Genomic DNA, 56,755 nt, shown 5'->3' with positions numbered 1-56,755 from the left:
GTTGTGTTCGCCACCGACTGGAACGCCGAAACAGATGAGAACCTGGAACGGGAACTGAGTCTGTACGAATGGGACACCCATCCCGGAGACGTAACCTGTCAGGTGGTCCCCAGCGGGCCCGGATTCTCCACGGAAAACAACCTGCGGCTATTCACGTCCCTGATCTATTCGGCGTCGGACCGGATTTCCATCACCAGTCCATACTTTGTGCCCGACGATTCCCTGCTGTACGCGATTACCACGGCGGCGCAGCGCGGCGTACAGGTGGAGCTGTTTGTGTCCGAGCGCGGCGACCAATTCCTGGTGGACCATGCCCAGCGTTCCTACTACGAGGCCCTGCTGCGCGCCGGCATCCGGATTTACCTGTATCCCAAGCCCCTGGTTCTGCACGCCAAACACTTCACCATTGATAACGAGGTGGCAGTCCTGGGCTCCTCGAACATGGATATGAGGTCCTTTTCGCTGAACCTGGAAGTGTCCATCATGATGTTCGACGGGAACATTGTGGGTAACATGCGCAGGATCGAGGACACCTACCGGTCGCTGTCCCGGGAGCTCCTGCTCTCCGAATGGGTAGGGCGCCCGGTCTGGGAACGCTACATCGACAACGTGTGCCGACTGACCGCCACACTGCAGTAACCCACGGCCGCGGTGCCTACTCCGGGAACGAGGCCCCCAGTGCGCTGAGCACGCCGAAAGCCTTGGCCCGGACCTCGTCCCACTCCGCTTCCGGGTCCGAGTCCGCCGTGACGGCGCCGCCCAGGCCCAGAGTCAGGGACGAGTTCCGGATTTCCAGCGTGCGGATCACTACGGACAGGTCCGCGGCACCGGTGAGGGAAAACCAGCCGACGACGCCGGAATAGGCGCCGCGTTCGGCCCCCTCCAGCCGGTCCAGGATGGCCATGGTGCTGATCTTGGGCGCACCGGTCATCGATCCGGGCGGAAACGCTGCGGCAAGGGCTTCGGCACGGGAGGCTCCGGGGAGCAGCTGCGCGTCCACCGTGCTGACCAGCTGATGGACCGTGGCGTAACTTTCCACGGCGCAGAGCCTGGGTACCGTGACGGATCCCGGGACCGCGAATCGGGACAGGTCGTTGCGCAGCAAATCCACAATCATGATGTTCTCTGCTCGGTCCTTGGCAGAGGAGACGAGGTCGGTTTCCAGCTCCCGGTCCTGCCGGGCGGTGGTTCCTCGCGGGCGTGTGCCCTTGATCGGTTCGGCCCGCAGCGCTCCGGCGCCGTCAACGGAGAGGAAACGCTCCGGTGAGGTGCCCGCCAGACAGAAGCCGCCAAAGCGCAGCAGCGACGCGAACGGTGCCGGGCTGCGCCGCCGAAGTTTCCGGTACAGCGCCAGAACCTGCGCTCCGTCCAACGGCGCTGGCAGTTGCGCGGTAAGTGCGGTGGTCAGACACACCTCGTAGGAGTTGCCGTTACTGATCTCCGTCTGGGCGGAACGGACCTTGGCAAGATAGGCGGCCCGGCTGTCACGGACGCAGAATTCCGGGACAACCGGCGTAGCTTCCGGGGAGGGCTCCTGCGGCGCGGCGGCCGCAGTTTCCACGGCCCGCCGGACCTGCCCGGCCCAGGTTTCGTTGCTGGGGCTCTCGTGACCGGGGCGGTCAGCGTCGGGGCTGTCAGCTCCGGGACTGTCAACGTCGCCGGACCAGCCGTCCGTGAGGGTCAGCACGTAAACACAGTGCTGCTCGTGGTCCAGAACTACGGCCCGGCCGGCGAAAATCAGGGCAGCATCAGGGGCGGATCCGGGCAGCGGGTGCGGGCCGGATCCGCCGGTTTCACGCCTGAGCCCGTAGCCCAGGAACCCCAGCCAGCCCAGGGCAAAACCGCAGGGGTAGTCCGCGGGCACCGTTGCCCGGGGCTGGCCCCAGACCGAATCCAGCCAGGGGAAGAAGTCCCCGGGACGGGAGACGGTCACCGGCCCTGACACCACGGTGGTCATGCCGCTGTGTCCGCCGGTGTGACCATAGGCACCCGTAGCCCGGTGCTCGGCGTACCTGCCTAGCGGGCCGCCGTCGTCGGCCATGATGCTGAAGCGGCTGCGGGCGGCAATATGCGCTTCTCCCGAGTCTCCCGCAGCACCGGTGGCCGGCCCCTTGGCGGGTAGGCGCAGGCCGCCGCGCTGCCCGGCGCTGGAACTGTCCAGCCACACCGAGCGGGGAGCCTGACCGAAAAGGACACTGAACAACTGCTCCGGGTCCGCCCAGTCATCCAGCCGTTCCACCTGGACGGTCTCCGCGGCGGCAGCGTTGGCGCCAGCCCAGTTTGGCGCAAGCCGCGGCATGGCAAGCCCGCCGAGCGCGCGCAGGACGTGGCCGGCGGCAGCAACGGGGGCCCCGGAGACGTGCTGCCGGTCCACTGTGATGTCCGCGTGAGACGGTGCCGGATCTTCCGCTGCCCAGTCTTGTTCCTGGGCGGCCCACCGTTCCCAGTGCGGGGCGTAGGTGTCGCCATCGCGGGCCAGTGCCTGTTTCCTGCGCAGATCGGCGGGCGCTTCAACCCAGACGGCGGCGTGGAGCAGATGGCGCACCGCGGCACTGGAAGCGCCTACGCCCTCGAACATGACAATCTCCGCCGGTTCGGTGCGGCGCTCCTCGCCGTAGCGGCCAGCTGCCCAGTCCCAGGCCTGCCAAACGGCCGTCCTCCCGGCAGCAAGGGGTGCGGCAACATGGTCACGGAAGTAGGCAATTCCGTCCGCCAGCCCGTCCCAGCCGGGATAGACGTCCTCCAGATGAAACAGGGACACGGTGTGGTGGGCGCGCAGTGCCGCGGCCAATTCCGTGGCAAGAGTGGTTTTTCCGGCGCCTGAAAAGCCGTCGACGGCGATCAGGACGGGCAGCGCACCGGAGGCGGCTGCCGTGGCAGCCGGCGTCGGGGAGGGCATCATGATTTGTCGGAGACCGCCTCAAGGGCGGCGCGAACATACTGCACTACACCGGGCACCGACGCCTGGATCATTGCGTAGGACACCTCAAAGTCGCTCATGTCGCCGTACCAGGGGTCCTCGATGCCCTGGTCTGCCGGGGAAAGATCGGCCGAGTCCGGATCAAAGCTGCGGATCAGCCGGACCTTATCCCGGTCCGCTGGCCCGGACGCAAGGCCCCGCAGTTCCCTGAAGTGCCCGTAGTCCAACGCCAGCACAAGATCGCGGTTGGCAAACCATGGCGCTTTGAACTCCCTGGCGCGGAAAGCCCGCGCATCATCGGCGTCGAACCCGTGAATGGTGAGTTCCTGCACGGCCCGTGGGTCCATGGGCCGGCCTGCCTCCCATGCGGTCACGCCGGCGGAATCCACCGCCACCTCGGCCCCAAGTCCGGCTTCGTCAAATGCGCGGGCCAGGCAAAACTGGGCCATGGGGGAGCGGCAAATATTTCCGGTGCAGACCGTGATGATTCGGTACATTCTTCCAGCCTACCCACCGCTGCGCAGGGGCAGGGACACCTGGGGGTCCCACGGGGCGGGCCGGTCAACTGCGGGCGTCAGGCCCAGGCGATGATCTCGCCGGAAGGAACCAGGAACCATCCGTCCGGAGCCTGCGCCCAGCGCCGCCATCCGGCCGACATCCGCTCCAAGCCGGGCTTGTCGGCCAGCTCGCGCTCCAGTGCCTGCCCGGCAAATGCCGAGTGCAGCACCCGTTCCGCCCAGCCCTCGCCGAACCAGGCACGGCTTTCGCCGGTGGCGTACAGCCAGTTGGAGGCTGAGGGCTCAAACTCGGTAAAGCCCGCCTCGAGCGTCCAGGATGTCAGTCGACGGCCGGCATCCGGTTCCGAAGAGTTGCCGCGGGCGATCAGCTGATAGGTTTCCATCCAGTCGGCGAGTTCGGGAAGCTCCGGATACCAGCTCATGCCGTGGTAATCCGCGTCGCGGAACGCCACGATCCCGCCCGGGCGGGTCACCCGCCGCATTTCACGCAGCGCGGCTACCGGGTCCGCGAGGTGCTGCAGAACCTGATGCGCGTGGACCACGTCGAACGTCGCGTCCGGAAAATCCAGGTCATACACGTTCCCGGCCGTAAACTCCGCGTTTACCAATCCCCGGGAAGCGGCGAGTTTCCGGGCCTGGGCCACCACGTCTTCGGACTGGTCCAGCCCGGTCACGGGTCCCGGATCCACCAGGTTGGCAAGATCAGCGGTAATACTGCCCGGGCCGCAGCCCACATCCAGCAGTGCCATGCCCGTTTCAAGATAGGGAAGCAGATATGCCGCCGAGTCTGCTGCGGTACGGACGGCGTGGGCGCCAACCACGCTGGAGTGGTGGCCGTGCGAGTACTGTTCGGGAGCCATAGGAGGAGGATACGCGGAGGCTGGCTCGTATCCTTCGGAGTTTGCGGCGTGTGTCGGGCCACCTGCTCGGCCTGTCCCCGCCCCGGACCGTCAAGGTCTTACCGCGAAATTCGGCAAGTTGAGTCTGTCAGGCTCAACTTTGTTGACAAAGAAGATGCCGTGAGTAGAGTTGAGTGCAGAACGCTCAACACGCGCTGTGGGAGTGCAAACTCCGCGCACACGGCGCCGTTTTCCACGGAAAGAGGAAGCAAATGTCACGTGCAGTAGGTATTGACCTTGGAACCACCAACTCGGTTGTCTCCGTCCTTGAAGGCGGCGAGCCCACCGTTATTGCCAACGCAGAGGGTGGCCGGACCACGCCGTCGGTTGTTGCTTTTGCCAAGTCCGGTGAGGTCCTCGTAGGCGAGATCGCCAAGCGCCAGGCCGTCAACAACATCGACCGCACCATCTCCTCGGTCAAGCGCCACATGGGCACCGACTGGAACGTGGACATTGACGGCAAGAAGTACACCGCTCAGGAAATTTCCGCCCGCATCCTGCAGAAGCTGAAGTCCGACGCCGAATCATACCTGGGCGAAAAGGTCACGGACGCTGTAATCACGGTTCCGGCGTACTTCAATGACGCCGAGCGCCAGGCTACCAAGGAAGCCGGCGAGATCGCGGGCCTGAACGTGCTGCGCATCGTCAACGAGCCCACCGCCGCTGCTCTGGCCTACGGCCTGGATAAGGGCAAGGAAGACGAACTCATCCTGGTCTTCGACCTCGGCGGCGGAACGTTCGACGTTTCCCTGCTCGAAGTGGGCAAGGATGAAGATGACTTCTCCACTATCCAGGTGCGCTCCACCGCCGGTGACAACCGCCTCGGCGGCGACGACTGGGACCAGCGCATTGTGGATTACCTGCTGAGCCAGGCCAAGGCCAAGGGTGCGGACCTGTCCAAGGACAAGATCGCCCTGCAGCGCCTGAAGGAAGCTGCAGAGCAGGCCAAGAAGGAACTCTCCTCCGCGACCTCCACCAACATCTCCCTGCAGTACCTTTCGGTCACCCCCGAGGGTCCGGTCCACCTGGACGAGCACCTCTCCCGCGCCAAGTTCCAGGACCTGACCAAGGACCTGCTGGACCGCACCAAGAAGCCGTTCAAGGACGTCATCGCCGAGGCCGGCATCAAGGTTTCCGACATCGACCACATCATCCTCGTGGGCGGTTCCACCCGTATGCCCGCCGTTTCCGAACTGGTGAAGGAGCTGGCCGGCGGCCAGGAGCCCAACAAGGGTGTAAACCCGGATGAGGTTGTTGCCGTTGGCGCCGCCCTGCAGGCCGGTGTCCTGAAGGGCGAGCGCAAGGACGTGCTGCTGATCGACGTCACCCCGCTGTCCCTGGGCATCGAAACCAAGGGCGGTGTGATGACCAAGCTGATCGAGCGCAACACGGCCATCCCCACCAAGCGCAGCGAAACCTTCACCACTGCTGATGACAACCAGCCCTCAGTCGCCATCCAGGTCTTCCAGGGCGAGCGCGAGTTCACCCGCGACAACAAGCCGCTGGGCACGTTCGAGCTGACCGGTATTGCTCCGGCTCCGCGCGGCGTCCCGCAGGTTGAGGTCACCTTCGACATCGACGCCAACGGCATTGTGCACGTGTCCGCCAAGGACAAGGGCACCGGCGCCGAGCAGTCCATGACCATCACGGGCGGTTCTTCGCTCTCCAAGGAAGACATTGACCGCATGGTCCGCGAGGCCGAAGAGCACGCCGCCGAGGACAAGAAGCGCCGCGAGGCTGCGGACGTCCGCAACTCCGCCGAGCAGCTGGCCTACTCCGTGGACAAGCTCCTGACGGACAACGATGACAAGCTGCCCGAGGACGTCAAGACCGAGGTCAAGGGCGATGTTGACGCACTGAAGAAGGCACTCGAAGGCACCGAGAACGACGACGAAGTAAAGTCGGCGTTCGAGAAGCTGCAGACCTCGCAGACCAAGCTGGGCGAAGCCATCTACGCGCAGGCTCAGTCCGAGAGTGCTGCAGGTGCCGCAGGCGGTGCCGGCGACGCAGGCGCTTCCGATGCTTCCTCCGCAGGCGACGAGGACATCGTTGACGCTGAGGTTGTTGACGACGAAGACAAGAAGTAATCATGACGGCTGAAAACGAGAACCCCAACGACAAGCCGAACGAGGAGCAGGAATCCGCCGGCCAGGTGCCGGCGGGCTCCGAGCCTGCGGACTCCAATGGTGCGCCTTCCGAGGGAGCTTCGACTCCGGACAGCGGTGCTGAGGGTGACGCCCTGGCGCAGGCCGAGCAGATCCTGAACAGTGCAGGTGTTCCGGAGCCCCAGGCAGCCGGATCGCCGGAAGCTGCGGAACTGCGCAACGACCTGCTGCGGCTCCAGGCGGAATATGTGAACTACCGCCGGCGGGTGGAGCGTGACCGCGACGTCGCCCGGGAAATGGCAGTCATCGGTGTGCTGAATTCCGTGATGCCCGTCCTGGACGACATCGACGCAGCACGCCAGCACGGTGATCTGGCGGACGGTCCGTTCGCCTCGATCGCCAACAAGTTGGAAAACACGCTGAAGGCGTACGGACTGAGCAGGATCGACGAGGTGGGAGTGGAGTTTGATCCCAACATCCACGAAGCGCTGATCCAGCAGCAAAGCCCGGATGTCACCTTCGACACCGTGACGCAGATCCTTCGAGCCGGTTACAAGGCCAATGACAGGGTTCTGCGGGCGGCGCAGGTTATCGTCTCCGTTCCGGAGCAGTAGTCAGTGGGTACCCGGGGCCGTCGCGGCGGCCCCGGGTACTTTTTTCCAGCAGTGCACGTCCGGTCCGCAACCTGCGGGTAGCGGGCAGGAGCAGTAAAATCGAGGAAGGGGACGCCAATTGGCTAGTCAGGATTGGGTCGATAAGGATTTTTATAAGATTCTGGGCGTTCCCAAGGACGCGTCGGAAGCCGATATCAAGAAGGCCTATCGGAAGCTGGCGCGCAAATACCACCCGGACCAAAACCAGGACGATCCCTCGGCCGAGCGGATGTTCAAGGATCTCTCCGAAGCGTATTCAGTCCTTTCCGACGCCGACGAGCGCCAGCAGTATGACGCAATCCGCGCCATGGGCAGCGGTGCACGGTTCTCCGCAGGCGGCCCCGGAGGCGGGGCAGGTGCCGGCGGAGCCGCCGGTTTCGAAGACCTCTTTGGCGGGCTTTTCGGCCAGGGTGCCCGTCCCGGTGCCGGGCGCCGCACCAGCTACAGCACCGGCGGCAACAACATTCCGCCGGAGTTCGCCGACCTGTTTGGCGGGGGAGGATTCGGTGGCGGCGGGTTCGGCTCGGCGCCGCCGCAAAAGGGTGCCGATCGGACGGCAAGCACCACTATTTCTTTTGCGGGCTCCATTAACGGCACCGTCATTGGGCTGCGTGAGCCCAGCGGCGAAGTGGTGGAAGTCCGGGTTCCCGCCGGCGTCAAGGACGGCCAGAAGATCCGCGTCCGCGGCAAGGGCCAGCCCGGGGCCGCCGGCAACGGCGACCTGATGGTCACCGTGCACGTCACGCCGCACGACTTCTTTGTCCGCGACGGCAACAACATCCGCATCCACGTACCGGTGAGCTTCCCCGAGGCGGCGCTGGGCGCCACGATCGAGGTTCCGACACTGACCGCGGACAAGGTCAAACTCAAGGTCCCCGCCGGCACCCCTTCCGGACGGACCCTGCGGGTTAAGGGCAGGGGAGTGCAAACCTCCAAGGGCAACGGCGACCTCCTGGTGACAATCGACGTCGCTGTCCCCTCACACCTGAATAAGGAGGCCAAGGCAGCGGTGGAGGCCTTCGCTGAAGCCACCAAGGGCGAGGACCCCCGCGCCGGCCTTGCCTCCAAGGCCAGACTGTAGTTTCCGGAACACGGCCAGCTTCCGGAACACGGTCCGGCTTCCGGTGCCCCGGAAACCGAACCGGGCTATGGTTACTACTTCAACAGCGTCAAGGAGGAACAATGGGTATAGACGTCAACGCGCCTATCTTTGTGATCTCCGTTGCCGCTGAGCTGGCGGACATGCATCCGCAAACGCTGCGGCAATACGACCGGCTGGGCATCGTCTGCCCGAGCCGCGCCCCCGGAAGATCCCGGCGCTACTCGCAGCATGACATCGACATGCTGCGCGAGGTCCAGCGGCTCTCCCAGGAGGGCGTGTCGTTGGAAGGCATCAAGCGCATCATGCAGTTGGAAAACCAGGTGTCCGGACTCCGTGCCCGGATCAATGAACTGTCCGCAGAGCTGGACTCGATTCAGCAGCGCACTCCGGACCGCAGCCGGGTCTTTGCGGCCGGTCTCGCCGGCGACGTAGTGACCCTGACCCGGGGCCAGCGGCCCCCGGCATCGCGGCCCTACGCGACCCAGCTCAGTCTCGCTTCCCTGGTGCAGCGGCGCGGCAAGCTGCGTGCCCTTCCCGCCGGGAAAAAGGACGCCATGGACTACGCCGAGGACGGTTACGTCCAGTCCCTCTGAGGCCACGGCCCTAGCGGAACCGCCGCCCCTGATCCCGGCGGTTCGCCCACACCGCCAGCGCGCCCAGAGCCAGGGTCCAGGCCACCAGACAGGGAATGGCAGCCGGACTCAGCGGCTGCCCCGCGAAGACCGTCACTGACAGGTCTCGTGCAGCACGGGTGGGCAGGAACAGGGAAAAAGTATTCAGCCCCGGACTGAACAGTTCCGGCGGCAGCATCAGCCCGCCGGCAAAAGCAAGTGGGAAAAACACCACCTGGGTGACGGCGATGGCCACCTTGGAGGTGCACATATAGCCGATCAGCAGGCCCAGAAACAGGAACGGCAGGCCGCAGACCAGCCACACCAGCATGGCCGCCGGAACCCGCCACCAGGCCAGCGCTCCGGTGGTGAAGGCATCCAGTGCCGCCGTGGTGAACATACCCACCAGCATCACCGGGATCAGGGAAAAGAAAGCGAACAGCATAGCTGTCAGTGCCCGTGCCACGGTGGGCGGCACCGCGCCGGCCGGCAGCGTCCGCACGTAGCTGCTCCAGGGATTGGCCCGGTCCTCCGCGACACCGATTCCGTAGTTAAACAGGAACGAGCTCATCACGCCAAAAAGAGCCAGCTGGGCGACGGCTATCAGCGACGCAACAGGGTTGGAGGTTACCGCCTGCTGGGGAAGGACAAAAAACACCAGGGCCAGGGTGGGGAACAACGTCGATGAAATGACGGAAATCGGAATGCGCAGCTGTTCCAGCACCTGAGCCTTGGTGTGCGCGCGGACCAGTGCCGCGGTGCTCATGGCTTCTCCTCCCCGGCATGTGCCGGAACATGGGCGGACACGTGTGTCAGGGACAGGAACGCCTCTTCGAGGCTGGCTGAATGGACTTCCAGGCCGGAGAACGGGACGTTGTCGCGGACCAGGCGCCGCACTGTCGCGTCGGAGTCCCTGCTCAGCACCGTCACGGAATTGTCCGCGCCCGCGGTGACTCCCGCGCTTTCGGGCAAGGACTCGAACGACGACGGCGGCAGTGCGGTGCGGAAGGAGACCCTGCTGACGGAGACCCGGCTGCGGATCTGGTCCACTGTTCCGTCCGCAACCACTTCGCCGTTGTTCAGGACCGCCACCCGTCCCGAGAGGGCCTGGATTTCTTCCAGGTAATGACTGGTCACCAGCAGAGTGCCGCCGTCCCTGCGATACTGGCCCAGCCGCTCCCAGAGATGCTCACGCGCTTGAACATCCAACCCCGTGGTGGGCTCATCCAGGACGACCAGCCGTGGCTGCCCCACCAGGGCAAGGGCCACCAGCAGTCGCCGCTGCTGGCCGCCGGACAGCCCGCCGCATTGTTTGGCGGCGATGTCCGTAAGGCCAAAATCGGCCAGCAGCTGCGGCGTCGGCACGGGATGCTCGTAGTGGGCGGCAACAAAGTCGACGGTCTCCCGTACCCGCAGAGTGGGCGGCACCGAGGTTGCCTGGGGCGTTGTTCCGAGCTCCCGCCGTGCGGCGGGGTCGCGGGGATTGCGGCCGAATAGCTCCACCGTTCCCGCGTCCGGAGTGCGGATCCCGCAGAGCAGATTCAGCAGGGTGGACTTCCCGGCGCCATTGGGGCCGAGTAATCCCAGGGCTTCTCCGGCTCGGATTTCCAGACTGACTCCGTTCAGGGCGGGCTTGCCGGCATAGCTTTTGGTGACCGAGCTTGCTGCGGCCAGCACCTCGCGGAGATCGGAGCCGGTCCGGCGGGCAGCGGAACTGGGAACAGACGTCAGGGTGCCTCCGATGGTCTTGGTGACCTCGATGCTGGTCGGGAACCAGGCAGTCCTCCGCTCATGGTCCGCAGGGATAATCCGCCGGTTGCAAAGCAGTTTGCAGCACAAACTGGTCTGCGGCAAGGGGTGCCCGAAGGCGAAAGTGATCCGGAGGGTCAGCGGAGGCGGCGAGCCCGCAGAACAACGTCTTCGGTGTGGTGGGCGCCGGCTCCGGCGGCAACGTGCCGGGGACGGGTCTCGTTCACCTCAAGGATCCAGTCTTCGTCCAGCAGGGCCGCCACCTCCGCAAGGCCCACATAGTCCCGGTGATCAAAGCCATGGGACGCGGCTTCCTCGGCCGTGGGCAGCGGATGGTGCACCACAAGGAGTGTTCCTCCGGGTGCCACGGTGCTGAGCAGCGCACGTTCCGCGGCATTGTCGTCGGTGCGCAGCAGCGCCGGGTATTGTGCCGACACCAGGTCAAAGGACGCCGGCGGCAGGGAAGCCTCCACCAGGCCGGAGTGTAGCCAGTTCACTGTGACACCCCGCTGCTCTGCCTGCCGGATAGCCCGGTCCAGTGCCACCTTCGAGACCTCCAGGGCTGTCACGTCCCACCCCTGCTCAGCGACCCACACGGCGTCGGCACCCTCGCCGCATCCAACATCCAGCACCCTCCCGGGACGCAGCCCGCGGATCTCGCTGACCAGGGCGCCGTTGGGCTGCCCGCTCCAGAGCGTTCCCTTCTCTGCGTAGCGCTGGTCCCAGAGGGCTCCCACTGCCTGCGGATCCCGCGGGGAGCGGAGGTCAGGCTCCGTGAAATCGGCAGGTTCAGGGAAATCGGAGGAGTCGGCAGGGCTGTGGTTCGTCTGTTCCATTACTGAAGCATGCAACGGCCGGGCGCCGCCGGCAAAGCTCCTTTGCCGGAACGGCAAGCGGCGCCCGGCCGATCACCCGCAGTAGCGCGCCGTCACCACATCAGCGCTGCTGGTCTGCCTCCGGACGCAGGCGGATGAGACGCTGCGGTCCGCTTTCTTCGAGTTCCACCAGGTCGTTGTGCGAGGACAGGAAATCCGTGAAGGACCGGTAACCGAGCGGCTTCTCGTTGAAGGAGGGGTCCATCCGGCGCATCTGGTTTTTGATGGTGCCGGTGTTGAGCCACTCGTCGGCGTCGCCCTTGGCGTGGCCGATCTGCAGGGCGCGTAGGAGGAGCTCCGTGGCGACGGTCTGCGGGTCGATGTCCTCGTGTGCCTCCGGCTCGTCCAGCTGCGTGTCGCCGGTGTCCGAGAACATGGGGATCGTGGTGAGCTGGCGGACCTTGCCGGGGGCCGGATCGGGCTGGACTTCGGCCGGCTGTACGGCTTTCCTGCCTGCGGACGGGTGCTCCGCTGCAGCGGCTGACACGGCGGCCTTATCAATCCCGGGCAGTGAGTCGTAATCTTCGAATTCGTCACACGCAGCTGCCAGGGACGTGCTGGTGGACCCGGCCACGCCGATGCCCACCACAAAGCGGCCAAGGCGCTTGGATTTCTGGGCCAGGGCAATGTAGTCGGAATCCCCGGCCACAATGATGACATGGGTGAGGTCCGGCAGCCGGAAGAGGTCTTCAACGACGTCGACGGCGAGACGGATGTCCGCGCCGTTCTTGGTGCCGCGGGTGGTGGTGGTGAACAACTGGGTGAGGTCCACCGCCCGGGACATCAGCTGGCGCTGGTAACTGGCGTTCACCGGCACCGACCAGTCGGCGTAGGCGCGGTTGACCACCAGCGTGCCGAAAGACGCGGCGAAGTCAATGATGGCATTGAAGTCCACGGTGGCTGCGGTGAGTTTGGCGGCAACCTCGGGATCGGCGTCACGGCTGGACTTGTCGAAGTTGCGGATGCCGTCGCGCTGGAACGCATTTCGGCCGTGCAGCTGCTGGTAGCGCGAAATGACAATGTTGTCGAAGTCGATGTAGAGGCCCACGCGGGCGTCGTTGGGTTCAGTCATAGGAATCAGGCCTTGCGGTAGGTCAGGTCGAAGATCAGGCGGCCGGCCTGGTGGGCTTTGTTCTCGAAGCTGGTCAGGGTGCGTCCCGCAAAGCGCGGCGCCCACCCTCCCCGGGTGTCGACGTCGTCCAGGGGGGCCTTCTTCTCCAGGCCCTGCCGGTTCACGCGCGTGAGCGGGCTGTCCTCGCCGGCAAGTTCGCCGTTGTGCAGGTTCACAAACCGGGCGGAGGCGTCTCCGACGTCCCGCATCTGCACGGCGTAGTCGGACCAATCGGTGGCCAGGCGCCAGATGCCGCCGGGTACCAGGACGTTGGCCACCAGTTCGGCGAACTCGTCCTTGACCATGCGGCGCTTGTGATGGCGGGTCTTGTGCCAGGGGTCGGGGAAGAAGACCCACACCTCGTCCACCGAACCGGCGGGGAGCATGGTGGTCAGGACCTCGGGCGCATTGGCCTGCACTACCCGGACGTTGGTGAGTTCCTTCTGGCCGATGCGCTGCAGTGTCTGGGCCAGGCCGGGCAGATAGACCTCCACGGCAAGGTAGTTCTTCTCCGGATTCTGCTCAGCGGCGTGCGTGACGGCTTCGCCCAGGCCGGAGCCGATTTCCACCACCAGGGGAGCGGTGCGCCCAAACTCTGCGGCGGCGTCGAACACGTAGTCCGGATCCACCGAGGTGTCCGCTTCCGCGCGGGGAACGTCAATGACAAACCGGTCCGACAGCTCGTCCCAGGCCTGTTGGCGGCGTCCCTGGAGACGTGAGCCGCGCCGGACAAATGACACCGGCGAGCGGAAGTGGCGGGGATCTCCGGCGGAGTCCGGAAGGGAATCATCCGCCGGATCTTCAGCGTTCAGGGAGCCGGCGTCGGGCAGGGCTGGTTCAGTAGTCATCACTGTTAATGCTATCGGCTGCACGGCACCGCGTTTGCAGCCCTCCAACAGCCGCTCCAAGCAGCCGCCGGGTGTGCTCGCCGGACGTCCGCGGAGCCTCCGATTAGGAAACTGGGCACAAACCGGTAAACTAGACGAAGTTGTTGTGACTGCCGCGCCTAAAAGCCGCGTGTGTAAGCAGCGCAACCTGCGTCGATGAACGCTTTCTTTTGTCCCGCCGGCCCGTTGTGGCCGAGCCTCTGGACACTGTCTGACTTTTCTTCGGCGAACCCCCGGCACCATACGGTCTTGGGGGCCACTTACCGAAAGTTGCTTGTCTTTTAATGACTACTTTTGCTGCCCTTGGTGTACCCAAGGCTCTGGTTTCCTCCCTCTCCGCTTCCGGAATCGACGAAGCATTCCCGATTCAGGTTGAAACCCTTCCCGATACCCTCAAGGGCCGCGACGTGCTCGGCCGTGGCCGCACCGGCTCCGGCAAGACCCTCGCTTTTTCACTTCCGCTGGTAACCCGGCTGGCTGAGGCCGAAGCGGCTTACCGCCGCAAGCCCAACCGCCCGCTGGGCCTGGTTCTGGCGCCCACCCGCGAACTGGCCACGCAGATCAACAACGTGATTGAGCCGCTCGCCAAGGAACTGGGCCTGACCACCACCGTTATTTACGGCGGCGTCTCCCAGCAGCGCCAGGAAAAGGCGCTCAAGGCCGGCGTTGACATTGTTATTGCCTGCCCCGGCCGGCTTGAAGACCTCATGAAGCAGAAGGTCATCAGCCTGGAATCCATTGAAATCACTGTGCTCGATGAAGCCGACCATATGGCTGATCTCGGATTCCTGCCGGTTGTCCAGCGCCTGCTGGACCGCACCCCTGAAAAGGGACAGCGCATGCTGTTCTCCGCGACGCTGGACAACGGCGTGGACAAGCTCGTCCGCCGCTACCTGTCCAACCCGCTGACACACTCGGTGGATGAGCCGCAGGCAGCGGTGTCCACCATGGAGCACCACGTGCTGCTGGTCCAGGACCAGACCGCCAAGAAGCTGCTCGTCAAGGAACTGGCTTCCGGTTCGGGCCGCCGCATCATGTTCATGCGCACCAAGCACCACGCCCGGAAGATGGCCAAGTTCCTGACGGACAGCGGCATCCCCACCGTTGACCTGCACGGAAACCTGTCGCAGAACGCCCGCGACCGGAATCTGGCGGAGTTCTCCTCCGGTGACGTGCGTGTGCTGGTAGCCACCGACGTCGCCGCCCGCGGCGTCCACGTGGACGACGTCGAGCTGGTTGTCCACATTGATCCCCCCACGGAGCACAAGGCGTACCTGCACCGCTCGGGCCGTACGGCCCGCGCCGGTTCGTCCGGAACCGTGGTGACGCTGACCCTGCCGGAGCAGAAGGGCGAAGTGTCCAAGCTGATGAAGGCTGCGGGCGTTGACGTCTCCATTGAAAAGGTTTCGCACAATTCCCCGTCCATCGCCAAGCTGATCGGCGATCGCGCCGCTGCTGTGGAGCCGCATGTGCGCGCCGCCCAGCTGGCGGCCAAGTCGCCTCAGCAGGGCGGCGGCCGGTCCACCGGCGCCAACGCCCAGCGCAAGCGCGCCGCCCGCTCCACCACTGCACCCCGTGCCGGCGGCCGAGGCGGATCCGGCGGACGCGGACGCGTCTCCGCCGAGCGCACGGAGCGCAGCGAGCGTGACCGCAACGACTTCACCCCCGAGGCGCCCCGTGCGCAGCGGTCACAGGACGGACGCCGCGGTGCAGCTGCTGCTTCCACCGCACAGGGACGCAACCGCCGTCCGGCCACGGGCCAGCGTGCCGGTGACGTGGCACCCGCAGGCGCCGGCCGTTCGGCTGCCGGAACGCGCGGCCAGGCGCCTTCCGGTGCCGGCCGTCCCGCCCGCGGCGCCGGCCCCCGCCGGGCCACGGCTCCGGCTTCGAATGAGCGCCGGTCCCGCTAGGGTTCAGCACTAAAAACAACAAGGCGCCTGCTTCCTTCGGGAAGCAGGCGCCTTGTTGTTACTTGAGGGTTTTTACGCCGGCTCAGTCCAGATCGTAGAAGGACACGACGGCGGCGAACCCGCGTCCCAGCACGGACGGACGTGCGTCGGAACCAACCACCGTATCCAGCGGCTCGAGTGCCTCCGTGGAACCGTCGGCAGCGGTGACCGTGGCGCTGCCGTGCAGCAGCACCAGGAACTGGCCGGGCCCGAGTGGCTGCGGATTCTTCTTGGACAGTTCGGCCACCAGCACGGACGCACCGGTGGTGCTGCGGTCCGCAAGCGTGTTCAGCACTGTTACCGGCCCGGTGGGCAGGGCCGCCTCCGCCGGGGAATCCCCCGAGTACCGGAAGGGACGGAACTTCTCCATGCCGTGTTCGACGCCATCCACGGTGAGGACCAGCAGTTCACCCTCCACCGGGACGGTAATCCGGTCCATGCCTTCAAACGCCGTGAAGGCGCCGGGCTTGTCGATGGAGGCAATGCTCAGGCGACGGCCTCCACCTGAAGCAATCTCCTTGACCCGGCCATTGTTCTTTCCCCAGGGAAGCGAGGGGAGATCAGGAAACCGAATGACCGGGGAGACGGCATTCGCTGCGCCGGGCGGGGTGTTGCTGCTCGGGGTGTCCTTAGCGCTCACAGTGTCCCTTACTCAATGGTGGGCTGCGGCTTGGTACCACGCAGATAGTGCCGGCGGGCTGCGCCGTTGATCTGAAAACTGCGGCCGCTGGTCTCTGCCGGCTCAATCCGCATGAAGTGGTTCTTCTCCCCGGACTGCCACGGGAACAGGGGGAGCTCCTCCGAGGCGAGGACTTCCTCAATGGACTTCAGCGCGACGGCCCGGCCCTTAAGGACAACGCTCCAGGCGAGGCCAAGACGGTCATCGTAGCCGTCCACTTCGAAGGCCACTGCTCCGCCTTCCAGGGCTGCCCTGAGCTTGGTGCCCTCGGCAGTTCGGAAAACAACTGACCCGCGGTCCACAACAAAGTTGATCGGGAAAATTTCGGGATGCGCATCAGTGATGACGGCCAGCCGGCCGATCTCCGCTTTGCGAATGTAATCCCAGCATTGGTTGGACGTCAGTTCCACGGGTTTGGCGGCGGGTGTTCCGGCATCATCTTTGATAGGCAACATGCCCCCAGTCTAGTTGCAGCGGCACGGACCACCGCCAAGAGCTGGCGTGAAACATGGTGCTGCAGGGGAGAGTGCATCAGAATGAAACGATGAACCTCATCCTGAACGTCATCTGGCTTCTCTTCGGCGGCATCTGGCTGGCCCTGGGATATATGCTGGCGGGCATCGTTTGCTGCCTGCTGATCGTGACCATTCCCTTCGGCATCGCCTCCTTCCGGATTGCGGCCTACGCATTCTGGCCCTTCGGCCGGACCGTGGTGGACCGCGGCGGCGCACCCGGCCTGTTCTCGACGGTGGGCAACGTGATCTGGCTGGTGGTGGCCGGGGTGTGGATCGCCGTCGGGCACATCCTGACGGCCATTCCCATGTTCCTCAGCATCATCGGCATCCCGCTGGGAATCGCGAACCTGAAAATGGTGCCGATCTCGCTGATGCCGCTGGGGAAGGTCATTGTTCCCACCGGGCGTGCCGGCGTCACACCTTACGGCTCTGCCGGCTCGTACGGCACCGGGGGGAATTACAGCTAGCCGGCTGCACCGTCCAGGAACGCCTTCATCAGCGGTCCGCCCGAGGTGGAGCCCAGTTCCCCTTCGGCCACGAACACTGCTACGGCGAGGTCGCCCTGCAGGGCCACCACCCAGGCATGTGTGCGCGGCGGGGTCTCACTGCCGAACTCCGCGGTGCCGGTTTTGGCCAGCACCGGCTCCCCGGGGACGTCCAGGAGCATGTTGGCGCCGCCGTCGGTGACCACGCCGCGCATCAGCTCGCGCAGCGAGCCCGCTTCGGCAGACGTCAGCGAACCGGCGTCGGGCGCTTCGGCCGACTCAGCCGACGCCGATGGTGAGCCCGTTGCATCCGCTGCCTCCGATGCGGAGCCCGGCTTCACGAGGACCGGAGCGACCCGTTCCCCCTTGCCGACGGATGCCGCTGCAATGGCCAGCGCCAGCGGGGACACCAGGATTTCGCCCTGTCCGATCATGGACGCAGCGTGGGCCGTGCCGTCGGCTTCCGACGGAACTGATCCGAAGAATGCCGGTACACCCATGGATACGTCGATTCCAAGACCCAGATCCTTCGCGGCAGAAGCCAGGGCATCCTGCGGCACCGTGTCCCGGGTGTTGATAAAGGCGGTATTGCAGGACTGCGCAAAGGCGTCGCGCAGGGGAATCTCGCCAACAAATGCTGCCGGATAGGTGCTGGCGTTGTTGAACTTCCGTCCGTCGACGGTCAGCTCGGCGGGGCAGGAGAGCGCACTGTCAGCAGTGCTGCCCTGCCGGAGCAGCGCCAGAGAGGTTGCAATCTTGAAGGTGGAGCCGGGGGGATACTGGCCCAGCAGGGCAGTTTGCTGACCCTCGCTTCCGGGTCCGTTGGCCACGGCAAGGACGTCTCCGGTGGAAGGCTGAATCGCCACGAGGGCCGACGCCGACGGCTCCTGCTCCAGGACCCCTTCGGCAAGGGACTGTAGCCGGGTGTCCAGGGTGGTCTGCAGCGGCCTGCCGTCCAGTCCCGGCTTGAGATCGAACACAGGGACCGTGCCGGTGTCACGCTGGATGGCGACGGCCACACCGGGGCTGCCCAGCAGCTGATCGTCATATTGCTTCTGCAGCCCGGACAGCCCGGTCTGGTCGCTGGCGGAGAGCCGGCCGTCGGATTCCTCAATCAGTTCAGCAGTGGCTTCGCCGACGGTACCGAGCAGGGCACGGGCGAAGGTTCGGGTGGGTGCCAGAACCTGCTCATCCGGAAATGCCATGGCGCCCGGAATCGCGGCGATGACGCCCGGGGCGATGGCTTCGGGAGTTGTGGACCCCTCCGCTTCGCTGCGCTGCACGATGGCCACGACAAAGGCTTCGGGGCCGGAAGCCGCCACCTGGGCCGTGTACGCCGCCGGATCCAGCCCCACGAGTGTGGCCAGCGCGGCGGCGGAGGAAGCCTGTTGATCCTCCGGAACGGCCCGCTTGTCGATGCCGATCCGGAGGACGGGCCGGGCGCTCATGAGAGGCTCGCCGTTGCGGTCAAGGATATCGGCGCGCATTCCGCGGAACGTTGTGCGGGAGAGCCTGTCGCCCTCGACCAGTGAGTCCAGGACTACTGACGGCGCCCATTCCACCTGCCATGCGTCATCCTCGCCACGGCGCAGCTGGGCCGTGCTTTCATAAGTCCAGTCCGGCGTCGAGTCGCTGTTGACGTCCCAGGCATAGGTCAGGCGGGCGGTGGCGGCGTCGTCGTTCTGAGGGTCCGTATCGATCCCGGCAACGGTAACGGCGGGTCGTGCCGGACCCATGTCGGCGAGCAGCGCCTCAAGCTCGGTGTTCACCTCGGCGGCCGTTGCCGCGGTGAAGGCCGACGACGAAACATCTGCGCTGCTCAGGCCTTCGGCCAGCGCCGCGGCAGCGTCGTCGGGCGATGATTTCTCCCCTGAACAGGACATCAATGTCAGCGCGAGGGCTGAGACGGCCAGGACGGATGTGAGCGTTTGGTTTTTCCCCATCCGCACAGGCTACCCGTCCCCGCCCGCAGACACGGACGCCGGACACGGTAGCGGCCGGCCTTCGCCACGGCCTTCGCCGGGTCCGCGCAGCGCTTACCGACCATCCTGACCAGGGCATGGATTTCCTCACAGCTGCGTACTCGTGTGCTACGCAAGGAACCCTGTGCACAGCAGGTATTCCCTGCTACGGTTTTGGAAAACAGGCCGTTTCGCGGCCATGGTCCACAACTCGCTTCCACTGATTCCTGCTGACGGCCGACTGGGCGTCGACGGCCGCTGGAGGACCCGGAACCGGTGGCCGGTTGTTCTACAGAGGAGTAGAAGACATGTCCGAACCGGACTCCGCCACCACAGCCACCGAGCGCAGTTTTGGCCGACGGCAGATCCAGGCCGGCCACGCGCTGATGATGGTGCTCACCCGAACCATCCCGCATCCGATCGGAGAGGTCTGGACCGCTATCTCGGACCCGGACGCCCTGGAGCGATACGTGGGACGCCCCGAGGGCGATCTGCGCCGCGGAGGATCCTACGAACTCCCTGACGGTACAAGGGGCAGCATCCTGCGCTGCGATCCTCCCCGACTACTAACGGTCTCGGTGACCCGCCCCGGCGGGCACTCGGCCGAGCTGGAAGTGCACCTGAGCGCCGACGACTCCCAAACCCAGGTGGAGTTGAAGTACGCATCGGTTCGCCACGGGTTTGTCCTGATTGACGCGCATTCGGGCGAGTGGGCAGCCGGGCCGGGCTGGGAGTTTTTCCTCGACAGCCTCAGCGACTATCTGGACGGCACCGACCCCGACGAAGCACTGGGAATTATTGGCTGGACCTCCCTGGAAGGCGAAAGGCGCGACCTGTACGAAACGCGGAACGCTGAATGGGAAGGTGCCAAGGCCGACTGGGAGCATGAGCACGAAGCGGCTCCGGGGCCCGTCTGATTCTGGTTTGCCGGTGTTTTAGAGGAGTTCTCATCAGTAATTCCGTGGCACTTCTTTGGATTTTTGAAGTGGAGTAAAACGTCCCGCAAAACGCTGTGGATAACTTTACAAGCCAAGTTGAGCGGATTACACTCAAGTTTGTTGCGTCCGGTCGATTGATCCCTTAATTGCGATGATCCCGGGAGCTGGAACCCAGTTTGAGCTTGGAAGGAGCCCGTAGTGGACACCAAATTCACCAACAAAAGCCAAGAGGCGCTGCAGGCAGCAGCCATGAATGCCACTACGGCGGGCAACCCCCAAATTGAGCCGGTACACGTACTGAAGGCGCTGATGGATCAGCGGCAGGGGGTTGCTGTTGCCCTGCTCAAGGCCGCCGGAGGCAACCCGCACACAGTGAGTGTTGCCGCGAGCAACGCGATCCATTCCTTGCCCTCATCCTCGGGTTCGTCCGTGGCGCAGCCGCAGTTTTCGCGCCCCACGCTGCAGGTGATTACTGCCGCCCAGCAGGAAGCCGAACAGCTGGGTGATGCGTACGTATCCACCGAGCATCTATTGCTGGGCCTCTCACTGGACAGCGGCGCCGCTGGCAAGGCCCTGCGGGATAACGGTGCCGGACACGATGCCCTCCGCGCCGCCCTTCCAACCGTACGAGGAGATCGAAAAGTGACTACAGCTGATCCGGAAAACACCTTTCAGGCGCTGGAAAAATTCAGCACGGACCTGACCGAGATGGCAAGGAGCGGCAAGCTGGACCCCGTGATCGGCCGAGATGCGGAAATCCGGCGCGTGATCCAGGTGCTGAGCCGCCGCACCAAGAACAACCCCGTGCTGATCGGTGAGCCGGGCGTCGGCAAGACCGCTGTCGTCGAGGGACTGGCCCAGCGCATTGTGGCGGGGGATGTTCCGGAAAGCCTCAACGGCAAGACGCTGCTCTCCCTGGACCTGGGGTCCATGGTGGCCGGCGCCAAGTACCGCGGTGAGTTCGAGGAACGCTTCAAGGCGGTGCTGGAGGAAATCTCCAATGCCGAGGGACAGATTGTCACCTTCATCGATGAACTGCACACAGTGGTGGGAGCGGGTGCGGCTGAGGGCTCCATGGACGCCGGGAACATGCTCAAGCCCATGTTGGCACGCGGCGAGCTCCGTCTGATCGGCGCAACCACCCTGGACGAATACCGCGAGAATATTGAGAAGGACGCTGCGCTGGAGCGGCGGTTCCAGCAGGTGTATGTGGGGGAGCCCAGCGTGCCGGACACCATTGGTATCCTGCGCGGCCTCAAGGAGCGCTACGAGGCCCACCACAAGGTGGCCATCGCGGACTCGGCCCTGGTGGCCGCAGCCACATTGTCCAACCGGTACATCACCGGCCGGCAGCTGCCGGACAAGGCCATTGACCTGGTGGATGAAGCCGCGTCGAGGCTGCGCATGGAGATTGACTCCGCGCCGGAGGAGATCGATGAGCTGCGCCGGGCGGTGGACCGGCTGACCATGGAGGAACTGGCTCTGGCCAATGAAACCGACCAGGGCTCGATCGAGCGGCTGGAAGTGCTGCGCGAAGACATGGCCAACAAGAAGGAGCAGCTTGCCGGCCTAAATGCCCGCTGGGAAGCGGAGAAAGCCGGGCTGAACCGGGTTGGCGACCTGAAGGCCCAGATTGATGAGCTGCGCAGCGAAGCGGAAAAGTTCCAGCGCGATGGGGATCTCACCGAGGCTTCACGCATCCTCTACGGTGAAATTCCGGCTCTGCAGAAGGAACTGGAGATCGCCCAGCAGGCAGAGGAAAGCAAATTCGGCGAGGAAACGCATGAACTGATGGTGTCCGAAGAAGTCACCGCTGATGACATTGCCGAAGTGGTCTCGGCCTGGACGGGGGTTCCCGCCGGCCGGATGCTGCAGGGTGAATCCCAGAAGCTGCTGGATATGGAGGCGAACCTCGGCTCGCGCCTGATCGGGCAGACCAAGGCCGTCAGCGCCGTCTCCGATGCCGTCCGCCGGTCGCGCGCCGGGGTCAGTGACCCGGACCGTCCCACCGGCTCGTTCCTGTTCCTCGGCCCCACCGGCGTGGGCAAAACCGAGCTCGCCAAGGCGCTCGCGGAGTTCCTCTTCGATGATGAGCGGGCCATGGTTCGCATCGACATGAGCGAATATTCCGAGAAGCATGCGGTTTCCCGACTCGTCGGTGCTCCTCCGGGGTATGTGGGTTACGAGGAGGGCGGCCAGCTGACCGAGGCGGTCCGCCGCCGGCCGTACTCCGTGATCCTGCTGGACGAGGTGGAAAAGGCGCATCCGGAGGTCTTCGACATCCTGCTCCAGGTGCTCGACGACGGCCGGCTCACCGACGGGCAGGGACGCACCGTGGACTTCCGGAACGTCATCCTGATTCTGACCTCGAACCTGGGGTCACAGTTCCTGGTGGATCCTGGCCTGACAGAGGAACAGAAGCAGGAATCGGTCATGGCCATGGTCAATTCCAACTTCAAGCCCGAGTTCCTGAACCGGCTGGACGATGTCATCCTCTTTGATCCGCTCAGCCTGGACGACCTCTCCAAGATTGTGGATATCCAGGTCAAGGCGCTGGCCAACAGGCTGCACGAACGCCGGCTGGTCCTGGACGTTACCGACTCTGCACGGGAGTGGCTGGCACTGACCGGCTACGATCCCGCCTATGGTGCGCGCCCGCTGCGCCGGCTGGTACAGCGGGAAATCGGCGACAAGCTGGCCAAGGGCATCCTGGCCGGCAAGATCACCGACGGTGACACCGTACTGGTGGACCGCCCGCAGGGAAGCATGAGCGTCGACGGGGAAGAGCTAGTGGCTGAACCGGCGGGCCTGTCCGTGGAAGCTACTCCTGCAGCAGTGAAGCAGTGAGGTCGCGGTCCCCACTGGAAACCACAAAGCAGTCGATCCTACGGTCGCCGTCATTCCACGACTCCTGAGTGGGAATGACCTTGTTTTCCTGAAGCTCCAAGTCGGGATTATCTGTCACGGTGTCCGAGTACCGCACCTGCGAGCAGACTTCAGTGGCCCGCGCGGACAGTGCCTCCGTACCGGGGAATGAGTCGCTGTCCGGATAGGTGTCGGTAGCAACCAGCTGGGCGTTATGCGGTGTCTCGCAGGTGACCACCGTGGTGGGTTCGTTCACTCCGGTGAAGTCCTGCAGACAGGACCCTGATTCCAGGTCGATCGGTGCCACGTTCTCGTCCAGCACGCCCGGTTCCTTCGCTGAACTGCCCAGCACGGTAAAGAGCAACACCACCAGCACGGCAAGGACGCCCAGGACTCCGATGATGAGCAGGGCGCGCTTGCCGCCACCGCTGCCCCCGTTACCGGCAGCTGCAGCTGGCGGTTCCGCGTCCCGTCGGGACCGGCGGGACTCGGCGGGCACGGCAGGGTCTGCGGACTCTGCGGGCTTCGACGGTTCGGTGGACTCAGCCGGCCCGGTGGACTCGGAGGGGTTCGCGGGCTCGGCGGCCTGATCCGCCTCGGGCTGGCTGCCGGTCATCGGCGAGGCCGCGGCAATGCCTGCGGTGTGGTTGACCGCGGCAGGATGGTTGGCCGCCGGGTCGGTGAGGACAGCGGCGTCAGCAGCTTCTGCCTCCACCGCCTTAACCTCAGCCGCGGCGTCGCTGAGAGAGGCGGACTCCGCAGCTTCGGAACTGATGTCAGGACGCTCCAGAGAAGGCTCCTCCAGCGTGACGTCGTTCGGGTTGGTCAGCTGGGGTTCGTCAGGGTGATCGGCGGCGACGTCGTCGGTGCCGTCTTCCTGTCCGGCATCGGCCTCAGCCTCGAAGGCCTCAGACCATGCCTGCACGTCATGGCCGTCGTCGCCGGTGAGCCACTGCGGTGGCTCTGCATGGGCCTGAAGATCGGGCAGGCCCGGAACCGGAGCTACGGACCCGGACGTGTCCTCCGGTACGGACCCGGACGTGTCCGGTGCCGGCTGCTGAGCCGGTTTGGGCTTGGCCTCCGATGCTCCGGAAGCGGGAGGGGAACCGGCTCCCGGCGTACTATTTTTATCGCTCATGGTGAACGTCAGTCCTCCCTGTAGGTGGCCCTGCGCGGGCCCCAAATCTGTCTCTACCCCTGACTTTACCCAGTGTCGGCGGGGTAGTGCAGGACAAGGGGGTTTTGATGACGGGGCCAATCCGGCGTCATGGACCGCTTCAAAGGGCGAGGCGGGGCACAAGGTGGCCCGAAAACATGTAACCTGTACTTACGACAAATTGACCAAATATTCCGGGGCCTCGCTCACTTGCTCAGAGCGACCACCTCCGGATCGACGCAAAAAGGGGGTCACGCCATGGGGCGCGGCCGTCAAAAGGCAAAAGCAACCAAGCAGGCCCGGGAAATGAAGTACTTCACCCCGGCCACGGACTACTCGGCACTGCAGCGTGAGCTTGCGGGACCAACGAGCCGTCCATCGAGTCGATATCCCGAGGAACCGGCTGAGCCGGATTACTCGGCGTACGAAGATAAGTACGCGGATCAATTTGGCGACGATGACGACGATGAAGGTACTTCCCGCCGCACCGGCTAGAGCGGCACTTCAAAGCGTCGGCCAATTGCTATCCTTCAGCGGATCACCCCTCGGGGGGGATCCGCTGAAGGCCGTTAAGACGGTTTCTCTTCCCAGTTCCAGCAGCAAAGGGCGCTCATCGAAGCCGATGAGCGCCCTTTGCAGTTCGAGGCCGGAGTGAGAACCCTGTCTAGCTACGCGTAGTCTCCTACGAGTCGTACGGCGCCGCCGTCCACGCCCTTGGCTCCCTGGACATAGTCCGGTCCTGCCTGTGCCGGACCAGCTGCACCAACTGTACCCATGGCCCACGCAGGAACGCCTCGTTCCGCGAGCCGGGCAATTGCGGCATCGGCACCGGCCGCGTCCACAATGGCGACCATGCCCACGCCGAGGTTCAGGGTGCGTTCCAGATCGGGCTGCGGCACATTGCCCAGCTCGCCCACCAGCTTGAAGATGGGGGGCAGCTCCCAAGTGGAGCGGTCCACTGTGGCCTCGAGGCCCTTGGGCAGCACACGGGCCAGGTTGGCAGCGAGCCCGCCGCCGGTCACGTGGCTGAATCCGTGGACGCCTGCAGCTTCCAGACGGGCCAGGTCCAGACAGTCGGCGGCGTACACCCGGGTGGGCTCCAGCAGCTCTTCACCCAGGGTGCGGCCGAACTCGCTGACCTGGCGTTCGAGCTGCCAGCCGGCATGGTTGATGACGCGCCGGACTAGTGAATATCCGTTGGAATGAAGGCCCGAGGAGGCCATGCCGATCACCACGTCGCCGTTGCGGACACGTTCAGGGCCCAGCAGGTTGGCGGCTTCCACAACACCGGTGGCGGCACCGGCGACGTCGTATTCGTGTTCACCCAGCAGCCCGGGGTGTTCGGCAGTTTCGCCGCCCACCAGCGCGGTCCCGGCCACCTCACAGGCTGCGGCTATGCCGCGGACAATGTCCGCGATACGTTCCGGAACAACCTTGCCGCAGGCAATGTAATCCGTCATGAAGAGGGGCTCGGCGCCCACCACCACGATGTCATCCACCACCATGCCCACCAGATCAAAGCCAATAGTGTCGTGGATGTCCATGGCCTGCGCAATGGCAACCTTGGTGCCTACGCCGTCAGTGGAGGTTGCCAGCAGGGGCTTCTTGTAGGTCAGGAGCCGGGAGACATCGTAGAGTCCGGCGAAGCCGCCCACCCCGCCCAGAACGGAGGAATTGTGGGTGGCCTTGACCGCAGCCTTCATCAGTTCAACGGCTTTGTCTCCGGCTTCAACATCCACGCCCGCTGAGGCATAGGTGATGGCGGTGTTGGACGAGCTCATACGGCTTCCTTCTTATCGGACTCGGTGAGGAGGTTCTCATACTCGGAATCAGGACCCGGGTCGCAACCGTTGGCGCTGTCCGCATCCGCGGGGTTGGCCGGGGCAGCGCTCTCCAGCAGGGACTTGCCGAGCTTATCGGCGGCGGGCAGTTCGATTGGGTACACGCCGGTGAAGCAGGCGGTGCAGAGGCGCTGGCGCGGCTGCTGGGTGGCGCCGATCATGCCGTCTTCGGAGATGTACGCGAGGCTGTCCGCGCCGATCGAGGCGCAAATCTCCTCCACGGCTGCACCGTTGGCAATCAATTCTGCGCGGGAGGCAAAGTCGATGCCGTAGAAGCAGGGCCACTGGACCGGCGGCGAGGAGATCTTCACGTGCACTTCAGCGGCGCCCACTTCGCGCAGCATCCGAACGATGGCCCGCTGGGTGTTACCCCGGACGATGGAATCGTCCACAACAACCACGCGCTTGCCCCGGATGACCGATTCCAGGGCGTTGAGCTTGAGTTTGATGCCCAGCTGCCGCAGCGTCTGGCTGGGCTGGATGAAGGTACGTCCCACGTAGGAGTTCTTGACGAACCCGTGTGCAAAGGGAATTCCCGACTCTTCGGCAAAGCCGACGGCGGCAGGGGTGCCGGATTCAGGGACCGGAATCACGATGTCCGCGTCCACCGGATGTTCACGGGCCAGCTGGCGGCCCATCTCCACACGGCTTTCGTAGACGGAGCGGCCGTTGATGACGGCATCGGGGCGGGCCAGATAGACGTACTCGAACACGCAGCCGGCCGGTGTGGATTCGCCGAAGCTGGTGCTGCGGATCCCGTTTTCATCGATGGCGATGAATTCACCGGGCTTGATTTCACGGATGAAGCTGGCGCCCACAGTGGCCAGGGCGGAGCCTTCGGAGGCCACCACCCAGCCGCGGTTCAGCCGCCCCAGCACCAGCGGGCGGACTCCGTACGTGTCGCGGGCTGCGTAGAGGGTTCCTTCATCCATGAAGACAAAGGAAAACGCTCCGCGAAGTTTCGGCAGCAGTTCCAGTGCCGTCTCTTCCAGGGAGCGCCCGTCCGAGCCATTGAGCAGGGCCGTCACCAGTGCCGTGTCCGAGGTGTTGCCCTGGGCGATTTCGCCGGATCGGGGGCGTCCCTCGCGTTCGACGATCATGTCGTAGAGTTCAGCGGAATTGGTCAGGTTGCCGTTGTGGGCCAGGGCCACCGTGCCGGCGGCCGTTGCGCCAAGGGTGGGCTGCGCATTGGACCATTGGGAGGCGCCGGTAGTTGAGTACCGGCAGTGCCCCACCGCAATGTGCCCGGTCAGGGTGTTCAGCGTCGTCTCGTCAAAAACCTGGGAAACCAGGCCCATGTCCTTGTAGACGCTGATCCGTTTACCGTCACTGGTGGCAATGCCCGCGGACTCCTGTCCGCGGTGCTGCAGGGCATATAGCCCATAATAGGTAAGCTTCGCTACCTCTTCGCCGGGGGCCCAGACGCCGAAAACTCCGCAGGCATCCTGCGGACCTTTTTCGCCGGGCATGAGATCGTGGGAAAGCTTTCCGTCACCGCGTGCCATGGAATTAGTCTCTCACGCCGCCGGGAAAGCCTGACCTTGATGCGCAACCATTACGGCCGCCGGCAGAATGAGTTAATCTTCGTCCCGTTCAACAACGGCACGGCGGATCCTGCGGACACTGATCCAGTCCAGGAACAGGGCAATCAGGGCACCGAGCGCCACACCGGGGATCGCGAACATGATGGTGAAGAAGCCCAGGGTGGCTTCGCGCGTGTAGTTGGGGTCTTCCGGACCGGCATAGGCGACCACCAGCGCGGCAATGAAGCCGGCCACCACGCCCAGCATCAGGAACGGTACGAAGCGTGGAGCGCGGCGGACGGTGATCTCACGGCGCTCAGGGCTGTGCTGCTCGGAATTCATATCCAAATTCTACCGGCAGTAGAGATTAACGCCCTGCACGGAAGAGCGGCAACCATTCCGAGAGGTTGGCGCGCAGCCCCGAGGCTGCCACCTTTCCGCTGCCCACGGCGGCATCCCAGGACTGCTGACCGGCGATCAGCGCCAGCCAGGTGGCGGCGTCGGTTTCAATCACGTTGGGCGGGGTGCCGCGGGTATGCCGGGGCCCGGCCACGCACTGCGTGACACCGAACGGCGGCACCCGGACCTCCACGCTGTTGCCCGGTGCGCGCTCGGCCAGTTCTTCCAGGGAATAGCGGACAGCCGTGGCCAGGGTGTTCCGCTCGGCCTTGGCGCCGGCGGCTGCCGCAGCGAGGGCAGCGCGCAGCGCCGCTTCGCCGTCCGGGGCGGGAACCCGTCGTCGTGCCATGTCTACTCCAGCCGGGCCGCTCAGGAATCCAGCAGAGCGGAATCCAGCAGTGCCGTCACCGGCGCGCCCAGGCGGATGCTGCCCACGGGCTGTCCGCCGCCCAGGATCGGACGGACAATCTTGTCCAGCACCGCACTGATCTTGCCGGGGTCCACGGCGCCGCTGGCCGCAAGAAGGGTCAGGCCCACCAGGGACGCGGCCCGGGTGTCGCCGTCGAGCATTTTCAGGGCCACCGACACGCCCGTATCGGTACCCAGGACCAGCACGCCTTCGGCGCCGTTCTTGCAAATAATGCCCAGGTCCTCCATCACCACGGTGTTTTCGCGGCCGTGGCCGTGAACGGCCCAGGGGTAGTCCAGCATGGCGGTGGCCACGGTGGCTGCCCGGGCATTGCCGTGCTTGCCCGCAGGAGCCTTCGCGAGGCGGCCGATGCCGCGGGCCAGCCCGGTTAGCGAGACGGCAGCCAAGGGCGCGCCGCAGCCGTCGGTGCCCCAGTGGCTGACCGTTTCACCGGTGAATTCCTCAATGACCTCGGCGATGCGCTGCTGCAGGGGATGCTGCGGGTCCAGATAGGTGGCGTGGTCCCAGTTGTTCTCGGTGCAGGCCCACAGGAACGCTGCATGCTTGCCGGAGCAGTTGAAGGCCAGCCGGTTTTTGCCCTTGCCGGCGCGGATCAGCTCATGCCGGGCTGCCTCGTCCTGGGGCCAGTCTTCGGGGCACTGCAGGTCATCCTCGGTGACACCGGCGGCGGACAGCATGGTCAGCACCACGTCGGTGTGCTCCTTGGAGCCGGTGTGGCTGGCTGCGGCCAGCGCCACCTGCGGTCCGCGCAGCGGCACACCGGCCTGCATGGCGGCCACGGCCTGGAAAGGCTTCAGAGTGGACCGCGGAAAGATGGGCGTGGTGATGTCACCCAGGGCTGTGACAACGGTTCCGTCAGCAGCCATCACCACGGCGGAGCCGATGTGGCGGGACTCGATGAAACCGCTGCGTTCCACAACGGCAAGTTCAACGGCATCGGAGGCAGTAAAAGTGGCAGGCATGCTTCTATTCCACCATGAACTGTACGGACTGCCAGCCGGAGGCTCCGTCCGGAACCGTGTCGGCCCGCGCGTCGGTCTGCACGCCGTCCTGAGGGTCAGTGGCCCGGGCCCGGACCGTGTGGTTGCCGGAAGAAAGATCTGCGGTCCGGAAGGAGAACTGACGCCAGGTGTCCACCGAGGCCTCGGCGGCCAGGACCGCTGGCTGCCAGTCGCCGTCGTCGATCTGGACCTCCACCCCGGTGATGCCGCGCTGCTGCGACCAGGCCGTGCCGCCCACGTCCACGGGGCCGGCGGGCACCCGGGCAAACGACGCCGGGACCTCCACCCGCGCCATGGTCTTCACCGGCGCCTTCTCGGCCCATCCGCGGTCAGTCCAATAGGCGGTCTTGGCATCGAAACGGGTCACTTCCATGTCGATGATCCACTTGGTGGCCGAAACAAATCCGTACAGGCCCGGCACCACCATCCGCACCGGATAGCCATGCACCGGGGGCAGCGGTTCATCGTTCATGCCGACCGCCAGCAGGGCATCACGGTCATCCTGCAGCACTCCCAGCGGGGTGGAGGCGCTGAAACCGTCGATGCTGGTGGAGAGCACCATATCCGCGTCGGCGGTGGGCCGCGCCCGGGCCAGCAGCTCGCGCACCGGAAGGCCCAGCCACTTGGCGGTGCCGGCCAGATCGCCGCCCAGCGGATTAGAGACGCAGGTCAGGGTGAGGTGGCGTTCCACCAGGGGGGAATCCAGCAGCTCGGCGAAACTGATCCGCACTTCCTCCTCCACCATGCCGTGGATCCGCAGCTCCCAGGTTTCAGCGTCCACCTCGGGCACGCTCAGGGCGGTGTCGATCCGGTAAAAATCGGCATTCGGGGTGAGCCACGGGGTCACGCCGGACACCGGTGACTGCAATCCGGCCGGCAGCGCAGGTGCCGCCTGTGCGGGCGCCGGAAGCTTCAGGGCCGCGCGGAAGGAGGCGGTGGTGCTGCGTGCTGCGGCAATCGCCCGGCCGCCCGCCGCTGCGGCGACGGCCCCCAGAGTGGTCAGCCCGGCGGCCGCAAAGAAGCCGCGTCGGGTGGGCCGGCCCCGGCGGGGCGCGGGGGACGGGTCGCCGATGCCGGCCCCGGCACCGCCGTCGTTTTCGCCGTCCCCCGCTGAGACCGGCGCGACGGCGGGCGAAGCCCCGGGGGAACCCGCCGTCGAGTCCTTACTATTCCGCGCCGGCGTTTGAGCTGCAACGGTCACAGCGGATCCGGTTGCAGGGATTCGCCGAATCAGTAAGCGCAGCACCCCGATTCCGACGGCGGTGCCCAGCACTGTGGGGATGGCGTCCATCGGCGATGCTCCGGCCCGGGTCAGTACGCAGGCCACAATCACCACTCCCATGACAACGACGGCGGCCACCCCCAGCGCCCAGCGGCGGTATGCCAGCACCCCGGCGCAGGCCGCGAGCACCATGATGGTTAGGGCCATACCTACAAAGAGGGCGGCCTTGTCATTAGTGCCGAAGGTTTCCACCGCAAAGTTCTTCAGCCACAGGGGAGTGAAGTCAATGAAGGTGGATCCCAGGGCAATCAGCGGCCGGGCCCGGGCCGTGAAAAAGGCCCCCGCCAGTTCCGCGGCGGCCAGCACCGTTCCGGCGGCTATGATCCCGGCCAGCGCGGCGTACAGCGTGGTGCGCAGGTTCCAGGACCGGTGGGCGGGGTACTTCGTGGAAGCGGTCATGGCTCCTATTCGCGGCCGCGGAGCGTTTGTATGGGTTCCCGCCGGCGCCGGTTGGGTGCGGCGTCACAAGCGGGCAGATCTTTTCTGCTGCCGGAGCCCACCCAGTACGCTGAACTACTGTGAAGGTTCTAGTTGTTGGCCCCGGCGGCCGCGAACACGCCCTTGTCCGATCCCTGCTGGCCGATCCGTATGTCCGCGAGGTGCACGCAGCCCCCGGCAACGCGGGCATATCGCAGATAGTTCCGACCCACCAGCTCAACGCGTCCAACCCGGCGGAAGTGACTGCCCTGGCCCGCAGCCTCGGCTCCGACCTGGTGGTGATTGGCCCGGAAGCTCCGCTTGCCGCCGGTGTTGCCGATGCCCTCCGCGAAGCCGGCATCCCCGTCTTTGGGCCGTCAAAGGCGGCGGCCCAGCTGGAAGCGTCCAAGGCCTTCGCCAAGGCCGTGATGGCGGCGGCAAACGTGCCCACCGCCATGGCCCGTGTGGCCTCCACTCCGGAACAGGCCGCCGACGCATTGGATACCTTCGGCGCCCCGTACGTGGTCAAGGATGACGGGCTGGCCGCCGGCAAGGGCGTGGTGGTCACCTCGGACCGCGGCGAGGCCCTGGCCCACGCACAGTCCTGCTTTGATGTTGGCGGCACCGTGGTGATTGAGGAATTCCTGGACGGACCCGAAGTGTCCCTCTTTGTCCTCTCCGACGGCCGGCACGTGGTGCCGCTGGCACCGGCACAGGATTTCAAGCGCATTTACGACGGCGACGAGGGCCCCAACACCGGCGGAATGGGCGCCTATTCGCCGCTGTCCTGGGTTCCGTCCAACCTTGTTGAGGACGTTCTTCGCCGCGTAGCCCAGCCCACCATCGACGAGATGGCCGCGCGCGGCACCCCCTTTGTGGGCGTGCTGTACTGCGGGCTGGCACTGACCTCACGCGGAATGCGCGTCATCGAGTTCAACGCACGCTTTGGCGATCCGGAAACCCAGGCCGTGCTGGCCCGGCTGCGCACACCCCTGGGCGGGCTGCTGCTGGCCGCTGCCAAGGGCGAACTGGACGCCATGGAACAGCTCAAATGGGATCCCCGCACCGCGGTGGCCGTGGTGGTGGCCGCCGCCGATTATCCGGACGCGCCGCGCACCGGAGACCGGATCCGCGGCCTGAAGAAGGCCGGAAAGATTGACGGCGTCCACGTGCTGCATGCCGGTACCCGGCTCAACGATGATGGCAAGGTGGTGTCGGCCGGCGGGCGGGTACTCGCCGTCGTCGGCCTGGGGACTGACCTGCAGGCAGCCAGGGAACTGGCGTACGCAGGTGTGGAAAAGATCCGGCTGGACGGATCCCAGCACCGCACCGACATTGCCCTGAAGGCACTGCGCGGAGAGGTGACCGTCCCCGCGGGCTCCCAGGCCGCAGCGGACCGCGACATTGAAGGAGACCTGGTATGAGCGCCCCCGAACTCGCCGGCTGGACCCACGCCTACTCCGGGAAGGTCCGCGACCTGTATGTTCCCGAGGATCTCTCCGCACCGGGTGCGGGGGAGATGGTCCTGGTGGTGGCCAGCGACCGGATCAGCGCCTTTGACCATGTGCTGAGCTCAGAGATTCCGGACAAGGGCCGGATCCTGACCCAGCTCAGCCTGTGGTGGTTTGAGCAGCTCCGCGTGCCCAACCACGTCATCTCCGCGGACGAGGGCGTGCCGGCCGAGGTGGCGGGCCGGGCCATGATCTGCCGGAAGCTTCAGATGTATCCGGTGGAGTGCATTGCCCGCGGCTACCTCACCGGCACCGGGCTGGCCGAATACCGCGTCTCGCAGACCGTCTGTGACGTGCCGCTGCCGGCCGGACTGGTGGACGGCTCCCGCCTGGAACCGGCGATCTTCACACCGTCGGCCAAGGCCGAGGTGGGCGAGCATGACGAGAACATCAACTACGACGCCGTGGTGAAGACTGTTGGCGCCGAGACGGCAGAGACGCTGCGCTCGCTGACCCTGGAGATCTACACCGCTGCCGAGGCCATTGCCCGGGAGCGCGGAATCATCCTGGCGGACACCAAAGTGGAGTTCGGGCTGGATCCGGCCACCGGCGAGGTGACGCTGGGCGATGAGGTCCTGACGCCTGATTCCTCCCGGTTCTGGGACGAGGCACTGTACTCGCCGGGGCAGGCGCAGCCCTCCTTCGACAAGCAGTACGTCCGGGACTGGTTGACCTCGCCGGAGTCCGGCTGGGATAAGGCTTCGGACACGCCGCCGCCGGCGCTGCCCGCAGACGTCATTGAGCGCACCCGTGCCCGCTACGTGGAGGCTTACGAGCGGCTGACCGGCAGGGTGTTCGTGTAGGCGTCGAGCGGCAGTATTAGTTTGTTCAGCAGTAGTTTCCCCAGCAGTAGTTTCCCCAGCGGCCCCGGATTTCCGCACTGGTTCCCATGCTTTGTTGCCTGATGGGGCTGCTGTGACCGCAGGAGCACTCCTGCGCCACAGAGAGTGGGAACGTGCGGCCGGGAAGCTGACCGCTGGCTGAGGCCGGCCGGCACTTAGCGCCGGAAGGTCAGGTGCAGGACTCCGCTTTCGGCCGTCTCGGCGCTGACGTCGTAGCCGTCCTCTATGCCGCGCAGGCCCTCCCACAGGTTGATGCCGCGGCCCAGCAGGATGGGGGTGATGCCAACATGCAGCCGGTCGACCAGCCCGGCTGCCAGGAATGCCTTGATGAGCGTGGGGCCGCCGCCGATCCGGACGTCCCCGCCGGCTGCTGTGTCGGTTGCCAGGGCCAGTGCCTCTTCAGGGGAGGCGGCCAGGAACTCAAACCTGGTTCCGTTCGCCATCTCGACGGCGGGGCGCGGGGTATGGGTCAGGACATAGACCGGAACCTGGAATGGAGGCTCATCGCCCCACCAGCCCTGCCACGCAGGATCGTCTGGGAAGTTGTGCAGGCCGAACATTCCAGCTCCCATGATTTCCGCTCCGACTTCAGCGAAGTAGGCTTCGGCGTACTCGTCGTCCACGCCGGTGGTGCCCTCCCCGGTGGTGTCGTGCAGGACGCGTTCCCGGAACGTGCGCGTAGCGGTGTACGGACCGACCAGCCGACCCCAGTCCTCGCCGAAGGGTTTCTCCCGTGTCTGGTCCGTGGTGGTGGCGTACCCGTCGAGGGAAATGTTCAGGTCTACGCGGACAACCATGAGCGCTCCTTGCGGCGGTCGGTCTAAAGGTGGCCTCAGCCTAGCGTTCGCGGCGGCAGGAACCAACGGGTGTCAGGGGCATGCCGGGACTTTGAGTGTGCAGGTGTGGCGGGATAGCGGGCGGAGCGGCAAATCCAGTGTGCAGCTGAGGTGACGTGACCGGCTTGGAGGCCGCCATAGCTGTACACCCGATGGTGCGGCCTCACGGGAACCCGCCATACCTGTACACCCGGGTTACTCCCGGTGGGCCGGCGGCAGGAACACAGGCCGACGAAGGAGTACGCAGACAACAAAAAAGGCACCGATTTCTCGATGCCATTCTTGTCTTTGGTTTTGGTCGGGGTGACAGGATTTGAACCTGCGACCTCGTCGTCCCGAACGACGCGCGCTACCAAGCTGCGCCACACCCCGTAACCACTGCTTTTTGCCGGGTTTCCCCGCCGCTGAAGCAACTTTACAAGTGTAGACGATCACCGCTGATTCCGCGAAACCGGGTTACACCAGCGACTCCTGCCAGGCGGCCTGGAGCTTGGCGAACCGGCCGGAGCCGCCGGTGAGCTCGGCCGGGGTGCCGTCCTCCACCACTTCGCCGTTGTGCATGACCAGCACCCGGTCCGCGATCTCCACGGTGGACAGGCGATGCGCAATGATCAGGGCCGTCCGGTTTCCCAGCAGGGTCTTCAGACCGTGCTGGACCAGCCGCTCGCTGGGAATGTCCAGCGAGGAAGTTGCCTCGTCCAGGATCAGCACCGCCGGATCGGCCAGGAACGCCCGGGCAAAGCTGATCAGCTGGCGCTGGCCGGCGGAAACCCGGCCGCCGCGCTTGTTGACGTCAGTGTCATAACCCTCCGGCAGAGCTTCGATGAACTCGTGCGCACCTACTGCCTTTGCCGAGGCGACGATTTCTGCCCGCGTGGCCTCGGGCTTGCCGAGCGCGATATTCTCCGCCACCGAGCCGCTGAACAGGAACGCCTCCTGCGTCACCATCACGACGGCGCGGCGCAGGTCCCGCTGCGTGAGGTCGCGCAGGTCCACTCCGTCCAGCAGCACCGCCCCCTGGGAGGGGTCGTAGAAGCGGGCAATCAGCTTGGCCAGGGTGGACTTGCCGGCACCGGTCTGTCCCACCAGGGCCACGGTCTGGCCGGCGGGGATGTGCAGGTCCATCTGCGGCAGGATCACCGGTCCGGTGCCGTAGCGGAATTCCACGCCGTCAAACCGGATGTCGCCGCGGGCTTCCTTCAGTTCCACCGGATGCTTGGGCGGGCGGACCGTGGGAACTTCCTCCAGCAGCCCGGAGACCTTTTCCAGCGCCGCGGATGCGGACTGGAACGAATTGTAGAACATGGCCATCTGGTCCACCGGCTGGAAGAAGCGCTTGGAGTACAGCAGCAGGGCCAGCAGCGCACCCACCTCCAGGCCGCCGTCGAGCACGCGGAAGCCGCCCGCCAGCAGCACCACGGCCACCGTGGCATTGCCGATCAGTACCAGCCCGGGCTGGAAGATTCCGTTGAGGTTGATGGAGCGGACAGTAGCCACGCGGTAGTCCTCGGCCAGATCGTCGTACTTTTCCGCGTTCACCTTTTCGCGCCGGAATGCCTTGACCGCACGGATGCCCGTCATGGTCTCGATGAAGTGCACAATCAGCTTCGCGGAGGTCACCCGGGAGGCGCGGTAGGCCAGCTGGGAGCGTTTCTGATACCAGCGGGTCAGCAGATACATAGGGACAAACGCCACCAGCATCAGCAGCCCGGTCCGCCAGTCCAGCAGGAAGATACTCACGGCGGTGAACAGCATGTACATGGCGCCGGAGGCCAGCGAACTGATACCGGAGTCCAGGAGTTCGCGCAGCGCTTCCAGGTCCGAGGTCTGCCTGGAAATGATCCGTCCGGATGTGTACTTCTCGTGGAATTCCAGGCTCAGGCGCTGCGTATGCCGGAAGACCCTAAGCCGCAGGTCCAGCAGCATGGCCTGGCTCAGCAGGGCGGTGGCACGGACGTAACCGGCCGTCAGGCCCGCAGCGAACAGGGCCGCCACCAGGTAGGCCACGCCGGAGAGGACCAGCGGCAGACTGTTACCGGCCTGCAGATCCGGCAGGGCATGGTCAATGCCGTAAGCAATGATGGCCGGACCGGCCACGCGTGCGGCCTGGGAGAAAACCACCAGCAGCACGGTGCCGATGAACCGGCCGCGGTTGGGGCGGATCAGCGAGCCCAGCAGGGCCAGGGAACGGCGGCGGACCGCCTGGTTTTCCTCTTTGCCCAGATGGACGGCGTCCTCGCCGGCGGTGCCCAGCCGGGCGCCGGCGTCGTAGTTCGGGTCGGTACCCTTGGTGCTCTTGCCGCTCTTGGCAGGCGTGCCTGAATCTTCGGCGCCGCGGCGGACGGTAAAGCGGCTCATCGGACTATCTCCTCATCATCCAGGCGCGGAACACCGGACGCGCCGGGGCCGCCGTCGTCGTCGTTCCCGGCCATAGGGCCGTCCTCCAGCGTGCTGTCCAGATCTTCGGGCTCCGTGGGCAGGCTGGCGATCACGTAGCGGTAATGGTCATTGTTGGCGAGCAGCTCGGCATGCGTTCCCACGGCACTGATCCGTCCTTCCTCCATCAGGGCCACCCGGTCCGCCAGCGACACGGTGGAGGGGCGGTGGGCGACCACCAGAGTGGTGGTGTCGGCCAGTACCTCGCGCAGCCGGCCTTCGACCAGTTCCTCGGTGCGCACGTCCAGCGCTGAGAGCGGATCATCCATGATCAGCACCGTGGGCCGGGCGGCGATGGCCCGGGCCAGGGCCACCCGCTGACGCTGGCCGCCGGACAGGCTTAGCCCCTCCTCGCCAATGAGCGTGTCAGTGCCTTCGGGAAGTGAATACACGAAGTCTGCCTGTGCCACGTCCAGGGCCTGGGCCAGGAGCTGATCCGCTTCGGCCGCATTGGCCGGCTCCGCTCCCAGCAGCACATTGTCGCGGACCGAGCTGGAGAACAGCGTGGTGTCTTCGAAGGCCACGGCCACAATGGTGCGCAGTTCCTCCACCTCCAGCTGCCGCAGATCGGTGCCGTCGATCCGGATGGAGCCTCCCGTGACGTCGTACAGCCGGGGGACCAGCTGCAGGAGGGAGGACTTTCCGCTCCCGGTGACGCCCACCAACGCCATGGTTTCGCCGGGGCGCAGGCACAGGTCCACTCCATCGATCAGGTCGCGGGTGCCATCCTTGGTGTCCGGGTAGGCGAAGTGCACGTCCTCGAATACCAACTCTCCGCGCACATCGTTCAGGTGCACCGGCCGTTCGGGGTCTTGAATGGAGGACTGCGCGTCCATCACCTCGTAGTGCCGGTCGATCGCCGTTTTGGCGGTGAGGGTCATGGACAGCAGCGGGCCGATCGACTCCACCGGTCCGGCGACGACGGCGGCGGTGGCAAAGAACGCCACCAGAGCTCCGATGCTCAGGCTGCCGTCGGCCACCGCAATAATGCCCACGACAAGGGCGACGGCGAGGGCGGCTTCGGGCAGAAGGGTGACCACCAGGGAGAACTTGGCCAGCGAATTGGCCTTGAACACCTCGGTTTGCCGCAGTTCCTGTGCCTGCTCCTCGAAGGAATCCAGGGCTTCACGGCTCCGGCCAAAGGCCTTCAGTACCCGGATGCCGTGGACGGATTCCTCCACCGTGGTGGCCAGGTCACCGGTCTGGTCCTGGCTTTGGCGGGAAACCTGCCGGTAGAACCGGTTGAAGCGGAACCCGTACACCACAATGGGAACGGCCGCTGCTATGAAGATCAGCGCCAGCACCCAGCTGGTGAAGAGCATGATGGTGAAGCCCACCACCACGGTCAGGGCCGTGACCACAAGCATGATGGCCCCGAACGCCATCCAGCGGCGGACCAGGTTCAGGTCGCTCATAGCCCGCGAGAGCAGCTGCCCGCTGCCCCAGCGGTCATGGAAGGCAACCGAGAGATCCTGCAGATGGCGGTAGAACGAGGTGCGCATCCGCGTTTCCACAGTGGTGGCCGGGGCAATGACGAACTGACGGCGCAGGGCAATGAAGCCCGCTTCCAGGATGCCCAAACCCAGCACGACGCCGGCCGCACCCCACACCGCTGCCGTGGATCCGCCGGGGCTCAGCGAGGTGTTGATCAGGACACGGAAAACCTGCGGAATGGCCAGAGCCATGAGGCTGGCGCCGAGCGCGCAGAAGAATCCGAGGATAAGACGGGGGAGGATGGGCCGCAAATGTGGATAGAGCCGTGAAAGGGAAAGCCACAGTGATGTCTGCGCAGGCATGAAACCTCTTTGAGCGGGTGGAGGGTGCTGCAGCGAGCAGGGCGTCCCTTTGAGGGCTCAATCCTAAGCCTGAGCGCGGTGTGGAATCGATGGGGGTCCGGAGTTTGGTCATCTCCGCGTGGCGGAAGGTGTATCGACGTCGTCGAGTGTCGCGATATGGCAACTTACCCTCGCCGAGAGTAGGGACAATGCCGCTCTGAGGCGCTGGGAAGGGCATCGTCTCGACACTCGGCGGGGCGAAGCGGCAGGAACTCGACACTCGGTGGGCCGGGCGGAAGGCGCCGAGAGTGCGCCGTCGGATGCTCGGCTCGGCTTGGCTGGGATGGGAGGGGATCCGCGGCAGCCGGCGATATCGACGACGTCGAGTGCTGCGATATGGCCACTTACCCTCGCCGAGTGTAGGGACAATGCCGCTCTGAGGCGCTGGGAAGGGCATCGTCTCGACACTCGGCGAGGTGAAGTGGCAGGAGCTCGACACTCGGCCAGATCGCTCAGGGGCTCAGGGGCTCAGGGGCTCAGGGGGGTCAGGGGCTCAGACGGTCAGGTTTCAGGGCAACTGGGCACCTGGACAACTGGGGCAGCTGGGTAAACGGCCAGGCGCCGGACCGGCCGGATGCTCCGAAAGCTAGGAACGGGCAGTGAGCGTCAGCAGCACAGCTTCGGGGCGGCAGGCAAACCGGACCGGAGCAAAGCGGGAGGTCCCGATGCCGGCCGAGATGTTCATGGGCGCGCGCCGGCCGTTGTGTTCCCATACGGACAAACCCTTTGCGAGCCGCGTGGGCAAGTCACAGTTGCTGACCAGCGCCCCGTAGAAGGGAACACAGACCTGTCCGCCGTGGGTATGGCCGGCCAGGATCAGATCAGCGTCGCCGTCGGTGAAGTAGTTGAGGACCCGCTGGTACGGGGCGTGGGCAACCCCTACCCGCACGGTGCGGCTTTCGGCGCCTGATTCCGGTGAGGGGAAGCCGGCATAAACGTCCCGATTCAGATGCGGATCGTCCACTCCGGAAAAGTCCAGGCGGACACCGCGCAGCTCCATCGAATCTCTCCGGTTGGTCAGTCCGGCCCAGCCGGCGTCTTCGAACGCACCGAAGAGCTCGCCGAAAGGCAGCGCGGGTGGTTCTTTGGAGATCTTGGAGGGGCCGGTGAAATACGTCAGCGGGTTCTTGAGCATCGGCCCGTAGTAATCGTTCGAGCCGGGCACATACACGCCGGGGAAACGCATGAGGGGTTTGAGCGCCTCCAGCAGCGGAGGAACAGCGTCCGGATGGCTCAGATTGTCACCGGTGTTCACCACCAGGTCAGGTTCCAGATCGGCCAGCGACTGCAGCCACCGGACCTTGATGTTCTGGTTGGGCACAAAATGGATGTCCGAGAGGTGCAGCACCCGCAGGGGAGAACTCCCCGGCGGAAGGACAGCCACCGCCTCTTCCCGCACACCAAAGAGATTACGCTCAATCAGCGATGCATAAGCCAGGGTGGCAGCGCCAGCCCCGACGGTGCCGCCCGCGACCCAGGCAGCAGAACGCAGGACAGAACTCAAGGAAGAATCAGTCACAGTGTTAGTCGTCGTCGTTCTTCTTGTTGTCCCCGCCCTGGCCGCCGTTCTTGTCTTGGTTCTTCTCCTTGTCCTTGTCGCCGCCTCCGGAGGGGCTGGGGGCGGGAGCAGGCTTAGGCGGGGCGGGGAGGTTACCCATGATGCTGGCAGGCGGGGGAGTGAACGGGTTGGCCTGGTACTGGTCGGGAATCCGGTCAATGAAGTTCTTCCAGGACGGGCCGGCAATCTTGGAGCCGTCAATTTCGGGGTAAACCACACCGCCGATCTGCTTGCCTTCCATCGACCCCTGTTCGTTGCCCCAGACGTGGTTGCCCAGCCAGGAGGCGGTGACCATGCCGCTGGTGTAGCCCATGAACCAGGTCTGGGACCGGAAGTCGTTGGTGCCGGTCTTGCCGGCTACGGGCCTTCCGTTCTGCAGGTAATAGCCGGATCCCTTGGTCATCACCTGCTGAGTGGCGGCGTTGACGCCCTGGGCCACTTCCTTCTTCATGACCTGCTCGCATTTCTGCGGCGGAACCTCGAAGGTCCGTCCGTCCACTGCTGTCACTGAAGTCAGGGCGCGGGGCTCGCACTTGACGCCCTCGGCCGCGAACGTGGCGAAACCGTTGGCCATGGCCAGCGGGGAAGCATCGCCGCCGCCGCCAAAGGACGACGGCGCGTCGACGCCGAGCATCTCATTTTCACCACCGGCGCTCTTGCCGTTGTGGATACCCGAAGCAAAGGCCATTTCCTGGAACTTACACAAATCCAACTGGTTGATTTCGGCCAGCGTAATGGTGTTGAGGGAGTTGGCCAGGCCGTCGATGACCGAAGTGGTCTTGTAGTTGGTGTCGCCGTAATTGATTGGGGTCCACTCAACAGAGTTCACCTTCTTGCCGTCGGGCAGGCAACTGGCATTCCAGGTGTACCCGGCGGGGTAGGTGCGCTTGCTGCCGTCCAGCTGGGCGTTCAGCGTCTTGCCCGCATCCAGCCAGGCCGCCACGGTGAACGGTTTGTAGGTGGAACCCGGCTGGAAACCGCCCATGCCGCCCAGCGGCTTCTCCGGGTCCCCGTCCTGGTAGAGGTCCACGTTGAAGTTCAGCACCGAGTTGCCGTTGCCCTGCTCGGGTGTGTAGCGCGTGTTCTGTGCCATCGAAACGATGTTTCCGGTTGTCGGTTCCATCGAGACCATCGAGTGGCCAATCTCCGGATCGGTGGTGTCCGGGTTGGCTGTCTCATTGACCGCCGTCTGCGCAGCATTCTGGATCTTGGGATTCAGTGTGGTGTTGATGCTCAGGCCACCGCGGTAGAGCAGCTTCTCGCGGTCTTCCGGAGTGGCGCCGAAGGCCTCGTCATTGAGGACCAGATGCATCACGTAATCGCAGAAATAGGGTGCCTGAGCGGCGCCGGTGCAGTTGCTCGGCACCGGAGTGAGGTTCAGGCCCAGATCTGTGGCCACGGCGGCGTCATGTTCTTCCTGCGTGATGCGCCCCTTGTCCAGCATCGCGCGGAGCACCACGTTCCGCCGCTTCAGGGCCATCTCAGGATTGCCGGTGGGGCTGTAGACGGACGGGCCGTTGACGACGCCGGCCAGCAGAGCCGCCTGGGGAATGTTCAGTTCCGAGGCGTCGACGTTGAAAAAATACTTGGCCGCAGCCTGGACGCCGAAGGTGGTGCCGCTGAACGGCACAATATTGAAGTACCCTTCAAGGATTTCGTCCTTGGTCAGCTGCTTTTCCACCGCGATGGCCAGCTTCATTTCGCGCAGCTTGTCACCGTATTTTCGGTCCGCGCTGCCGCTGAGGACCACCTCTTTCCCGTTCTGCAGGTTCGAGTCGATGATGACGTTGTTCACATACTGCTGCGTGATGGTGGAGGCACCGCGGTTGGTGTCGGACGTAATATTCGATGCCAGGGCCCCCAAAATACCCTGCATGTCCACGCCGCCGTGCTCGTAAAAACGGTCGTCCTCAATGGCCAGCATCGCGTCGATCATGGTGGGGGAGACCTGGTCCAGCTTGATCGGCTGGCGGTTCTCCTCGTAGAGGGTGGCAATCAGTGACCCGTCATTGGCGAAGATCTTTGACGGTTCAGCCAGTGCTCCGGCCTCAAGTTCCGACGGCAGATCATCGAAGAACTGGAGGGATCCGGACGCGGCCGTACCCGCGGCGGCGGCGGCGGGAACCAAGAGTCCCGCGGCCAAAACACCACACAGGGCACTGACGCCAAAGAACGCGACAATCTTGCCCAGAGTGGTAGCCGTGTCAAAAAGGGGTGATTTGCGAGCTGCCATGCGCATCAGTCTACAAGCACGCGTTAGTCTTTGGATTATGAGCAAATGGGAATATTTCATCACGCCGCTTCCTCTTCACACACCGGGAGCTGTCCTTAACATGCACGGCGAAGAAGGTTGGGAACTGGTCCAGATCACTCCGGCCCCTAACGGCACCGGTGCTGTGGCCTATATGAAGCGCGAGAAATCGCAGTGACTGAGCTGACCGGGGCAGTTTCGGCCGTGGAGCGGAGGCTGGCGGAGCTGGGCATTGACCTGCCCGACGTCGCAGCACCCGTGGCCGCGTACGTGCCCGCTGTAGTCACCGGCAACTACGTCTACACCTCCGGCCAACTGCCGTTCGTCTCCGGCGTGTTGCCCGCAGCCGGCAAAGTTGGAGCGGAGGTGTCGGCGGAGGACGCCGCAGCCTACGCAGCGACGTGTGCCGTCAACGCGCTGGCCGCCATCAAGGCCCAGATCGGAGATCTGGACCGCATCAGCCGCATCGTTAAGGTGGTGGGCTTTGTGGCATCGGAGCCCACCTTTACCGGGCAGCCGGCCGTCATTAACGGTGCTTCCGATTTGTTGGGGAAGGTCTTCGGCGAGGCGGGCACACATGCCCGTTCCGCCGTCGGGGTGGCTGTGCTGCCGCTGGATTCCCCCGTCGAGGTAGAAGTGATCGCTGAATTTGCCTAGTTCCTCCCTTCGGCTTTTCCCGGTTCCCCCGTATCTTCGGGGAGCCGCGGAAAGCTGGCTTGAACACGGTGACCGCACACCGCGCAAACCCCGCCTGGCATCCTCCGTGGTGCTGGTGCGGGATGCACCGCGCGGCACCGAAACGTACCTGGCCTATCGGCGCGGAGAGTCGCCGCTGGGTAAAGTGGCTTTCCCCGGCGGCAGCATTGATCCGGGCGACGACGACGCCGCTACCTGGTTCGGCCCGACCCCGACAGCGTGGGCCAAGTCCTTCGGCATCGACGATCCCCGCCTGGCCCGGCGGCACGTGGTGGCAGCGATCCGCGAACTGTTCGAAGAAACCGGGATCCTGCTCGCCGGCCCCGACGAGTCAACGCTGCTGGAAGCCAACCGCGGCCCCGAATGGATGGCTGCCCGGGCCGCGATCGCCAGCGGCGACTCGTCCTTCCTGGATCTGCTGACCCGCCGCGGCCTGGGGTTGCGGACCGATCTGCTGCGCCCGCTGTCCAACTGGCAGACCGCCGACTTCGCCCTGCGCCGCTTCGACACCCGTTACTTTGCGGTGGTTCAGCCGCTGGGCCAGGAAGCCTCGCTGCTGGAGGGCAAAGGAAGCTGGGGGCAGTGGCGCTCCGCTGCGGAGGAAATAGCCGCCCGGAACACTACCGCCCTGGGTGATGAGATCGGGCTCCCGGACACAGTGGGGCTCACCCTGTCCGAGCTCACGGTGCCGCAGGTGGAACTGGTGCTGGAAAAACTGGCCGGCGCCCGGGGCTGCATCGCGTACCTGGCCTCGCGCCGCCCCGCCGCTGTCTTCCAGCCCGAACTGGTGCAGAACGACGGCGGCTATTGGCTTGCAGTGCAGCTCAGCGGCGTCGGGGAAGGGTCCGCACAACGCGGACGCTGACCCGCAGCCGGAACTTTCCAGGCTTAAACGAACGCAGGCTTAAAGAAAACGACGGCGCCGCTCCCGGTAAAGGGGAGCAGCGCCGTCGTTCGCCGTACGGGCCGAAAAGACCTAGCGTGAGCGCTGGCGCAGCCGCTGCACATCCAAAATGACCACGGCGCGGGCTTCCAGACGCAGCCATCCGCGCTGCACAAACTCGGCCAGGGCCTTGTTTACTGTTTCGCGCGAAGCGCCCACCAACTGGGCCAGTTCTTCCTGGGTCAGCTCATGGGCTACCAGAATGCCGTCAGTGGCAGGCCGGCCAAAACGGTCCGCCAGATCCAGCAGTGCCTTGGCGACACGGCCGGGAACGTCCGAGAAGACCAGGTCCGCAAGGGACTCGTTGGTGCGGCGCAGCCTGCGGGCCAGGGCCTGCAGCAGCTGGACCGACACCTCCGGACGCGTTTCCAGCAGTGCCTTCAAATTTTCGTGCCGCAGTCCGGCCAGACGCGTTTCGGACACCGCGGTGGCGGTGGCGTTGCGCGGGCTCGGATCAAACAGTGCCATTTCGCCGAAGAGCTCGCCCGGGCCGAGGATGGCCAGCAGGTTCTCGCGGCCGTCCGGGGCCGAGCGCCCCAGCTTGATCTTTCCGGACACGATGAAATACAGCTGGTCGCCCTGATCGCCTTCGCGGAAAACTGATGCTCCGCGCGAAAGGTCGACCTCGGTCAACTCATCGGTCAGAGCTGCGAAGACGTCGTCTCCCAATGAGGCGAACAGTGGCGCACGGCGCAGTACCTCGATATCCATGAAATCTCCTGTAAATAGTTGTCCCTTCTATTATCTTCTCGCACTACGGCCCCATGTGACACCTGTAATAGCGTTGTTCGCCCACGGATGATAAAAAGGACGCCCCGGCGAACTGCCTTCTGCGCTGCTGAACGGACCGCGTCCCCAGCTTGGACCGCTAAACTCGGGAGGCAGGGACCGCCTCCGGGCAGCCCCTCAGAGACCCCTATAAACCGTACTTGGAGCTGTTTGTGCTCGGATTTTCGCTGCTTGACATCATGCTGCTGTTGGCGCTGTTGTTCTACCTCATCGCCGGCCTGCGGAATGGCCTGGTAGTGACGCTGGGCGGCATTGTGGGCTTTGTGGCGGGGGCTGTTGCCGCGTTCTTCGCCATCCCGCTGGTCACCTCCTGGGTGCCCGACGACGGGTGGCGGCTGACCGCTGTCATCGCCACCATTGTGGTGCTGGTCCTGGGCGGCCACGCCGCGGGAGCCGCTCTGGGCGGCGGAATCCGGCGCTGGCTGAACTTTCCGCCGCTGCGTTTTTTGGACCGGCTGCTCGGGGGCGCGGTGAACATGGCGGTGTCCGCCGTGATCATGTCCATGCTCGCGTTTAGCGTCAACACACTCGGTGTCCCGTTCCTCTCGCAGCAGATCACCTCGTCAAAGGTGCTCAGTAGTATTGATGCGGCCACACCGGACCGGATCAAGACCTGGACCGCGGAGGTGCGGTCCTTCACCCTGGCTGAGGGCCTGCCGACCATCCTGGACAGTGCTGCTCCGGATACCGTTGTTGCTCCCGACCAGGCGCTCTCCTCGGAAGCACTGCAGGTTTCCTCCAAATCCGTGGTGAAAATCACCGGGACGGCGTACCAGTGCGGGCAGAACCAGACCGGCTCAGGCTTTGTGGTTGCCGATGACCGAGTGATCACCAATGCCCATGTGGTGGCCGGCGTGTCCCAGCCTGTGGTACAGGTTCCGGGCAGCGGTGCACTTCCGGGTGAGGTGGTCTACTTCGACAGCGCCCGCGATCTGGCGGTGCTGGCGGTGGACAATCTGGATGCCGAGCCGATTCCGCTGGGTGAGGCCCTGCCCAACGGCACCACCGCCGCCTTTGCGGGGTACCCGGCCGGCGGGCCGTTCCGGCTGCAGGCAGCCAACGTGGAACGCCTCTCCGATGTCTCCGTCCGTAACATCTACGGCTCGTCCCCGGAGGTGCTGGAGGTGTACACCCTCGCCGCGAATGTTCAGCAGGGCAACTCCGGCGGGCCGCTGCTGGATATTAACGGCCAAGTGGCCGGCGTGATCTTTGCCAAGACCACCGGCGACCAGCCGATTGGCTACGCGCTGTCCCTGAGTGAACTCGGACCGGTGGCCGATGCCGCCGCCGGCTATTCCGATCCGGTCTCTCCCGGACAGTGCATCTCAGGCGAGTAGACCGGGCCGGTAGCGCCTTTTTCGCCGCGCGGTTCCGGCTACGCCTGGGCTTCACCATCCAGCCGGGCGGCCAGATAATTCACCGCCATGCCATAGCCGGTGATCCCGGCGCCGCAGATGACCACGTCCGCCACCGCCGACACATAGGAGTGGTGGCGGAATTCCTCGCGCCGGTGGATGTTGCTCAGATGAACCTCGACCACCGGCAGCCCCACGCCGGCGAGGGCGTCGGGGATGGCCACCGAGGTGTGGCTGTACGCCGCCGGGTTGATGATGATCGCGTCCGCCAGCCCGGGAGCTCCATGGATGGCGTCGATCAGGTCCCCCTCATGGTTGGACTGGATGCAGTCCACGGTCCAGCCATGGGACTCGGCGGCGCGCATGGCGAGGACCTCGACGTCGTCGAGCGTGTCCGTGCCGTAGACTTCCGGCTCCCTGGTTCCCAGGAGATTCAGGTTGGGGCCGTTGAGGATCAGCAGGTTGCGGGTGCGGGGAGCAGTCATGGCTTAACTATGCGCCAACCGGTTCGCGGATGGCCGTCTCATCGCGGCGGCGCGTCATGCGGCCAGCCGCCGTTGCACCGGCGATGGTCACCACGGACATCAGTGCCAGTACGACGCCGGGATGCCACCACGCGCTGTCCGTCGCCTGTGCGAAGGCGGAGGTGATGGCCGGAGTGAAGCCGGCGAGGATGCCCGCAAAACTGTAGGCCAGGGACAGGGCCGTGAAGCTGGTGCGCGCTGGGAAGAGGTCGGCCATCAGTCCGCCCAGTGCCGCCCAGGCGGCGGTGGGGGCGATCCCGCCGATGAGGATGGTGAGGATATAGGTGGTCTGGTCCGCTGTGCTGATGAGCCAGTACAGCGGGAAGGAAATGAGGAGCGTGGCTACGGCGCCGGCGGTCACCATGCGTGCCGAGCCGATCTTGGTGGCGAGCCAGCCAAACGCCGGAATGGTGGCCAGCTGCAGGACCGATCCCACCAGTGCGGCGTTGAGCACGGTGGTGCCGGACAGGCCCAGCTGTTCGGTTCCGTAGGCCTGGGTGTAGGTGGTCATCAGGAAGTAGGAGCCGATGCCCAGCAGTGACGCGGAGGTGGCGACCAGGACGGCCAGCCGCTGGGTCTTCAGGACGTCCAGCACCGGAACACGGGGGACGTCCTGGTGTCCGGCGACGTCCTTGAAGACGGGGGTTTCCTCGATGGCGAAGCGCAGGTACAGGGCAATGGCCATAAACGGGAAGGCCAGCAGGAACGGCACCCGCCACAGCCCGGCCTCCATGGTTTCCTGCGAAACGTTGGTCAGCAGCAGGAAGATGCCGGTGACCATGATGGTTCCCACCGGGGAACCGATCTGCGGAATGGCTGCGTACAGGGCGCGCTTGCGGGGTTCTGCATGTTCGGTGGCGATCAGGATGGCTCCGCCCCATTCCCCGCCTACGGCCAGGCCCTGCAGCAGCCGCAGCGTGACCAGCAGCGCCGGGGCCCAGATGCCAATGGTGTTGTAGTCCGGCAGCAGGCCGATCACTCCGGTGGCGGTGCCCATCAGGACAATGGTCCAGATCAGGGACTTCTTCCGGCCGATGCGGTCCCCAAGATGACCGAAGATGACGGCGCCGAGCGGGCGGGCAATAAAGCCGATGCCCAGGGACAGGAAGGACAGCAGGGTGCCGATCAGCGGATCGACCTCCGGGAAGAAGATCCGGTTCAGGATCAGGGCCGCTGCGGTGCCGAAGACGTAGAAGTCATAGGACTCCAGGGCCGTGCCGACAAAGGATGCGCCGGCAACCTTGCGGGCCATGCGTCGCGAGTGCGGCGACGACACCTGTGGGACGGCGGAGACTGAGGTGGACTCTGATGGTGCGGTGCTGGATGTGGACACGAGCACTGATTCTGCTACCCCGGGCACTCCGGTGCCAACTCAAGGAGTCTGAGGTCACGTCGGTGCGGCAGTCAGCACACTCTCGGTCAGCTCAGTGCATGCTCGAGAATGGCCCGTCCGCCGCTGATCAGGGCATCGGTCACTCCGGCCGGGTCAGCCACATATCCGTGGACCATTGCGCCGTCGCGCAGCATCAGCAGCTGGTCGGCGAGGGTATCCGGGTTGAGGGCTCCCAGCTGTTCCAATCTTCCGCGCACCTGCGCGTGGAGCCAGTTCCGGTGCTCACGGACAACAGTCCTCACCGGGGAGCCGGCATCGGGAAACTCGGCGGCGGCGTTGATGAACGGGCACCCGCGAAAGCCCGGAACGCAGGTTTCTTCGCCCATGGCAGTGGCCAGTTCCAGCAGACCCGTGCAGGGATCGGGGTCCAGGTTTCCGGCGGCCGCCCTGATCCGCTCCGACTGGGCCCGGAGATAGGCCACCACCAGGTCTTCCTTGGTGCGGAAGTGGCGGTAGAACGTCACCTTGGTGGTTCCCGCTGCCGCGATGATCCGGTCCGCACTGACGGCACGGATGCCTTCGGTGTAGAAGAGCAGGGCGGCGGCATCCAGAATGCGGGCGCGGACCGGCGGCTGGGCGGACATGGATCCTCCTGGGTTGCACAATGCGGCAAAGACGCGTTTACTTGGGGCCAAGTAGACGTACTAGTTAGTCTACCTGATGTCCCCACTTGAAGGAGTTGCCATGAGCGCTTTGTACACCGCAGTTGCCACAGCGTCCGGAGACGGCCGCAACGGAGAAGCCCAGACCAGCGACGGCCAGCTGAAGGTTAACCTGGCCACTCCCAAGGAAATGGGCGGAGCCGGCGACGGAACCAACCCGGAGCAGCTCTTCGCCGCCGGCTACGCGGCCTGCTTCCTGTCCGCGCTGAAGATGATTGCCCGCGCGGAAAAGGCTCCTATCGCCGATGCCGCCATCACCGCTGATGTCAGCATTTACAAGCAGGAAGTCGGCTTCAAGCTCGGCGTTGCCCTGCATGTGGAAATGTCCGGTGTGGACCAGGCCACCGCCGAGAAGCTGGTGGACGCCGCACACCAGGTGTGCCCGTACTCCAATGCCACCCGCGGCAACATTGACGTGGAGCTGGACGTCACGGTCGGCTAGCTCAGCTCCCACCTCGCGAACTGACAGTAGGTGCCCTTCCCAGCGCTGGGAAGGGCACCTACTGTCAGTTCGGCGGGGGTGGGGAGGCGGGTTAGCTGCGCATCGACTCGGCGATCTGCTGCATGACCGTGTTGTCAGCCAGAGTGCTGGAATCACCGGCCTCGCGGCCCTCGGCCACATCCTTGAGCAGCCGGCGCATGATCTTGCCGGAGCGGGTCTTGGGCAGCTCCGGCACCACCAGGATGTGCCGCGGCTTGGCGATCGGGCCGATTTCCTTGCCCACATGGTTGCGCAGGGTGGTGACTATGTCGTCGTCGTCCTTGGCACTGCCGCGCAGGATCACAAACGCCACCACGGCTTCACCGGTGGTGTCGTCACGGGCGCCGACGACGGCGGCCTCCGCCACCGAGGGATGGCTCACCAGGGCGGACTCAATTTCCGTGGTGGAGAGCCGGTGCCCGGACACATTCATTACGTCATCCACCCGGCCCAGCAGCCAGATGTCGCCGTCTTCGTCCTTCTTGGCGCCGTCGCCGGCAAAGTACATGTTGTCGAACCGGGACCAGTAGGTTGCCTTGAAGCGCTCCGGGTCGCCCCAGATGCCGCGCAGCATCGCCGGCCACGGTTCCTTGATCACCAGGAAGCCGCCGGAGCCGTTGGGCACGGACTCGCCCATCTCATCGACCACGTCAATGGAGATGCCGGGCACCGCCACCTGCGCGGAGCCGGGCTTGGTGGCCGTGACGCCGGGCATCGGCGCGATCATGTGGGCGCCGGTCTCGGTCTGCCACCAGGTGTCAACGATCGGGGCGGGGGTTTCCTTCTTGCCGCCGTTGGCGCCGATGACGGTCCGGTACCACATCCAGGCCTCGGGGTTGATGGGCTCGCCCACGGAACCCAGAACCCGGATGGAGTCCAGATTGAACTTGCCGGGTATGTCCCGGCCCCATTTCATGCAGGTACGGATGGCGGTGGGGGCGGTGTACAGAATGGAGACCTTGTACTTCTCCACCAGTTCCCACCAGCGGCCCTGGTGCGGGGTGTCCGGCGTGCCCTCGTAGATGAGCTGGGTGGCGCCGTTGACCAGCGGCGCGTAGGTCACGTAGGAGTGCCCGGTCACCCAGCCGATGTCAGCGGTGCACCAATACACATCGGTTTCGGGTTTCAGGTCAAAGGTGTTCAGGTGCGTGAAAGCCGTCTGCGCCAGGTAGCCGCCGGTGGTGTGCAGGATGCCCTTGGGCTTGCCCGTGGTGCCGGAGGTGTAGAGGATGAACAACGGATGTTCGGAGTCATGCCCCACCGCTGTGTGCTCGGCGCTCGCGGTGCCGACGGCGTCGTCCCACCAGACGTCCCGGCCCTCGGTCCACTGAACCGGTTCGCCGTTGCGCCGAACCACCAGGACGGCGCTGACCGTGTGGCCTTCCTTCACCAGCGATTCGTCCACGGCCGGTTTCAGGGCGGTGGGCTTGCCGCGGCGGTAGGAGCCGTCTGCAGTGACAACGAGCTTGGCTTCGGCGTCGTCGATGCGATTGCGCAGCGCGTCGGCGGAGAACCCGCCGAATACCACCGAGTGGACCGCTCCGATCCGGGCGCACGCGAGCATGGTGATCACGGCTTCGGGAATCATGGGCAGGTATACGGCCACCCGGTCACCCTTGGATACGCCCAGGGCTTCGAAGGCGTTGGCAGCCTTCTTGACCTCTTCGGTGAGCTGGGCGTAGGTGTAGGTGCGGGTGTCGCCGGGCTCGCCCTCAAAGTAGATGGCCACCCGTTCGCCGCGGCCTTCCTCCACATGGCGGTCCAGGGCGTTGTACGCGGCGTTGATCTTGCCGCCGACGAACCACTTGGCAAACGGGGCGTCGGACCAGTCCAGCGTCTGGGTGAAGTCCTCGTCCCACGTCAGCAGGCGCCGGGCCTGGCGGGCCCAGAATTCCGGCCCTTCGGCGGCTGCCTCGTCATAGAGCGATGCCTTGGCCACCGCATGGGCGGCGAAATCCGCGCTCGGCGGAAAGCTGCGCCCTTCATGGAGTAGGTTCTCCAGTGCGTCGCCGTGTTGCTTGACGGGGGACTGTTCAGACATCGTGAACCCTTTCGCTAGCTGTATGCCCACGGTCCAGCCCGAATCGAGGGCTGCCGTAGCGTTGGAACCACCCTATCGCCGATCACGCACAGGTGTGTTAACCGTCACATGAGCGCCCGGCAACGGGGGTATTTGTGCGGTGAGCGGTAGATCACGGCCGGTGTGCCTGCGGCAGTTCGGCTAGTCTGCGCTGCCGGTGTTGACTAGGCTGTGCAGGGAAGCAACCGCTTTTTTTACCGTGCATGCGGCCCGCGCCTGCCGTGGACCGCAGCTACGTTGCCGGCCCGCAGGCGGCGGTCGTGAATGGAGAAACGTAAATGAACCAGCCCCCCGTTGAGAACGATGCCCGAACGGCGGCCGGGACCCCGGCACCGTCGGACAGCCATTCCGCCAGCGAGGACAACGCCCGGACGGCTGTCCTGGGTCCGTTCGGCCTGCGTGACACCGTTGTGGGTGGTTCGGTCCTTCTCATGCTGGTGGGTTCCCTGCTGCCGTGGAACTTTGCGTTCGGCCTGGAGGCCACCTTCTGGTCGCCGCTGACGCCGTTGTTCTTCCTTGGCATCGGCATCATCCTTCCGCTGCTCGTCGCCGGACTTTTTGCTGCCCGCCGGATGGCTCCCGAACTGAAATACCGGATTGGGTCGCTGTCCGTGGACCAGTTCGGATCCGTAGTGGCAGTCCTGGCCCTGGCGTTCTTTTTCCTGCAGGTGGTCAACGACTTCACCATCGGCACCCTGGTGACCCTGATCGGCGCGCTGGGCCTGGTGGCTGCCACCACCCTTGCCCCGCATATCCCGCCCTTCTCCCACGAATTTGACGAGCGCCCCGCGGCACCCGCCCACGTTATGGCCCGTGACGCCGTTCGCCTGGCCCGCCGTCCTGCCCGCCCCGCAGCGCAGAAGGACCCGGAGACCAACGCCGCGCATGGATCCGCCGGTGACGCCGCGTCCGACGCTGACGCCAAGCCCGCAGATTCCCGTCTCGCAGGAAAAGAGAAGGGGACAGGCAAGCTGGCTCCGACCGGTTTGTTCGGCCGCAAGGCTGACGACGGCGTTCCCGAGGCGGACGCACCGGCAGTCAACGGAATCCCGGCAGATGCTGAAACTGCGGATGCCGCAGGCGCCTCAGCCGTGTCCGAACCTGCCCGCGCCCAGTCCGCCCCCAGCGAGCCGGCCCGGACAGAGTCCGCTGCTGACAAGGTCATCTCCTCCGCCCCGGCGCCCGCCGCTGCGGCGGCCCCGAGCAGCGAGGATGCTCTCGCGGCCACCACGGTCAACCCGGTGATCCCGGCGAAGCCTTCCGAGGCGGAGCCTGCCACGCAGGCCTCGGCCCAGGTGCCGGCGGCGTCGTCGGGCAGCGATTCCATCAGCGCCACCCGTGAAGAATCCGAGAACGTGGTTGAAGCGTTCTGGTTTGCCGTGGGCACCCCGCGTCAGATCGTGGACGAGCGCACCGGCTTGCCGCTGTTCATGTTCCACCCCGGCGACTGGGAGCTGGGCCTGGAAGACCGCGGACACGAATTCCTGGTACAGGACAAGCGCACCGGCCGCATCGGCGTGCTGCGGGACCTGAGCAACATCGAGCGCGTCGGCGAAGATTCCGGCGACTAATCCCGCACCGCTCCAAAACCGAACCGGCGCAACAGAAGGACACGAGGACGTGGTTAAGGCAACCGGGAGTGATCCCTCCCTGCTGGCCCGCAAACGCAGGGCGCGGAAGATCAACCGGCTGCTCGGGGAGCTGTACCCCTATGCCGTGGCCGAGCTGGACTTCACCAATGCCTTTGAGCTGCTGGTGGCCACCGTCCTGTCCGCTCAAACCACTGACATCCGGGTCAACGCGGTCACTCCCGTGCTTTTTGCCCGCTATCCGGACGCCAAGGCGCTGGCCGAGGCGGACGAGATGGAGCTGCAGGAACTGATTCGTCCCACCGGCTTTTTCCGGGCCAAAGCGGCCAGCATCAAAGCCCTGTCCAACCGGCTGGTGGATGAGTACGACGGCGAGGTGCCTCACACGCTCGAAGAGCTCGTCACGCTGCCCGGTGTGGGTCGGAAGACGGCCAACGTGGTGCTCGGCAATGCCTTCGGCATTCCCGGTATCACCGTGGACACCCATTTTGGTCGGCTGTCGCGGCGCTTTGGCTGGACGACTGCCAAGGACCCGGTGAAGGTCGAGGAGGATGTGGCTGAGCTGTTTGAGCCCAAGGACTGGACACCACTGTCCAACCGGGTGGTTTTCCACGGCCGGCGGGTTTGCCACGCCAAAAACCCGGCTTGCGGCGCCTGTGCCGTCGCCGTGCTGTGTCCCTCCTACGGCGAGGGTGAAACCGATCCTGAAAAGGCGAAGAAGCTGCTCAAGTATGAGCTGGCGCCCGGACGTGAGGAGCTGCACGCCCGGATGATGGCCACGGAAACCCGCGCCCAGTTGCGGGCCGCCGGCTACGGGCTTCAAGCATGAGCGCCTACGCCGATCTGCGGGAGCTGGGAGTCTCAGCCTCAGCGCGCAGCACCAGCTTTGATGCCAACTTGGAGCTCCTGCGCCGCAGCGTGGATCCGGCCACGGCCCGCCGTGCCGCCGTGCTGGTCCTCTTCGGCAACCTGGATGACAAACCCGCGCATTTCCGCACCGCGGGGGTCCCCGAGGAGCTGGATGTGCTGCTCGTGGAACGGGCCGCCACCCTGAACGACCATCCCGGTCAGGTGGCTTTCCCCGGCGGTTCCGTGGACCCGGTGGATTCCGGTCCGGTGGACGCCGCCCTGCGCGAAGCGCGGGAGGAAACGGGGCTGGACCCGGCCGGCGTCGTCGTGCTGGGAACGCTGCCGGAGGTGGGCCTGCCGGTCAGCAACTTCCTGGTGACTCCCGTTCTGGGCTGGTGGGACCGGCCCACCCCCGTGGATGTGGTGGATTACGGCGAATCGGCGTCCGTGTTCCGGGTGCCGGTGGCGGACCTGCTGAACCCGGAGAACCGCCGCACTGCGGTGATAACGCATGGCCGTACCACCCACCGTTCGCCGGCGTTCCTTGTAAACGGCGTGCTGGTGTGGGGGTTCACCGGGATCATCCTCCACGGGGTGCTTTCGGAACTGGGCTGGACCCTTCCCTGGGACGAAAGCCGGGAGATCGTTCCGGAGCTGTAGTTCAGCCGGGCTTAGCTCGGCGCGAGCGCGTCCGTCAACGCCGCGTACGTTTCCTCGATGGCACCGTGTGTGCTGTGGATAAGGGTCGCCGAGGGGCGCCTTGACAGTCCTGCCACAAGAGCGTCATACATGGCCTCCAGCAGCAGTGGGCCGCCGCCCTGGTCCACAATTTTCCGAACCTGGTCATGCCACGGGAGGTTCTCGTCTGAACCACGGTTAGTGAAGCGGGTGAGGGAACGTCCTTTGGTATCCAGAATGACAATTTCGCGGAAGCTGCTGCCGGTCTCCTCAGCGAGGCCCCGCAAATCTGCGATCTCATGATCCAGGTCGAAAAACTGCGGCATGATGACGTTGCGTCCCACTGCCAGATGGGTGGCGGCCATACTTCTCACGATAGGCCGGACCAGCTCTCCCGCTGACTGGAAGTCCTGTTGCCATCCGCCGATCAAACAGCGCACCTGATCAACATCCAGGTTCAACGTGCCGGGGTGGCGGTCGGCGAACAGCCTGGCCAACGTTGACTTTCCGATTCCGGGCGGCCCGTTCAGCAGGATCAGATCAGGCATTGCCGCCCCTTACCTCAACACGTGTCGGCGAGGGCACCGGCGACTGGAGGACGGTCACGGCCAGCTGAACGCGGTTAGTCACCTCAAGCTTGGTGAAGGCATTGGCGATGTGGGTTTTCACCGTGGCAACGCTGACAAAGAGCTCGGCACTGATTTCCGTGTTGGTCAGGCCGCGGGCCACGGCTTGGGCGACGGCCCGCTCCCGCTCACTGAGAGCCGCGAGCGGATTCCGCGTGGTGGTCGGTTCCGCAGACGAGGAGGCCGCTGCCGCGACGATGCGTTTGAGGACCCCGGGAGAGAAGCGCAGGTTGTCGGCCGCGGCGGCGCGGACGGCGGAGACCATGTCCGCGGGGGCGGTGTCCTTGAGCAGGAATCCGCTGGCACCGGCACGAAGTGCGGACAGGATGAAATCATCGGTGTCGAATGAGGTCAGGACAATGACCCGGGGCGGCTGCGGCGCCGCCGTGATGCGTTGCGTGGCGGCGATGCCGCTCAAGCGCGGCATGCGGATATCCATGAGGACGACGGCGGGCCGCAGCTTGGCCGCGAGCTGAACGGCGGTTTCGCCGTCGCCCGCTTCACCGATGATGGCAAGATCCGGCGCCCCGTCGAGAATGAGCCGCAGCCCGGCACGGATGAGGGGTTCGTCGTCCACAATCAGGACCTGCAACGGGTCCGCGCTCACCAGGGAACCTGGACCGTGGTGGTGTAGACCCCGCGCTTCAGACCCGGAGACCGGGTTGCTCACCGTCACGGTAATGTCCTGTCCGGGTGCACCGGTCAGGGACACTGTGACCGGATGGCCGGGGGCGTGTTTCTGGGCATTGGTAATACCCTCCTGAGCCACCCGATACAGGTGGCGGGAGGTGGCGTCGACGGGGGAATCCGCCCCGGTCCCCAGCAGCGGCGGATCGATGCTCAGCGTGATCGCGGTGCCGGCGGCCCGGGCTGCCTGCACCAGTGCCGGAATGGACTCGATAGTGGGCTGGGGTGCAGTGTCCGCGTCTTCCTCACGTAGAACCGTCAGCACCGTGCGCAGTTCTGACGCGGCCATATGGGCGGTCTCGCGCAGGATTCCGGCCGTGGAACGGATGGTCGCGGGGTCCAGGTCGGTTCGGTATTCCAAGGCGCCGGCATGCATGCTGATCAGGCTCAGGCGGTGCGCCAGTGTGTCGTGCATTTCCCGCGCGATGCGGGTCCGCTCGGCCAGCCGCGCCTGATCCGCTCGAGCATTCTGCTCCCGTCGGGCGCTGTCCGCTTCCTGCCGGAGGGACACGATCAAAGCCCGGCGCTCTCCGCGGTTCAGTCCGATCAAGATGAGAACGAGCAGCCCGCCCAAGGCAATCAGGAAAACCCACCCGCTCTCGACGGGGTCAACCGGGTTGACGAGGAGGTCGGCACCCACCGCTGCAGCAAAAACCAGCACAGTGGCGATAAGGGCGCGCCGTCGCCGCAGCGCTGCGATGCGCACAATGCATAGGCAGGCGGCAGGGAAAGCCAGGGTGGAAAATCCGCTCAGGGCAATAACGGCCAGTCCGGCGCCCACCGGTGCCCGGCGCAGGGCGAGGGGAAGGAGTCCGACGGCGGTCAGGCCCAGCATGAAGTCCAGGAACATACGTCCGATGTAGGAATCCGGAATCGCTTCGCCGTCGGGCGGCAATGATGCGCCGTGGACCACCAGGAAGATCAGGACGCCGACGACGGCGGCGCCGACGGTGATTCCTGTGATCTTCCAGGCGCTGGTGTGTTCTTTCGGGGGCGGCATTTCATTGATCCTAGTGAGCGCGGTGTTCGCTCCACAATTGGCCGAAAGCATGAGATTCATTTAGCGCGATGGCCCGCGCTTGGGGCCAAACGGCCGAAGCGGAGTGCGGAGCCGGGTGGTGAAGCTGGGAGCATGACTTCATCTGCTGATCATCCGGCTGCTCCGCACGCTGTGACCCCGGCCCGTCCCTCTCCCGCCTCTCCGTTTCACCGTCTGGCACGCTCTCAGGCCGGCTACCGTTGGTGGCACCCCCTGACGAGCGT

Annotated in this window: 50 protein-coding genes, 1 tRNA gene and 1 pseudogene (2 of these 52 cut by a window edge); 21 read left to right on the top strand and 31 right to left on the bottom strand. The window is 65.3% G+C overall.

Features of this window, described 5'->3' with window-relative positions:
* A protein-coding gene (gene cls / locus ABIB35_RS07035) for a cardiolipin synthase (protein ID WP_354180056.1) crosses the window boundary here: on the top strand, positions 1-639 show its 3' portion. Its footprint begins 837 nt before the window's first position; the window shows 639 of its 1,476 coding nt (coding positions 838-1,476); its start codon lies off the left edge, out of view; the stop codon is at positions 637-639.
* Positions 640-655: 16 nt separating this feature from the next.
* Here cls and ABIB35_RS07030 read toward each other — a convergent pair whose 3' ends face one another.
* From ABIB35_RS07030 to ABIB35_RS07020, 3 genes are all read right to left on the bottom strand, one after another.
* Entirely contained in the window at positions 656-2,902 is a 2,247-nt protein-coding gene (locus ABIB35_RS07030; protein WP_354180054.1) for a chorismate-binding protein, read from the bottom strand.
* On the bottom strand, positions 2,899-3,417 hold the full coding sequence (locus ABIB35_RS07025; protein WP_354180052.1) for a low molecular weight protein-tyrosine-phosphatase: 519 nt from the start codon (positions 3,415-3,417) through the stop codon (positions 2,899-2,901). The genes ABIB35_RS07030 and ABIB35_RS07025 overlap by 4 nt, the downstream gene beginning before the upstream one ends.
* Positions 3,418-3,494: 77 nt before the next feature.
* Positions 3,495-4,298 carry a class I SAM-dependent methyltransferase gene (locus ABIB35_RS07020; RefSeq protein ID WP_354180050.1) on the bottom strand — a complete coding sequence of 268 codons (804 nt, stop codon included), beginning with the start codon at positions 4,296-4,298 and terminating at the stop codon, positions 3,495-3,497.
* Between the two features lie 251 nt (positions 4,299-4,549).
* On the opposite strand from ABIB35_RS07020, the gene dnaK reads away from it, so the two are divergent.
* The 4 genes and pseudogenes from dnaK to ABIB35_RS07000 all read left to right on the top strand — a co-directional run.
* A complete protein-coding gene (dnaK, locus tag ABIB35_RS07015; protein ID WP_354180048.1) occupies positions 4,550-6,424 on the top strand; it encodes a molecular chaperone DnaK in 1,875 nt (624 codons plus the stop codon).
* A gap of 2 nt (positions 6,425-6,426) precedes the next feature.
* A complete protein-coding gene (locus ABIB35_RS07010) occupies positions 6,427-7,056 on the top strand; it encodes a nucleotide exchange factor GrpE (RefSeq protein WP_354180046.1) in 630 nt (209 codons plus the stop codon).
* Positions 7,057-7,174: 118 nt separating this feature from the next.
* Entirely contained in the window at positions 7,175-8,176 is a 1,002-nt protein-coding gene (locus ABIB35_RS07005) for a DnaJ C-terminal domain-containing protein (RefSeq protein WP_354180044.1), read from the top strand.
* Positions 8,177-8,277: 101 nt separating this feature from the next.
* Positions 8,278-8,661, top strand: a pseudogene (locus ABIB35_RS07000) (heat shock protein transcriptional repressor HspR); the annotation flags it as partial.
* Between the two features lie 139 nt (positions 8,662-8,800).
* Here the strand turns inward: ABIB35_RS07000 and ABIB35_RS06995 are convergent.
* From ABIB35_RS06995 to trmB, 5 genes are all read right to left on the bottom strand, one after another.
* The gene (locus ABIB35_RS06995) at positions 8,801-9,574 is read right to left on the bottom strand and encodes an ABC transporter permease (RefSeq protein WP_354180042.1); all 774 of its coding nucleotides are present in this window, start codon (positions 9,572-9,574) and stop codon (positions 8,801-8,803) included.
* Positions 9,571-10,662: an ABC transporter ATP-binding protein gene (locus ABIB35_RS06990; protein WP_354180041.1), complete on the bottom strand. Its 1,092-nt coding sequence runs from the start codon at positions 10,660-10,662 to the stop codon at positions 9,571-9,573. The genes ABIB35_RS06995 and ABIB35_RS06990 overlap by 4 nt, the downstream gene beginning before the upstream one ends.
* Positions 10,663-10,694: 32 nt before the next feature.
* A complete protein-coding gene (locus tag ABIB35_RS06985) occupies positions 10,695-11,393 on the bottom strand; it encodes a class I SAM-dependent methyltransferase (RefSeq protein WP_354180039.1) in 699 nt (232 codons plus the stop codon).
* Between the two features lie 100 nt (positions 11,394-11,493).
* Entirely contained in the window at positions 11,494-12,504 is a 1,011-nt protein-coding gene (locus tag ABIB35_RS06980; protein WP_354180038.1) for an NYN domain-containing protein, read from the bottom strand.
* A gap of 5 nt (positions 12,505-12,509) precedes the next feature.
* Complete coding sequence (gene trmB / locus ABIB35_RS06975; protein ID WP_354180036.1) at positions 12,510-13,391, bottom strand: tRNA (guanosine(46)-N7)-methyltransferase TrmB; 882 nt, start codon at positions 13,389-13,391, stop codon at positions 12,510-12,512.
* A gap of 323 nt (positions 13,392-13,714) precedes the next feature.
* On the opposite strand from trmB, the gene ABIB35_RS06970 reads away from it, so the two are divergent.
* Positions 13,715-15,340: a DEAD/DEAH box helicase gene (locus ABIB35_RS06970; RefSeq protein WP_354180034.1), complete on the top strand. Its 1,626-nt coding sequence runs from the start codon at positions 13,715-13,717 to the stop codon at positions 15,338-15,340.
* Positions 15,341-15,422: 82 nt separating this feature from the next.
* Here the strand turns inward: ABIB35_RS06970 and ABIB35_RS06965 are convergent, their stop codons facing one another.
* Entirely contained in the window at positions 15,423-16,019 is a 597-nt protein-coding gene (locus tag ABIB35_RS06965) for a HutD/Ves family protein (protein WP_354180032.1), read from the bottom strand.
* An 8-nt stretch (positions 16,020-16,027) separates the two neighbouring features.
* A complete protein-coding gene (locus ABIB35_RS06960; protein ID WP_354180030.1) occupies positions 16,028-16,513 on the bottom strand; it encodes a pyridoxamine 5'-phosphate oxidase family protein in 486 nt (161 codons plus the stop codon).
* 89 nt (positions 16,514-16,602) lie between these two features.
* On the opposite strand from ABIB35_RS06960, the gene ABIB35_RS06955 reads away from it, so the two are divergent.
* Entirely contained in the window at positions 16,603-17,040 is a 438-nt protein-coding gene (locus ABIB35_RS06955) for a YccF domain-containing protein (RefSeq protein WP_354180028.1), read from the top strand.
* Here ABIB35_RS06955 and ABIB35_RS06950 read toward each other — a convergent pair.
* Positions 17,037-19,001 (bottom strand): penicillin-binding transpeptidase domain-containing protein, encoded by a 1,965-nt coding sequence (locus tag ABIB35_RS06950; RefSeq protein ID WP_354180026.1) that lies wholly within the window; start codon positions 18,999-19,001, stop codon positions 17,037-17,039. The genes ABIB35_RS06955 and ABIB35_RS06950 overlap by 4 nt on opposite strands.
* 326 nt (positions 19,002-19,327) lie before the next feature.
* Between ABIB35_RS06950 and ABIB35_RS06945 the strand changes: the two genes are divergently transcribed.
* Together ABIB35_RS06945 and clpB are read left to right on the top strand one after the other, a co-directional pair.
* Positions 19,328-19,936, top strand: coding sequence for an SRPBCC domain-containing protein (locus ABIB35_RS06945; protein WP_354180024.1), 609 nt, complete (start codon positions 19,328-19,330; stop codon positions 19,934-19,936).
* Positions 19,937-20,155: 219 nt separating this feature from the next.
* A complete protein-coding gene (clpB, locus tag ABIB35_RS06940) occupies positions 20,156-22,804 on the top strand; it encodes an ATP-dependent chaperone ClpB (protein WP_354180022.1) in 2,649 nt (882 codons plus the stop codon).
* Here the strand turns inward: clpB and ABIB35_RS06935 are convergent.
* Positions 22,779-23,960, bottom strand: coding sequence for a septum formation family protein (locus ABIB35_RS06935; RefSeq protein WP_354180020.1), 1,182 nt, complete (start codon positions 23,958-23,960; stop codon positions 22,779-22,781). The two genes, clpB and ABIB35_RS06935, sit on opposite strands and share 26 nt — an antisense overlap.
* 276 nt (positions 23,961-24,236) lie before the next feature.
* Between ABIB35_RS06935 and ABIB35_RS06930 the strand changes: the two genes are divergently transcribed.
* The gene (locus tag ABIB35_RS06930) at positions 24,237-24,473 is read left to right on the top strand and encodes a DUF3073 domain-containing protein (RefSeq protein WP_104102792.1); all 237 of its coding nucleotides are present in this window, start codon (positions 24,237-24,239) and stop codon (positions 24,471-24,473) included.
* 173 nt (positions 24,474-24,646) lie between these two features.
* On the opposite strand, the gene purM is transcribed toward ABIB35_RS06930, so the two are convergent.
* The 6 genes from purM to ABIB35_RS06900 form a co-directional block, all read right to left on the bottom strand.
* Positions 24,647-25,759 (bottom strand): phosphoribosylformylglycinamidine cyclo-ligase, encoded by a 1,113-nt coding sequence (gene purM, locus ABIB35_RS06925; protein WP_354180018.1) that lies wholly within the window; start codon positions 25,757-25,759, stop codon positions 24,647-24,649.
* Positions 25,756-27,324 (bottom strand): amidophosphoribosyltransferase, encoded by a 1,569-nt coding sequence (purF, locus tag ABIB35_RS06920; RefSeq protein WP_354180016.1) that lies wholly within the window; start codon positions 27,322-27,324, stop codon positions 25,756-25,758. The genes purM and purF overlap by 4 nt, the downstream gene beginning before the upstream one ends.
* 72 nt (positions 27,325-27,396) lie before the next feature.
* On the bottom strand, positions 27,397-27,684 hold the full coding sequence (locus ABIB35_RS06915; RefSeq protein ID WP_354180015.1) for a hypothetical protein: 288 nt from the start codon (positions 27,682-27,684) through the stop codon (positions 27,397-27,399).
* Positions 27,685-27,709: 25 nt separating this feature from the next.
* Positions 27,710-28,090 carry a sterol carrier family protein gene (locus tag ABIB35_RS06910; protein WP_354180013.1) on the bottom strand — a complete coding sequence of 127 codons (381 nt, stop codon included), beginning with the start codon at positions 28,088-28,090 and terminating at the stop codon, positions 27,710-27,712.
* A gap of 20 nt (positions 28,091-28,110) precedes the next feature.
* The gene (locus ABIB35_RS06905; protein WP_354180011.1) at positions 28,111-29,133 is read right to left on the bottom strand and encodes an asparaginase; all 1,023 of its coding nucleotides are present in this window, start codon (positions 29,131-29,133) and stop codon (positions 28,111-28,113) included.
* A gap of 4 nt (positions 29,134-29,137) precedes the next feature.
* Positions 29,138-30,853 carry a molybdopterin-dependent oxidoreductase gene (locus tag ABIB35_RS06900; protein ID WP_354180010.1) on the bottom strand — a complete coding sequence of 572 codons (1,716 nt, stop codon included), beginning with the start codon at positions 30,851-30,853 and terminating at the stop codon, positions 29,138-29,140.
* A 119-nt stretch (positions 30,854-30,972) separates the two neighbouring features.
* Between ABIB35_RS06900 and purD the strand changes: the two genes are divergently transcribed.
* Together purD and ABIB35_RS06890 are read left to right on the top strand one after the other, a co-directional pair.
* On the top strand, positions 30,973-32,295 hold the full coding sequence (purD, locus tag ABIB35_RS06895) for a phosphoribosylamine--glycine ligase (RefSeq protein ID WP_354180008.1): 1,323 nt from the start codon (positions 30,973-30,975) through the stop codon (positions 32,293-32,295).
* Entirely contained in the window at positions 32,292-33,185 is an 894-nt protein-coding gene (locus ABIB35_RS06890) for a phosphoribosylaminoimidazolesuccinocarboxamide synthase (RefSeq protein WP_354180007.1), read from the top strand. Before purD ends, ABIB35_RS06890 begins: the two co-directional genes overlap by 4 nt.
* A gap of 194 nt (positions 33,186-33,379) precedes the next feature.
* On the opposite strand, the gene ABIB35_RS06885 is transcribed toward ABIB35_RS06890, so the two are convergent.
* From ABIB35_RS06885 to ABIB35_RS06860, 6 genes are all read right to left on the bottom strand, one after another.
* Positions 33,380-34,021 (bottom strand): dihydrofolate reductase family protein, encoded by a 642-nt coding sequence (locus ABIB35_RS06885; RefSeq protein ID WP_354180005.1) that lies wholly within the window; start codon positions 34,019-34,021, stop codon positions 33,380-33,382.
* Positions 34,022-34,355: 334 nt separating this feature from the next.
* Positions 34,356-34,432, bottom strand: a tRNA-Pro gene (locus tag ABIB35_RS06880).
* 84 nt (positions 34,433-34,516) lie between these two features.
* Positions 34,517-36,418, bottom strand: a complete 1,902-nt coding sequence (locus ABIB35_RS06875) for an ABC transporter ATP-binding protein (RefSeq protein WP_354180003.1) — start codon at positions 36,416-36,418, stop codon at positions 34,517-34,519.
* Positions 36,415-38,292, bottom strand: a complete 1,878-nt coding sequence (locus ABIB35_RS06870) for an ABC transporter ATP-binding protein (RefSeq protein WP_354180002.1) — start codon at positions 38,290-38,292, stop codon at positions 36,415-36,417. The genes ABIB35_RS06875 and ABIB35_RS06870 overlap by 4 nt, the downstream gene beginning before the upstream one ends.
* Positions 38,293-38,917: 625 nt before the next feature.
* The gene (locus tag ABIB35_RS06865; RefSeq protein WP_502915743.1) at positions 38,918-39,850 is read right to left on the bottom strand and encodes a metallophosphoesterase; all 933 of its coding nucleotides are present in this window, start codon (positions 39,848-39,850) and stop codon (positions 38,918-38,920) included.
* 4 nt (positions 39,851-39,854) lie between these two features.
* Positions 39,855-42,122, bottom strand: coding sequence for a transglycosylase domain-containing protein (locus ABIB35_RS06860; protein ID WP_354180000.1), 2,268 nt, complete (start codon positions 42,120-42,122; stop codon positions 39,855-39,857).
* Between the two features lie 37 nt (positions 42,123-42,159).
* On the opposite strand from ABIB35_RS06860, the gene sp36 reads away from it, so the two are divergent.
* Genes sp36 through ABIB35_RS06845 form a run of 3 tightly spaced genes read left to right on the top strand, consistent with a single transcriptional unit; the run spans position 42,160 to position 43,701 of the window.
* Positions 42,160-42,318 carry a Sp36 family protein gene (sp36, locus tag ABIB35_RS06855; RefSeq protein WP_146067190.1) on the top strand — a complete coding sequence of 53 codons (159 nt, stop codon included), beginning with the start codon at positions 42,160-42,162 and terminating at the stop codon, positions 42,316-42,318.
* Positions 42,315-42,797, top strand: coding sequence for a RidA family protein (locus tag ABIB35_RS06850; RefSeq protein WP_354179998.1), 483 nt, complete (start codon positions 42,315-42,317; stop codon positions 42,795-42,797). The genes sp36 and ABIB35_RS06850 overlap by 4 nt, the downstream gene beginning before the upstream one ends.
* On the top strand, positions 42,790-43,701 hold the full coding sequence (locus ABIB35_RS06845) for an NUDIX hydrolase (protein WP_354179996.1): 912 nt from the start codon (positions 42,790-42,792) through the stop codon (positions 43,699-43,701). Before ABIB35_RS06850 ends, ABIB35_RS06845 begins: the two co-directional genes overlap by 8 nt.
* 111 nt (positions 43,702-43,812) lie before the next feature.
* Here the strand turns inward: ABIB35_RS06845 and ABIB35_RS06840 are convergent, their stop codons facing one another.
* Complete coding sequence (locus ABIB35_RS06840) at positions 43,813-44,490, bottom strand: Crp/Fnr family transcriptional regulator (protein WP_354179994.1); 678 nt, start codon at positions 44,488-44,490, stop codon at positions 43,813-43,815.
* Between the two features lie 230 nt (positions 44,491-44,720).
* On the opposite strand from ABIB35_RS06840, the gene ABIB35_RS06835 reads away from it, so the two are divergent.
* Positions 44,721-45,905 carry a MarP family serine protease gene (locus ABIB35_RS06835; protein WP_354180151.1) on the top strand — a complete coding sequence of 395 codons (1,185 nt, stop codon included), beginning with the start codon at positions 44,721-44,723 and terminating at the stop codon, positions 45,903-45,905.
* Between the two features lie 38 nt (positions 45,906-45,943).
* On the opposite strand, the gene aroQ is transcribed toward ABIB35_RS06835, so the two are convergent.
* The 3 genes from aroQ to ABIB35_RS06820 all read right to left on the bottom strand — a co-directional run bounded on the left by aroQ (position 45,944) and on the right by ABIB35_RS06820 (position 48,424).
* Positions 45,944-46,408: a type II 3-dehydroquinate dehydratase gene (gene aroQ / locus ABIB35_RS06830; protein WP_354179993.1), complete on the bottom strand. Its 465-nt coding sequence runs from the start codon at positions 46,406-46,408 to the stop codon at positions 45,944-45,946.
* 7 nt (positions 46,409-46,415) lie between these two features.
* Complete coding sequence (locus tag ABIB35_RS06825; RefSeq protein WP_354179992.1) at positions 46,416-47,780, bottom strand: MFS transporter; 1,365 nt, start codon at positions 47,778-47,780, stop codon at positions 46,416-46,418.
* A gap of 86 nt (positions 47,781-47,866) precedes the next feature.
* Positions 47,867-48,424 carry a TetR/AcrR family transcriptional regulator gene (locus tag ABIB35_RS06820; protein WP_354179990.1) on the bottom strand — a complete coding sequence of 186 codons (558 nt, stop codon included), beginning with the start codon at positions 48,422-48,424 and terminating at the stop codon, positions 47,867-47,869.
* A gap of 100 nt (positions 48,425-48,524) precedes the next feature.
* Between ABIB35_RS06820 and ABIB35_RS06815 the strand changes: the two genes are divergently transcribed.
* Positions 48,525-48,944: an organic hydroperoxide resistance protein gene (locus tag ABIB35_RS06815; protein ID WP_354179988.1), complete on the top strand. Its 420-nt coding sequence runs from the start codon at positions 48,525-48,527 to the stop codon at positions 48,942-48,944.
* A 91-nt stretch (positions 48,945-49,035) separates the two neighbouring features.
* Here ABIB35_RS06815 and acs read toward each other — a convergent pair whose 3' ends face one another.
* Complete coding sequence (gene acs / locus ABIB35_RS06810) at positions 49,036-51,024, bottom strand: acetate--CoA ligase (protein WP_354179986.1); 1,989 nt, start codon at positions 51,022-51,024, stop codon at positions 49,036-49,038.
* Between the two features lie 317 nt (positions 51,025-51,341).
* On the opposite strand from acs, the gene ABIB35_RS06805 reads away from it, so the two are divergent.
* From ABIB35_RS06805 to ABIB35_RS06795, 3 genes are read left to right on the top strand one after another with little or no spacing between them, the layout of a single operon-like run.
* On the top strand, positions 51,342-52,634 hold the full coding sequence (locus tag ABIB35_RS06805) for a hypothetical protein (protein WP_354179985.1): 1,293 nt from the start codon (positions 51,342-51,344) through the stop codon (positions 52,632-52,634).
* Between the two features lie 49 nt (positions 52,635-52,683).
* Positions 52,684-53,481, top strand: coding sequence for an endonuclease III (gene nth / locus ABIB35_RS06800; RefSeq protein ID WP_354179984.1), 798 nt, complete (start codon positions 52,684-52,686; stop codon positions 53,479-53,481).
* Positions 53,478-54,161, top strand: coding sequence for an NUDIX hydrolase (locus tag ABIB35_RS06795; RefSeq protein ID WP_354179982.1), 684 nt, complete (start codon positions 53,478-53,480; stop codon positions 54,159-54,161). The genes nth and ABIB35_RS06795 overlap by 4 nt, the downstream gene beginning before the upstream one ends.
* A gap of 11 nt (positions 54,162-54,172) precedes the next feature.
* Here the strand turns inward: ABIB35_RS06795 and ABIB35_RS06790 are convergent, their stop codons facing one another.
* Together ABIB35_RS06790 and ABIB35_RS06785 are read right to left on the bottom strand one after the other, a co-directional pair.
* Complete coding sequence (locus ABIB35_RS06790) at positions 54,173-54,727, bottom strand: AAA family ATPase (protein ID WP_354179981.1); 555 nt, start codon at positions 54,725-54,727, stop codon at positions 54,173-54,175.
* Positions 54,720-56,492 carry a response regulator gene (locus ABIB35_RS06785; RefSeq protein WP_354179979.1) on the bottom strand — a complete coding sequence of 591 codons (1,773 nt, stop codon included), beginning with the start codon at positions 56,490-56,492 and terminating at the stop codon, positions 54,720-54,722. Before ABIB35_RS06785 ends, ABIB35_RS06790 begins: the two co-directional genes overlap by 8 nt.
* A 132-nt stretch (positions 56,493-56,624) precedes the next feature.
* On the opposite strand from ABIB35_RS06785, the gene ABIB35_RS06780 reads away from it, so the two are divergent.
* Positions 56,625-56,755, top strand: partial view of a CPBP family intramembrane glutamic endopeptidase gene (locus ABIB35_RS06780; RefSeq protein WP_354179977.1) — the start only. The gene runs 856 nt beyond the window's last position; 131 of the gene's 987 nt are visible here — the first part of the coding sequence; it begins with the start codon at positions 56,625-56,627; the stop codon falls past the right edge of the window.

The organism is Arthrobacter sp. UYP6, assembly GCF_040547315.1.
GTDB lineage: Bacteria > Actinomycetota > Actinomycetes > Actinomycetales > Micrococcaceae > Arthrobacter_B.
This window is presented reverse-complemented; position numbering and strand designations above follow the sequence as displayed.

Bases quoted from the DNA above. Each gene is read 5' to 3' on its own strand.
- ABIB35_RS07030 (WP_354180054.1), bottom strand. From the start codon at position 2,902: ATGATGCCCTCCCCGACGCCGGCTGCCACGGCAGCCGCCTCCGGTGCG.
- ABIB35_RS07025 (WP_354180052.1), bottom strand. From the start codon at position 3,417: ATGTACCGAATCATCACGGTCTGCACCGGAAATATTTGCCGCTCCCCC.
- ABIB35_RS07020 (WP_354180050.1), bottom strand. From the start codon at position 4,298: ATGGCTCCCGAACAGTACTCGCACGGCCACCACTCCAGCGTGGTTGGC.
- dnaK (WP_354180048.1), top strand. From the start codon at position 4,550: ATGTCACGTGCAGTAGGTATTGACCTTGGAACCACCAACTCGGTTGTC.
- ABIB35_RS07010 (WP_354180046.1), top strand. From the start codon at position 6,427: ATGACGGCTGAAAACGAGAACCCCAACGACAAGCCGAACGAGGAGCAG.
- ABIB35_RS06995 (WP_354180042.1), bottom strand. From the start codon at position 9,574: ATGAGCACCGCGGCACTGGTCCGCGCGCACACCAAGGCTCAGGTGCTG.
- ABIB35_RS06985 (WP_354180039.1), bottom strand. From the start codon at position 11,393: ATGGAACAGACGAACCACAGCCCTGCCGACTCCTCCGATTTCCCTGAA.
- ABIB35_RS06980 (WP_354180038.1), bottom strand. From the start codon at position 12,504: ATGACTGAACCCAACGACGCCCGCGTGGGCCTCTACATCGACTTCGAC.
- trmB (WP_354180036.1), bottom strand. From the start codon at position 13,391: ATGACTACTGAACCAGCCCTGCCCGACGCCGGCTCCCTGAACGCTGAA.
- ABIB35_RS06970 (WP_354180034.1), top strand. From the start codon at position 13,715: ATGACTACTTTTGCTGCCCTTGGTGTACCCAAGGCTCTGGTTTCCTCC.
- ABIB35_RS06960 (WP_354180030.1), bottom strand. From the start codon at position 16,513: ATGTTGCCTATCAAAGATGATGCCGGAACACCCGCCGCCAAACCCGTG.
- ABIB35_RS06955 (WP_354180028.1), top strand. From the start codon at position 16,603: ATGAACCTCATCCTGAACGTCATCTGGCTTCTCTTCGGCGGCATCTGG.
- ABIB35_RS06950 (WP_354180026.1), bottom strand. From the start codon at position 19,001: ATGGGGAAAAACCAAACGCTCACATCCGTCCTGGCCGTCTCAGCCCTC.
- ABIB35_RS06945 (WP_354180024.1), top strand. From the start codon at position 19,328: ATGTCCGAACCGGACTCCGCCACCACAGCCACCGAGCGCAGTTTTGGC.
- ABIB35_RS06935 (WP_354180020.1), bottom strand. From the start codon at position 23,960: ATGAGCGATAAAAATAGTACGCCGGGAGCCGGTTCCCCTCCCGCTTCC.
- ABIB35_RS06930 (WP_104102792.1), top strand. From the start codon at position 24,237: ATGGGGCGCGGCCGTCAAAAGGCAAAAGCAACCAAGCAGGCCCGGGAA.
- purM (WP_354180018.1), bottom strand. From the start codon at position 25,759: ATGAGCTCGTCCAACACCGCCATCACCTATGCCTCAGCGGGCGTGGAT.
- purF (WP_354180016.1), bottom strand. From the start codon at position 27,324: ATGGCACGCGGTGACGGAAAGCTTTCCCACGATCTCATGCCCGGCGAA.
- ABIB35_RS06915 (WP_354180015.1), bottom strand. From the start codon at position 27,684: ATGAATTCCGAGCAGCACAGCCCTGAGCGCCGTGAGATCACCGTCCGC.
- ABIB35_RS06910 (WP_354180013.1), bottom strand. From the start codon at position 28,090: ATGGCACGACGACGGGTTCCCGCCCCGGACGGCGAAGCGGCGCTGCGC.
- ABIB35_RS06905 (WP_354180011.1), bottom strand. From the start codon at position 29,133: ATGCCTGCCACTTTTACTGCCTCCGATGCCGTTGAACTTGCCGTTGTG.
- ABIB35_RS06900 (WP_354180010.1), bottom strand. From the start codon at position 30,853: ATGACCGCTTCCACGAAGTACCCCGCCCACCGGTCCTGGAACCTGCGC.
- ABIB35_RS06890 (WP_354180007.1), top strand. From the start codon at position 32,292: ATGAGCGCCCCCGAACTCGCCGGCTGGACCCACGCCTACTCCGGGAAG.
- ABIB35_RS06885 (WP_354180005.1), bottom strand. From the start codon at position 34,021: ATGGTTGTCCGCGTAGACCTGAACATTTCCCTCGACGGGTACGCCACC.
- ABIB35_RS06875 (WP_354180003.1), bottom strand. From the start codon at position 36,418: ATGAGCCGCTTTACCGTCCGCCGCGGCGCCGAAGATTCAGGCACGCCT.
- ABIB35_RS06870 (WP_354180002.1), bottom strand. From the start codon at position 38,292: ATGCCTGCGCAGACATCACTGTGGCTTTCCCTTTCACGGCTCTATCCA.
- ABIB35_RS06860 (WP_354180000.1), bottom strand. From the start codon at position 42,122: ATGGCAGCTCGCAAATCACCCCTTTTTGACACGGCTACCACTCTGGGC.
- sp36 (WP_146067190.1), top strand. From the start codon at position 42,160: ATGAGCAAATGGGAATATTTCATCACGCCGCTTCCTCTTCACACACCG.
- ABIB35_RS06840 (WP_354179994.1), bottom strand. From the start codon at position 44,490: ATGGATATCGAGGTACTGCGCCGTGCGCCACTGTTCGCCTCATTGGGA.
- aroQ (WP_354179993.1), bottom strand. From the start codon at position 46,408: ATGACTGCTCCCCGCACCCGCAACCTGCTGATCCTCAACGGCCCCAAC.
- ABIB35_RS06820 (WP_354179990.1), bottom strand. From the start codon at position 48,424: ATGTCCGCCCAGCCGCCGGTCCGCGCCCGCATTCTGGATGCCGCCGCC.
- ABIB35_RS06815 (WP_354179988.1), top strand. From the start codon at position 48,525: ATGAGCGCTTTGTACACCGCAGTTGCCACAGCGTCCGGAGACGGCCGC.
- acs (WP_354179986.1), bottom strand. From the start codon at position 51,024: ATGTCTGAACAGTCCCCCGTCAAGCAACACGGCGACGCACTGGAGAAC.
- ABIB35_RS06805 (WP_354179985.1), top strand. From the start codon at position 51,342: ATGAACCAGCCCCCCGTTGAGAACGATGCCCGAACGGCGGCCGGGACC.
- ABIB35_RS06795 (WP_354179982.1), top strand. From the start codon at position 53,478: ATGAGCGCCTACGCCGATCTGCGGGAGCTGGGAGTCTCAGCCTCAGCG.
- ABIB35_RS06790 (WP_354179981.1), bottom strand. From the start codon at position 54,727: ATGCCTGATCTGATCCTGCTGAACGGGCCGCCCGGAATCGGAAAGTCA.
- ABIB35_RS06785 (WP_354179979.1), bottom strand. From the start codon at position 56,492: ATGCCGCCCCCGAAAGAACACACCAGCGCCTGGAAGATCACAGGAATC.